This is a genomic window from Cryptosporangium minutisporangium, assembly GCF_039536245.1.
In the GTDB taxonomy this organism is placed as follows: domain Bacteria; phylum Actinomycetota; class Actinomycetes; order Mycobacteriales; family Cryptosporangiaceae; genus Cryptosporangium; species Cryptosporangium minutisporangium.
The window spans coordinates 114,036-169,865 of record NZ_BAAAYN010000044.1; the positions used below are offsets into that span (position 1 = coordinate 114,036).

56 protein-coding genes (2 of these 56 running past the window's edge) are annotated in these 55,830 nt (G+C 71.8%); 18 read left to right on the forward strand and 38 right to left on the reverse strand.

The genetic code is table 11. From position 1 onward, the window contains the following. The 3 genes from ABEB28_RS30835 to galE form a co-directional block, all read left to right on the forward strand. A protein-coding gene (locus ABEB28_RS30835) for a molybdopterin molybdotransferase MoeA (protein ID WP_345731759.1) crosses the window boundary here: on the forward strand, positions 1–1,006 show its 3' portion. 167 nt of this gene lie to the left of the window's left edge; the window shows 1,006 of its 1,173 coding nt (coding positions 168–1,173); the start codon falls outside the window, past its left edge; the stop codon is at positions 1,004–1,006. A 112-nt stretch (positions 1,007–1,118) separates the two neighbouring features. Further along, positions 1,119–1,568 carry a molybdenum cofactor biosynthesis protein MoaE gene (locus tag ABEB28_RS30840; protein WP_345731760.1) on the forward strand — a complete coding sequence of 150 codons (450 nt, stop codon included), beginning with the start codon at positions 1,119–1,121 and terminating at the stop codon, positions 1,566–1,568. Positions 1,569–1,697: 129 nt separating this feature from the next. Continuing rightward, the gene (gene galE / locus ABEB28_RS30845; protein ID WP_345731761.1) at positions 1,698–2,696 is read left to right on the forward strand and encodes a UDP-glucose 4-epimerase GalE; all 999 of its coding nucleotides are present in this window, start codon (positions 1,698–1,700) and stop codon (positions 2,694–2,696) included. Between the two features lie 5 nt (positions 2,697–2,701). Here galE and ABEB28_RS30850 read toward each other — a convergent pair whose 3' ends face one another. The 6 genes from ABEB28_RS30850 to moaA all read right to left on the reverse strand — a co-directional run bounded on the left by ABEB28_RS30850 (position 2,702) and on the right by moaA (position 8,006). After that, entirely contained in the window at positions 2,702–3,274 is a 573-nt protein-coding gene (locus ABEB28_RS30850; protein ID WP_345731762.1) for an anti-sigma factor, read from the reverse strand. A 67-nt stretch (positions 3,275–3,341) separates the two neighbouring features. Then, a complete protein-coding gene (locus ABEB28_RS30855; protein ID WP_345731763.1) occupies positions 3,342–4,538 on the reverse strand; it encodes an AAA family ATPase in 1,197 nt (398 codons plus the stop codon). 103 nt (positions 4,539–4,641) lie between these two features. Then, a complete protein-coding gene (locus ABEB28_RS30860) occupies positions 4,642–4,857 on the reverse strand; it encodes a hypothetical protein (protein ID WP_345731764.1) in 216 nt (71 codons plus the stop codon). A gap of 376 nt (positions 4,858–5,233) precedes the next feature. Next, positions 5,234–6,583, reverse strand: coding sequence for a metallophosphoesterase (locus tag ABEB28_RS30865; RefSeq protein ID WP_376980783.1), 1,350 nt, complete (start codon positions 6,581–6,583; stop codon positions 5,234–5,236). Between the two features lie 163 nt (positions 6,584–6,746). Then, positions 6,747–6,989: a MoaD/ThiS family protein gene (locus ABEB28_RS30870; RefSeq protein ID WP_345731765.1), complete on the reverse strand. Its 243-nt coding sequence runs from the start codon at positions 6,987–6,989 to the stop codon at positions 6,747–6,749. After that, positions 6,990–8,006 carry a GTP 3',8-cyclase MoaA gene (gene moaA, locus ABEB28_RS30875; protein ID WP_345732042.1) on the reverse strand — a complete coding sequence of 339 codons (1,017 nt, stop codon included), beginning with the start codon at positions 8,004–8,006 and terminating at the stop codon, positions 6,990–6,992. It abuts the gene before it with no gap. A gap of 185 nt (positions 8,007–8,191) precedes the next feature. Between moaA and ABEB28_RS30880 the strand changes: the two genes are divergently transcribed. Further along, positions 8,192–9,676 (forward strand): glycosyltransferase family 39 protein, encoded by a 1,485-nt coding sequence (locus tag ABEB28_RS30880; RefSeq protein WP_345731766.1) that lies wholly within the window; start codon positions 8,192–8,194, stop codon positions 9,674–9,676. Positions 9,677–9,683: 7 nt separating this feature from the next. On the opposite strand, the gene ABEB28_RS30885 is transcribed toward ABEB28_RS30880, so the two are convergent. Beyond that, complete coding sequence (locus ABEB28_RS30885; protein ID WP_345731767.1) at positions 9,684–10,523, reverse strand: patatin-like phospholipase family protein; 840 nt, start codon at positions 10,521–10,523, stop codon at positions 9,684–9,686. A gap of 179 nt (positions 10,524–10,702) precedes the next feature. On the opposite strand from ABEB28_RS30885, the gene ABEB28_RS30890 reads away from it, so the two are divergent. Further along, entirely contained in the window at positions 10,703–11,725 is a 1,023-nt protein-coding gene (locus ABEB28_RS30890) for an ABC transporter substrate-binding protein (RefSeq protein ID WP_345731768.1), read from the forward strand. A gap of 71 nt (positions 11,726–11,796) precedes the next feature. Here the strand turns inward: ABEB28_RS30890 and ABEB28_RS30895 are convergent, their stop codons facing one another. Beyond that, the gene (locus tag ABEB28_RS30895) at positions 11,797–12,900 is read right to left on the reverse strand and encodes a DNA glycosylase AlkZ-like family protein (RefSeq protein ID WP_345731769.1); all 1,104 of its coding nucleotides are present in this window, start codon (positions 12,898–12,900) and stop codon (positions 11,797–11,799) included. 425 nt (positions 12,901–13,325) lie between these two features. Here ABEB28_RS30895 and ABEB28_RS30900 point away from each other — a divergent pair, with 425 nt between their 5' ends. The 4 genes from ABEB28_RS30900 (at position 13,326) to ABEB28_RS30915 (ending at position 19,546) form a co-directional block, all read left to right on the forward strand. After that, positions 13,326–13,937, forward strand: coding sequence for a phosphoribosyltransferase family protein (locus ABEB28_RS30900; RefSeq protein WP_345731770.1), 612 nt, complete (start codon positions 13,326–13,328; stop codon positions 13,935–13,937). Positions 13,938–14,252: 315 nt separating this feature from the next. Further along, complete coding sequence (locus ABEB28_RS30905) at positions 14,253–15,371, forward strand: PP2C family protein-serine/threonine phosphatase (RefSeq protein ID WP_376980781.1); 1,119 nt, start codon at positions 14,253–14,255, stop codon at positions 15,369–15,371. A gap of 1,589 nt (positions 15,372–16,960) precedes the next feature. Then, positions 16,961–18,811, forward strand: coding sequence for an acyl-CoA dehydrogenase (locus tag ABEB28_RS30910; RefSeq protein WP_345731771.1), 1,851 nt, complete (start codon positions 16,961–16,963; stop codon positions 18,809–18,811). Positions 18,812–19,312: 501 nt separating this feature from the next. Next, on the forward strand, positions 19,313–19,546 hold the full coding sequence (locus ABEB28_RS30915; protein WP_345731772.1) for a DUF6458 family protein: 234 nt from the start codon (positions 19,313–19,315) through the stop codon (positions 19,544–19,546). Positions 19,547–19,598: 52 nt separating this feature from the next. Here ABEB28_RS30915 and ABEB28_RS30920 read toward each other — a convergent pair whose 3' ends face one another. From ABEB28_RS30920 to pdhA, 5 genes are all read right to left on the reverse strand, one after another. Further along, entirely contained in the window at positions 19,599–21,479 is a 1,881-nt protein-coding gene (locus ABEB28_RS30920; RefSeq protein WP_345731773.1) for an NHL domain-containing thioredoxin family protein, read from the reverse strand. A gap of 35 nt (positions 21,480–21,514) precedes the next feature. Beyond that, positions 21,515–21,883 carry an LppU/SCO3897 family protein gene (locus ABEB28_RS30925; RefSeq protein WP_345731774.1) on the reverse strand — a complete coding sequence of 123 codons (369 nt, stop codon included), beginning with the start codon at positions 21,881–21,883 and terminating at the stop codon, positions 21,515–21,517. 1,460 nt (positions 21,884–23,343) lie between these two features. Further along, the gene (locus tag ABEB28_RS30930) at positions 23,344–24,972 is read right to left on the reverse strand and encodes a dihydrolipoamide acetyltransferase family protein (RefSeq protein WP_345731775.1); all 1,629 of its coding nucleotides are present in this window, start codon (positions 24,970–24,972) and stop codon (positions 23,344–23,346) included. A gap of 12 nt (positions 24,973–24,984) precedes the next feature. Next, positions 24,985–25,968 carry an alpha-ketoacid dehydrogenase subunit beta gene (locus tag ABEB28_RS30935; protein ID WP_345731776.1) on the reverse strand — a complete coding sequence of 328 codons (984 nt, stop codon included), beginning with the start codon at positions 25,966–25,968 and terminating at the stop codon, positions 24,985–24,987. Beyond that, the gene (gene pdhA, locus ABEB28_RS30940; protein WP_345731777.1) at positions 25,965–27,164 is read right to left on the reverse strand and encodes a pyruvate dehydrogenase (acetyl-transferring) E1 component subunit alpha; all 1,200 of its coding nucleotides are present in this window, start codon (positions 27,162–27,164) and stop codon (positions 25,965–25,967) included. Before pdhA ends, ABEB28_RS30935 begins: the two co-directional genes overlap by 4 nt. A gap of 475 nt (positions 27,165–27,639) precedes the next feature. On the opposite strand from pdhA, the gene ABEB28_RS30945 reads away from it, so the two are divergent. Beyond that, on the forward strand, positions 27,640–28,353 hold the full coding sequence (locus ABEB28_RS30945) for a hypothetical protein (RefSeq protein WP_345731778.1): 714 nt from the start codon (positions 27,640–27,642) through the stop codon (positions 28,351–28,353). Here ABEB28_RS30945 and ABEB28_RS30950 read toward each other — a convergent pair whose 3' ends face one another. The 9 genes from ABEB28_RS30950 to ABEB28_RS30990 form a co-directional block, all read right to left on the reverse strand. Continuing rightward, a complete protein-coding gene (locus ABEB28_RS30950) occupies positions 28,354–28,770 on the reverse strand; it encodes a hypothetical protein (protein WP_345731779.1) in 417 nt (138 codons plus the stop codon). Positions 28,771–28,900: 130 nt separating this feature from the next. After that, positions 28,901–29,545 (reverse strand): DsbA family oxidoreductase, encoded by a 645-nt coding sequence (locus tag ABEB28_RS30955; protein WP_345731780.1) that lies wholly within the window; start codon positions 29,543–29,545, stop codon positions 28,901–28,903. 67 nt (positions 29,546–29,612) lie between these two features. Further along, positions 29,613–30,446, reverse strand: a complete 834-nt coding sequence (locus tag ABEB28_RS30960; RefSeq protein WP_345731781.1) for a phosphoribosylaminoimidazolesuccinocarboxamide synthase — start codon at positions 30,444–30,446, stop codon at positions 29,613–29,615. 41 nt (positions 30,447–30,487) lie between these two features. Beyond that, positions 30,488–30,619 (reverse strand): hypothetical protein, encoded by a 132-nt coding sequence (locus ABEB28_RS30965; protein WP_345731782.1) that lies wholly within the window; start codon positions 30,617–30,619, stop codon positions 30,488–30,490. Between the two features lie 17 nt (positions 30,620–30,636). Then, entirely contained in the window at positions 30,637–31,104 is a 468-nt protein-coding gene (locus ABEB28_RS30970; RefSeq protein WP_345731783.1) for a Dps family protein, read from the reverse strand. A gap of 94 nt (positions 31,105–31,198) precedes the next feature. Further along, a complete protein-coding gene (locus ABEB28_RS30975; protein WP_345731784.1) occupies positions 31,199–34,249 on the reverse strand; it encodes a GTPase in 3,051 nt (1,016 codons plus the stop codon). Further along, positions 34,246–36,399, reverse strand: coding sequence for a GTPase family protein (locus tag ABEB28_RS30980; RefSeq protein ID WP_345731785.1), 2,154 nt, complete (start codon positions 36,397–36,399; stop codon positions 34,246–34,248). Before ABEB28_RS30980 ends, ABEB28_RS30975 begins: the two co-directional genes overlap by 4 nt. Before the next feature lie 167 nt (positions 36,400–36,566). After that, positions 36,567–37,448: a hypothetical protein gene (locus ABEB28_RS30985; RefSeq protein ID WP_345731786.1), complete on the reverse strand. Its 882-nt coding sequence runs from the start codon at positions 37,446–37,448 to the stop codon at positions 36,567–36,569. Positions 37,449–37,547: 99 nt separating this feature from the next. Next, complete coding sequence (locus tag ABEB28_RS30990; protein ID WP_345731787.1) at positions 37,548–38,972, reverse strand: T3SS (YopN, CesT) and YbjN peptide-binding chaperone 1; 1,425 nt, start codon at positions 38,970–38,972, stop codon at positions 37,548–37,550. A gap of 268 nt (positions 38,973–39,240) precedes the next feature. Here ABEB28_RS30990 and ABEB28_RS30995 point away from each other — a divergent pair, with 268 nt between their 5' ends. Beyond that, the gene (locus ABEB28_RS30995; protein WP_345731788.1) at positions 39,241–39,717 is read left to right on the forward strand and encodes a hypothetical protein; all 477 of its coding nucleotides are present in this window, start codon (positions 39,241–39,243) and stop codon (positions 39,715–39,717) included. Here ABEB28_RS30995 and ABEB28_RS31000 read toward each other — a convergent pair. From ABEB28_RS31000 to mobA, 3 genes are all read right to left on the reverse strand, one after another. Then, the gene (locus tag ABEB28_RS31000) at positions 39,714–40,043 is read right to left on the reverse strand and encodes an MTH1187 family thiamine-binding protein (protein ID WP_345731789.1); all 330 of its coding nucleotides are present in this window, start codon (positions 40,041–40,043) and stop codon (positions 39,714–39,716) included. The genes ABEB28_RS30995 and ABEB28_RS31000 overlap by 4 nt on opposite strands. Continuing rightward, the gene (locus ABEB28_RS31005; protein ID WP_345731790.1) at positions 40,044–40,301 is read right to left on the reverse strand and encodes a DUF6457 domain-containing protein; all 258 of its coding nucleotides are present in this window, start codon (positions 40,299–40,301) and stop codon (positions 40,044–40,046) included. Between the two features lie 86 nt (positions 40,302–40,387). Then, positions 40,388–40,999, reverse strand: coding sequence for a molybdenum cofactor guanylyltransferase (gene mobA, locus ABEB28_RS31010; RefSeq protein WP_345731791.1), 612 nt, complete (start codon positions 40,997–40,999; stop codon positions 40,388–40,390). A gap of 46 nt (positions 41,000–41,045) precedes the next feature. Between mobA and fdhD the strand changes: the two genes are divergently transcribed. After that, positions 41,046–41,870 (forward strand): formate dehydrogenase accessory sulfurtransferase FdhD, encoded by an 825-nt coding sequence (fdhD, locus tag ABEB28_RS31015; protein ID WP_345731792.1) that lies wholly within the window; start codon positions 41,046–41,048, stop codon positions 41,868–41,870. Here fdhD and ABEB28_RS31020 read toward each other — a convergent pair. Further along, positions 41,867–42,388, reverse strand: coding sequence for a hypothetical protein (locus tag ABEB28_RS31020; protein ID WP_345731793.1), 522 nt, complete (start codon positions 42,386–42,388; stop codon positions 41,867–41,869). The two genes, fdhD and ABEB28_RS31020, sit on opposite strands and share 4 nt — an antisense overlap. A 58-nt stretch (positions 42,389–42,446) precedes the next feature. Then, on the reverse strand, positions 42,447–43,475 hold the full coding sequence (locus ABEB28_RS31025; protein WP_345731794.1) for a P1 family peptidase: 1,029 nt from the start codon (positions 43,473–43,475) through the stop codon (positions 42,447–42,449). A 164-nt stretch (positions 43,476–43,639) separates the two neighbouring features. Between ABEB28_RS31025 and ABEB28_RS31030 the strand changes: the two genes are divergently transcribed. Then, entirely contained in the window at positions 43,640–44,509 is an 870-nt protein-coding gene (locus tag ABEB28_RS31030; protein WP_345731795.1) for a fructosamine kinase family protein, read from the forward strand. Positions 44,510–44,529: 20 nt separating this feature from the next. Here ABEB28_RS31030 and ABEB28_RS31035 read toward each other — a convergent pair whose 3' ends face one another. Further along, positions 44,530–44,970, reverse strand: coding sequence for a MarR family winged helix-turn-helix transcriptional regulator (locus ABEB28_RS31035; RefSeq protein WP_345731796.1), 441 nt, complete (start codon positions 44,968–44,970; stop codon positions 44,530–44,532). A 44-nt stretch (positions 44,971–45,014) separates the two neighbouring features. On the opposite strand from ABEB28_RS31035, the gene ABEB28_RS31040 reads away from it, so the two are divergent. Further along, positions 45,015–45,473, forward strand: a complete 459-nt coding sequence (locus ABEB28_RS31040; RefSeq protein ID WP_345731797.1) for a MarR family winged helix-turn-helix transcriptional regulator — start codon at positions 45,015–45,017, stop codon at positions 45,471–45,473. Here ABEB28_RS31040 and ABEB28_RS31045 read toward each other — a convergent pair. Beyond that, complete coding sequence (locus tag ABEB28_RS31045) at positions 45,440–46,117, reverse strand: response regulator (protein ID WP_345731798.1); 678 nt, start codon at positions 46,115–46,117, stop codon at positions 45,440–45,442. The genes ABEB28_RS31040 and ABEB28_RS31045 overlap by 34 nt on opposite strands. Then, complete coding sequence (locus ABEB28_RS31050) at positions 46,110–47,255, reverse strand: sensor histidine kinase (protein ID WP_345731799.1); 1,146 nt, start codon at positions 47,253–47,255, stop codon at positions 46,110–46,112. The genes ABEB28_RS31045 and ABEB28_RS31050 overlap by 8 nt, the downstream gene beginning before the upstream one ends. Before the next feature lie 111 nt (positions 47,256–47,366). Between ABEB28_RS31050 and ABEB28_RS31055 the strand changes: the two genes are divergently transcribed. Next, the gene (locus ABEB28_RS31055) at positions 47,367–47,882 is read left to right on the forward strand and encodes a hypothetical protein (RefSeq protein ID WP_345731800.1); all 516 of its coding nucleotides are present in this window, start codon (positions 47,367–47,369) and stop codon (positions 47,880–47,882) included. Here the strand turns inward: ABEB28_RS31055 and ABEB28_RS31060 are convergent. From ABEB28_RS31060 to ABEB28_RS31080, 5 genes are all read right to left on the reverse strand, one after another. Beyond that, positions 47,853–48,257 (reverse strand): DUF3037 domain-containing protein, encoded by a 405-nt coding sequence (locus ABEB28_RS31060; protein WP_345731801.1) that lies wholly within the window; start codon positions 48,255–48,257, stop codon positions 47,853–47,855. The genes ABEB28_RS31055 and ABEB28_RS31060 overlap by 30 nt on opposite strands. Next, complete coding sequence (locus tag ABEB28_RS31065) at positions 48,254–49,102, reverse strand: HipA family kinase (protein ID WP_345731802.1); 849 nt, start codon at positions 49,100–49,102, stop codon at positions 48,254–48,256. Before ABEB28_RS31065 ends, ABEB28_RS31060 begins: the two co-directional genes overlap by 4 nt. A gap of 24 nt (positions 49,103–49,126) precedes the next feature. Beyond that, complete coding sequence (locus ABEB28_RS31070) at positions 49,127–49,876, reverse strand: metallophosphoesterase (RefSeq protein ID WP_345731803.1); 750 nt, start codon at positions 49,874–49,876, stop codon at positions 49,127–49,129. An 87-nt stretch (positions 49,877–49,963) separates the two neighbouring features. Further along, the gene (locus ABEB28_RS31075) at positions 49,964–50,245 is read right to left on the reverse strand and encodes a DUF6510 family protein (protein ID WP_345731804.1); all 282 of its coding nucleotides are present in this window, start codon (positions 50,243–50,245) and stop codon (positions 49,964–49,966) included. Between the two features lie 39 nt (positions 50,246–50,284). Next, positions 50,285–51,364 (reverse strand): AbrB family transcriptional regulator, encoded by a 1,080-nt coding sequence (locus tag ABEB28_RS31080; RefSeq protein ID WP_345731805.1) that lies wholly within the window; start codon positions 51,362–51,364, stop codon positions 50,285–50,287. Between the two features lie 251 nt (positions 51,365–51,615). On the opposite strand from ABEB28_RS31080, the gene ABEB28_RS31085 reads away from it, so the two are divergent. Together ABEB28_RS31085 and ABEB28_RS31090 are read left to right on the forward strand one after the other, a co-directional pair. After that, the gene (locus ABEB28_RS31085) at positions 51,616–52,275 is read left to right on the forward strand and encodes a class I SAM-dependent methyltransferase (protein ID WP_345731806.1); all 660 of its coding nucleotides are present in this window, start codon (positions 51,616–51,618) and stop codon (positions 52,273–52,275) included. Between the two features lie 5 nt (positions 52,276–52,280). Then, positions 52,281–53,129: a nucleotidyltransferase domain-containing protein gene (locus tag ABEB28_RS31090; RefSeq protein WP_345731807.1), complete on the forward strand. Its 849-nt coding sequence runs from the start codon at positions 52,281–52,283 to the stop codon at positions 53,127–53,129. Here the strand turns inward: ABEB28_RS31090 and ABEB28_RS31095 are convergent. Next, on the reverse strand, positions 53,086–53,493 hold the full coding sequence (locus tag ABEB28_RS31095) for a VOC family protein (protein ID WP_345731808.1): 408 nt from the start codon (positions 53,491–53,493) through the stop codon (positions 53,086–53,088). The genes ABEB28_RS31090 and ABEB28_RS31095 overlap by 44 nt on opposite strands. An 85-nt stretch (positions 53,494–53,578) precedes the next feature. Here ABEB28_RS31095 and ABEB28_RS31100 point away from each other — a divergent pair, with 85 nt between their 5' ends. Then, positions 53,579–54,526, forward strand: coding sequence for a helix-turn-helix transcriptional regulator (locus ABEB28_RS31100; protein WP_345731809.1), 948 nt, complete (start codon positions 53,579–53,581; stop codon positions 54,524–54,526). On the opposite strand, the gene ABEB28_RS31105 is transcribed toward ABEB28_RS31100, so the two are convergent. Together ABEB28_RS31105 and ABEB28_RS31110 are read right to left on the reverse strand one after the other, a co-directional pair. Further along, a complete protein-coding gene (locus tag ABEB28_RS31105) occupies positions 54,511–54,948 on the reverse strand; it encodes an SRPBCC family protein (protein WP_345731810.1) in 438 nt (145 codons plus the stop codon). The two genes, ABEB28_RS31100 and ABEB28_RS31105, sit on opposite strands and share 16 nt — an antisense overlap. A gap of 8 nt (positions 54,949–54,956) precedes the next feature. Then, a protein-coding gene (locus ABEB28_RS31110) for an aminotransferase-like domain-containing protein (protein WP_345732044.1) crosses the window boundary here: on the reverse strand, positions 54,957–55,830 show its 3' portion. The gene runs 509 nt beyond the window's last position; the window shows 874 of its 1,383 coding nt (coding positions 510–1,383); the start codon falls outside the window, past its right edge; it ends in the stop codon at positions 54,957–54,959.

Sequence of the window (55,830 nt, forward strand, 5' to 3'; positions counted from 1 at the left end):
GTACGCGATCGCGGGCCCCGCGCCGTGGCGGCTGGTCGGCCAGGTGCTGGCCGGTGACGCCAGCGAGATCACGGTCACCTCGGGCACGGCGGTCGAGATCGCTACCGGCGCGATGGTGCCGGTCGGCACCGAACACGTGATCCGGCTGGAGAGCGCCGAGGTCGAGAACTGCTCCTGGGTCACTGCTCCGCTGCCGGAGAAGCAGGAGTGGCGCCCGACCGGAGAGGAAGCGGCGGCCGGCGAGGTCCTGCTGCCGCCCGGCGTCCGGGTGACGCCGGGCGTGTTGGCGCTGGCCGCAGCGTGCGGGCACGACGTGCTGGCCGTCCGTCGACGGCCGCGGGTCGCGCTGGTCGTGTTCGGCGACGAATTGCTCGACAGCGGCCCGCCCGGCGCCGGTCGTGTCCGGGACGCACTCGGACCCTCGCTGCCCGGGTGGCTACGCAGGCTGGGCGCCGAGGTGATCTCGGTGACCCGCGCGGCAGACACGCTGGAGGCACACGAGACCGCGGTCCGGGACGCCGCCGCGCAGTCGGACCTCGTCCTCACCACCGGCGGGACGATGCACGGACCGGTCGACCACCTCCACCCGACGCTCGCGACGCTGGGCGCCTCGTACGTCGTCGACACCGTCGCCGTCCGGCCCGGCTTCCCGATGCTGACCGCGACGCTGCCGGGGCCGGGCGCCGGCTGGCTGGTCGGGCTGCCCGGTAACCCGCAGTCGGCGGTGATCGGACTGGTCACGCTGGCGGCACCACTGCTGGCCGGCCTGTCCGGAGCACCGCTGCCCCCGCTCGCGTCGGTGCAGCTCGCGAACGACGTCCCGGGGCGGGGCACGTTCACCCACCTCGCGCTGGCCCGTCTGACGCCGGACGGCGCGGTGACGTTGCCGCACGCCGGATCGGCGATGCTGCGCGGAGTCGCCGGCGCCGACGGGTTCGTCATCGTGCGCCCGGGGACGTCGGCACCCACCGGAACGCGCGTGGACTTCGTCCCGATGCCGAGCTGACCCGTCCGGGCAACCACACCGAGTCGGCCCGCTGGCCACGGTTCACGGGCCGAACGTCCGGGCATCCGGACGGCCGGAGGCTGATCGTCGGACACGGTGGTTGGATGGGTTCATGAGCAGCGAGACGATCCGGCAGGCCGGGCACCGTGTCGTGGTGGCCCAGGTCACTGAGGCGCCGATTTCGACCGCGGAGCACGAGCAGGCGGTGGCTGTCCTGGCCGCCGGCGCGGTGGTGGGCTTCGCCGGTGTGGTGCGCGACCACGACCACGGACGAACCGTGACCGAACTCGAGTACACCGGGCATCCGTCGGCCGGTGAGGTCCTGGCCGAGATCGCGGCTGAGTTCGCCGCGCGGGACGGCGTCGAGGCGATCGCGGTGAGCCACCGGATCGGCCCGCTGAAGCTCGGTGACACGGCCTTGGCCTGTGCGGTGAGCACCGCGCACCGCGCCGAGGCGTTCGCGCTCTGCGGGGAGCTCGTCGACGCCGTCAAGGCGCGGATCCCGATCTGGAAGCGTCAGGTGTTCGACGACGGTAGCGACGAGTGGGTGGCCTGTCCGTAGTTCGCTCACCGTTCCCGTCTGATTGCGGTCAGTGCTGCCCGCGGTTGGTCGCCGAGGTGCAGCACCCGGAAGCTTCGCCGACGGCCGTTACGATCGGGCACGCGCTGACACAGCGGAAGGAACTCGAGTGTGAAGGTCTTGATCACCGGCGGTGCCGGCTTCATCGGGAGCACGATCGGCTCCGCCTGCCTGGACGGCGGGATCCAGCCGGTCATCCTCGACAGCCTGGTCACCGGCAAGAGGGAGTTCACCGAAGGGCGGCCGTTCTACCACGGTGACATCGCCGACGGTGCTCTCGTCGACCGGATCTTCGCCGAACACCCCGACATCACCGCGGTCATCCACTGCGCGGCGCTGATCGTCGTCCCGGACTCGATGGCCGACCCGCTGCGCTACTACCGGGAGAACGTTGCCAAGTCGATCGAGCTGATCGGGCACCTGCAGCGCAACGGCTGCGAACGGCTGGTGTTCAGCTCGTCCGCGTCGATGTACGGCGCGGACCCGGACTTCTCGGTCGACGAGAACTCCGCGATCGACCCGCAGAGCCCGTACGCGACCACCAAGGTCATGGTGGAGAACGTGCTGCGGGACGTGGCTCAGGCCAGCTCGCTGCGGGTGCTCTCGCTGCGCTACTTCAATCCGATCGGCGCGGACCCGCAGCTGCGCACCGGGCTGCAGGTGGCCCGGCCGTCGCACGCGCTGGGCAAGCTCGTGCAGGCCTACGAGGACCGGGTGACGTTCAACATCACCGGTATCGACTGGCCGACGCGGGACGGCACCGGGATCCGCGACTACGTCCACGTCTGGGACCTGGCGGCCGCCCACGTCGAAGGCCTGCGCCGGTTCGACGCCGTGGTGCCTGCCGACCGGGGCTACCGCGTCATCTGCCTCGGTAGCGGAACCGGGACCACCGTGCGGGAGCTCGTCGCGGCGTTCGAAGCCGTGATCGGGGAGTCCTTGCCGCACCAGGACGCCCCGGCACGCCCGGGTGACGTGGTGGGAGCCTTCGCCCGCAACGGACTCGCTCGCGAGTTGCTCGGCTGGGAGCCGAAGTACGGCGTGGAGGACGGTATCCGGCACTCGCTGGAGTGGGCGGAGATCCGGCCTCAGCGTCTCCACGAGGCCTGACCGCTTCAGATCAGCGGTAGGCCCGCTACGACGTCGCCGGTGGGTTGGCCGGATCCGTTCTCGGGCTCGACGGTGAGCGCCACCGCGTCGCCCTCGTCGAGGTCCAACACCATGGCGGAGCCTTCCCGCGCGTCGGGAGCGAGGACCCGCATGGACTTCGTCCGGTTGTTCCGGACGCGCCAGAGCTGATACGTCTGGCGCTCGGGGATGTCCGGCATGTCGGTGTACGTGACCACCGCGGCGTGGTGCTCGGGGGAGAACACCGCGGAGAGCCGCAGACCGCTCTTGGTCGTGGTGCTCCGGCTGACCGCATCCGGGGCGGTGAGGACGGTCTCGATCCGCTCCAGCCGCTCCTGCTCGGCGACGATCAGGCTCCGCTGGTCACGGTCGCGCTGCTCCTCGACCTCCAGCGTGAGCGCGGCGGCCCCGATCACCAGGCCGCACGCCATCGCGAACGTGGTGAGGCGCTTGCTCCAGCGACGCTTGCCAGGAGCCGAGCGGACGGAGGGCTCGGGGTGGGCGTCGGTGAGCAACGGGCCGTCGCCGGCGTCGGAGCGCGGTTTCTGCTCGTCGGTCATCGTGCCACTCCCAGGCGGTCAGGTATCCACCGCTCACTCTGCCCGGTCAGCGCCACTTTCACTAAGTTCACGCCGGCTGGGTCCGGAGGTATCGGGCGAAATGCGGCACCGTGAAGGCTACTGTTCCCCGTTCAGCGGAGTAGATCAGACCCTTCTTGATCAGGCTGTCCCGCGCCGGGGAGAGGCTCGACGGCTTGCGCCCGAGCGACACCGCGACCTCGGACGTGGAGACCGCACCGGCATCGGCGGAGCCCTCCAGCGCGGCCATCGCGCGCATGTACTCCCGCTCGGCCGGGGTGGCCCGCTCGTACCGTGACCCGAAGAACCCGACCGCGAGTTCGCCTTCCGCCTCGGGCGCGGCCATCTTCACGTCGGCCGCGGTGATCGGCGAGCGCGGGGCGACGTCCCAGGTGACCTTGCCGTAGGCCTGGACGAAGTACGGGTAGCCGTCCGCGGCTTCGTACAGCGCGGCCAGCGCGTCCTCGTCGAAGGTGGCGTCCTCGCGCTCGGCCGGTGCGAGCAGGGCGAGGTCGGCCGCGGCCCGGTCGAGCCGATCGATGCGGACGTAGCGGAAGAGGCGCTCGGAGTAGGACTTGCTGGCCGACAGCAGCGCCGGCAGGTGCGGCAGTCCCGCGCCGACGACGATCAGCGGTGCGCCGGTCTGGGACAGCTCGTGGCAGGCGGCGCAGAGCGCGGAGACGTCCTCGGCTCCCAGGTCCTGCATCTCGTCGATGAACAGTGCGATGCCGGTGCCGACGGCGGTGGCCAGGTCGGCGGCATCGGTGAGCAGCTCGACGAGGTCGATCTCGATGTCACCGGAGTCGGCGCGCCCGCTGGTGGCCGGGCCGTCGATGCCGGGTTGCCAGCGGTCGCGGATCTTGCCGCCGGGCGGGTTGGACCGCAGGGCGAACGCCTTCAGCGTGCCGAGGAAGTCGTCGATCCGGTCGAGGGCGCGGTGGTGGGACGAGAGTTCGCGCACCGCCATGTGCAGGGCTCCGGAGAGCGGCCGGCGCAGTTGCTGGTCGGGACGGGCCTCGATCTTGCCGGTTCCCCACTGGCGTCCGATCGCCTGCGAGCGCAGAGCGTTCAGCAGCACCGTTTTGCCGACCCCGCGCAGGCCGGTGAGGATCATCGAGCGCTCGGGGCGGCGGCGGGAGACCCGTTCGAGGACGACGTCGAACTGGTCGAGCTCGCGGTCGCGGCCCGCGAGCTCGGGTGGGCGCTGCCCGGCGCCGGGCGCGTACGGATTGCGGACCGGGTCCATGCGCGTGGACCGTATCGGGCTTTCTAGCGGAAGTGGTAGATCTCGCTAGAGAAATCTCGACGTGTCGCGCGGGGGCGTTCCGGCCGCAGTGCTACCGCTGGGGTCAGGCCCCCGGCTCGCGGTTGGCGCGGAACCAGCGGTCGGAGCTGGGCGCCGGTCCCTCGGCGAGCTGCTCGCGACTGATCTGGATGATGCTGTTCCGGTGCACGTCGTCCAACGCGACGCCGGGCGTCCGCTTGGGGAGCGGAGGCCGTCGGTCCGCGGGAACCCGCTCGGGACTGACCAGGGCCCGTCGGTCGGTGGAGTTCGTCGGCCGCACCGGCGTGACCGGGTGTCGCGACGTACTCGTGCGCGCCTGGGGCTTGCGAGGACGAGGAACAGCGTGGGTCATGAATCAGTGCCTTTCCCGCGGTGGACACTTTCAGTCACGCCCGCGCCGCGCCGCACGTGCCGCGGGGAGCTGCCCCGGTCACGCGGGAGAGCGCCCAACGGTTCATTGTTCGATGGTCGAGTTCTCGCGCGGGCCCGCTGCGCTGCAGACACGCATGAGGCCCCCGATGATGCCGGATCGGGTCAAGTGCCCGCGTGGGCCTTGTATGGGGGCAAATGCTAGACCCCGAGACCGGCGCTCCGACGGGCGGCTCTGCGCCTATCTAGGAGTCTCTTGGTGGATTCCTAGATGTCGGTAGAGAGGCTCAGAGAGCGCGGAGTTCGATCAGGCTGATCTCGGGTGGCGCGCCGACACGCACCGGCGGACCCCAGTAGCCGACGCCGCGGCTGACGTAGATCTGGCTGTCGCCGTCGCGGGCACGACCGGCCACCACCGGCTGCTCCAGCCGGACCCCATAGGTGAACGGCCACATCTGCCCGCCGTGCGTGTGGCCGGAGAGCTGCAGGTCCACCCCGCGCTGAACGGCCTCGGGCCACTGGACCGGCTGGTGGGCGAGCAGGACGACGGGGCGGTCGCGGTTGCGGCCGTCGAGCGCGGCCGCGAGGTTGGCGCCGTGCCCAGGGACCCCGGAGTCGGCCGCTGTCACGTCATCCACGCCGGCCAGGTCGAGCCCGGCCCCGCCGGGGATCTCGATGTGGCGGTTGCGCAGCACCTGGACGCCGATCGTCGGCAGGTACTCGACCCACTCCTCGGCGCCCGAGTAGTACTCGTGGTTGCCGGTGACGAAGTACGTGCCGTGGGCCGAGCGGAGGTCGCTGAGCGCCTTGGCGTCCTCGCCGAGCTCGGCCACGCTGCCGTCTACCAGGTCACCGACGATCGCGACCGCGTCGACGTCGAGCGAGTTGACGCTGCGGACGACGCGCTCGACGAACGGCCGGTGCAGCGTCGCCGAGATGTGGATGTCGGTGAGCAGGGCGATCCGGAAGCCGTTCAGCGCGGGGTCGAGCCGGGGGAGCGTGATCGGGACGCGCTTGACCTGGACGTTGCGTGCCTCGGTGACGCCGTAGCCGACGGTGGAGAGCGCACCGACGCCCGCCGTCAGCGCCAACGCCCGCGCGAGGAACACCCGCCGGTCGACTCCGCCCGCGCTGCCGGTCGGCTCGCTGTCGGCGGTGAGCGTCGTGGCGTGTGCGGGGCTCCCCGCCGGGTCGGCGGCGGTCGCCGCCTCTGAGTCGGTCGTCGTCTCCGGGCCGGTCGTCGTCTGCGAGTCGGTGGTCGTCTCCGGGCCCGACGCTGCGGCCGCGACCGGCACGGGTACGGCGGCCTTGCGGGCGCGGCGGGCCAGCAGGATCCGACCGACCACCCGCACCGGCTCCAGCACGAGCAGGATCACCAGCAGGTAGAACATGATCGCGACCCAGAGTGGCCCGCCCCAGCTCACGACGGTGGCGAGCGGCCCGGGCAGCGCTTCCGGCCGCCCGCGCAGGCCGAACATCGCGAACCCGACGATCACCACCAGCACGGCAGCGCCGATCAGCCGGGCCCGCCGCGACGGGAACGGGCTCGCCACCAACCGCCACCACAGGTAGGTGTGAATACCGCCCAGCACGCCGACGACGACGATCACCATCACGACGATCTGTGCGATGCCCACGCGGCTGTGCCCCTCGGTACGGTGATCTAAAGCTTTCTAGTGCAATTGCTAGAGAGCCTTATCGAGCCTCAGACGTCGGTCTCGATCGTTCTACCGGTCTCTAGTGGCTTCGCTAGACAGCCCTAGCGGAGCGTAGGGGGCTACCCCTGAAAGGAACCTGAGATCATCCGCCGGCGAACGGCGGCAGGACGTCCACCGTGCCGCCGGCCGGGAGCGGGGCCGAGAGGTCGCGCGCCGCCACCCCGTTCACCAGGAACGAGCAGGCGGTGAGCACTCGCTCCAACTGCTCACCGTGTGCCTCGGCGAGCTGGACCCGCAACTCGCCGAGCGTCTGCGCGTCGGCGGACTCCTCCTCGACGCCGGCCGCAGCCCGCGCGCCGGCGAAGTACCGCACGGTGACGTTCACTCAGCCCCCAATGGCACTCATCGGACGATCGGGCTGCAGGAAGGACGGGTCGTCGATGCCGTGACCCGCCAGCTTTCCCCACATCGCCACGCGCCAGCGGTCCGCGATCTCCTCGTCCGACTCCCCCGACCGCAGCGCCCCCCGCAGGTCGGTCTCCCCGGTCGCGAACAGGCAGTTCCGAACCTGGCCGTCCGCGGTGAGCCGGGTGCGGTCGCAGGCGCCGCAGAACGGGCGGGTCACCGACGCGATCACCCCGATCCGGGCAGGGCCCCCGTCGACCAACCACGTCTCCGCCGGCGCCGCACCCCGGTGGGCCGGGTCCGGCGTTAACGACCAGCGGCTCTGCAGCGCGGCCAGGATCTCCGCCGCGGTCACCATCTCCCCGCGGTCCCAGGAGTGCTGGGCGTCCAGCGGCATCTGCTCGATGAACCGGAGCTCGTGCCCCTCCGCCAGCGCGAACTCGGCCAGCGCCACTGCCTCGTGCTCGTTCTGCCCGCGCAGCAGGACGCTGTTGATCTTCACCGGGGTGAGCCCGACGTCGGTGGCTGCCCGCAACCCGGCGAGTGTGTCGTCGAGGCGGTCACGGTGGGCGAGTCGACGGAACGTCTCCCGGTCGAGCGTGTCGAGCGAGACGTTCACCCGGTCCAGGCCGGCCTCGGCCAGCGCCGGTGCCAGTCGCTCCAGCCCGATCGCGTTCGTCGTCAGCATCGTCTCCGGCCGGGGACGCAGGGCCGTCACCGCACGGAGGATGTCGACCAGCCCGCGCCGCAGCAGCGGTTCGCCGCCAGTGAACCGGACCTCGGTGACGCCGAGCCGCTCCACCGCGATCCCCACCAGGCGGATCACTTCGTCATCGGTGAGCACCCGCTCGGACGGCAGCCAGGGCAGGCCCTCCGGCGGCATGCAGTAACTGCACCGCAGATTGCACTTGTCGGTGAGCGAGACCCGCAGGTCGGTGGCGCGCCGTCCGAACCGATCGACCAGCCCGGACGCTTCGGTGGGTCGATCGGTCGCCATGCCGGCCCCGTGGATCGGCACGGCCGGCAGTCCGAGCGGAACCACAGCCATGTGCCGAGCGTATCCGGCGCACGCCGCTCCTGCCTCGGTCGTTCGCTGTCGGACCACGGACTCCGCTGCTGGCAACGCGTCTTTGTCTGCGAATCCGATGTCGGCGGTCTCTTCCACCCCTCATCCTGAGGGGTATGACGCAGGTCACTGAGGAGCCTCAGATCCGGTCGAGTGCGAAGCTGCCGCGGCTGGACCGCTGGGTGTGGGTGATCGCCGGAGCAACCACCGTCGTCCTGCTCGCCGTCGCCGGACGTTACGGCTACCACCGCGACGAGCTGTACTTCCTGCTGTGCGCGCAGCACCTGGACTGGGGCTTCGTCGACCAGCCGCCGCTCACCCCGGCCATCGCCTGGGTCGCCGACGCGATCGCGCCGGGCAACCTCACCGTCCTACGGACGCCGTCCGCATTGATCTCCGGAGCGTGCGTGCTGCTCGTCGCACTGACCGCCCGCGAGGTCGGCGGCGGCCGGGGCGCTCAGCTGCTCGCGGCGGTGCTGGTCGCGACGTCGTCGGCCGCGTTCGCGTTCGGGCACCTGCTCAGTACGACCACGGTCGACGTGCTGGTCTGGCTGGTGATCATCTGGCTGGCGGTTCGGGTGCTGCGGACCGGCGACACCCGCTGGGCGCTGCTGATCGGCGGGGTGGCGGGGATCGGCCTGCTCAACAAGTACCTGGTCGGACTCCTGGCGGTCGGGCTGGTGGGCGGCCTGTTGATCGCGGGGCCGCGTCGGCTGCTGCGCGACCGCTGGGTGCTGGGCGGGGTGGCGATCGCGGTACTGCTGGTCGCGCCGAATATCGCCTGGCAGATCGCCAACGGCTTCCCGCAACTCGACGTGGCGGGCGAGATCGCGTCCGGGGACAGCTCGTACGCCGGGCGGCCCGCCGCGCTGGCGCTGCAGCTGGTGATCGTCAGCCCGATCGCGACCGTTGTGTGGGTGGCCGGCTTGGTGGCGCTGTTCCGACGGCCGGAGTGGCGTCCGTACCGCGCGCTGGCCTGGGCCTGGGTGGTGATCGTCGTCCTGGTGTTGATCGGCGGCGGGAAGGGCTACTACGACGCCGCGCTGTTGCTGGCCCTGACGGGCGTCGGTGCGGTTCCGGTCGTCGGGTGGCTCACCCGGGGCCGGGTGGTGCTGCGCCGGGGTGTGTTCGCCGCCGCGGTGGTGCTCTGCGCAGTGATGGACGCAGCCCTGATGCTGCCGCTCTGGCCCGCGTCGTCCCTTCCGGACGCCGTCGTCGCGATCAACTACGACGCCGGCGAGACGGTGGGCTGGCCGGCGATGGTGGCCTCGGTCGAGCGGGTCACACCGCCTGGAGCCGTGGTGCTCACGAGCAACTACGGAGAAGCCGGAGCGATCGCCAGATACAGCTCCGTGCCGGTGTACTCCGGTCACATGAGCGTCGCCGACTTCGGCAGGCCGCCCGAGTCGGCGGACGTCGTCGTCGCGGTGGGTGTGGAGGACCCGGCGTACCTGCGGCGCTTCTTCGGCGACGTCGACCGCGTCGGCTCGGTGGACGTCGGGGTCGAGGTCGACAACGAGGAGAACGGCACCCCGATCTACCTGTGCCGCGACCCCCGCGAGCCGTGGTCCTCCCTGTGGCCGGACCTCCGTAGAGTCTGACCAGCCGTCAGATCGCGGACCAGACCCGGTGGACCGCGAGTGCGGCGTCGGCGGCTTGGGCCCGGCCGGCGCGGGCCGACGGAGCGCGACGGGCCGGGTCGAGCACGTTCCGGCCAAAAGCCGCTCGGGCCTCCTGGTTCGGCGTCACGACCGCGACCCGTGCGGAGTCACCGAGCTGAGCGACCTGGGACGCCACGCCGGGCATCGGGCCGCCACCTCGCGGTAACGGTGCCAGCACGACGATCCGATCGGCGCCGGAGGCCAGGTCGACGTTGGCGGTCGACCGCACGCCGCCGTCGATGTACTGCCGGCCGTTCACGGTCATCGGCGGCCACACCCCCGGCACCGCGCAGCTGGCCGCCACCGCGTCGACCAGGCCCACTCCGCTGTGCCGGTCGAACGGTGCGAGTTCGCCGGTCACGGCGTCCACTGCGGTCACGATCAGTCGGCGCGCCGGCCAGTCGTGCACCGGCAGGCGGGCCGCGATCACCTGGCGACGCTCCTCCTCGGGAACGGTCCGGGTCCGGCGCGCCAGCGCCCCGACCTTGGCCCGGAAGCGTTCCGGGCTACGGCTGGTCACCGCCGCGAGCCCCCAGCGGAGCAGCGTCCCGGTGCCCATCCGCGCGGCCAGCTCGCTGCCGCTGGCCTCCAGCTGCCGCTGGTAGAGGTCCTCGACGTCACAACCGGTCGCGATCATCGTCCCGACCACCGAACCCGCGGACGTCCCGATGATCAGATCGGCGGTACTCAGGTCCACGCCGACGTCGAGCAGACCGGCCAGCATCCCGATCTCCCACGCGATGCCGGTGACTCCGCCCCCGCCGAGTACCAGTGCACTCCCCGTCATCTTGCGAATTCTGACAACTTCTGCGGAGCCGTGGGTGCGGAACGGATGCTTCGCTGCGCGACTGCCGTGGCGCCTGCGCAAAACATCCTGACCAGCGGCGACAACCCGAGTCGCTGAGTGGCGTGAGCCAACGTCCTGTTAAGTTAGGCGGACCTAACCAATCTGCTCGGAGGGTATCCGTGTCCCGTTTCTCCACCGCTGCGTTCTCCCGGCGGCGTTTCCTCGCCGCCAGTGCGGGGGCCACCGCCACGCTTTTGGCGGCTGCCGCGTGCGGCGACAGTGACGACGACACCGCCGATTCGGCCTCTAGCTCCTCCGGTTCCTCCGCCTCCAGTGGTTTCCCGGTCACGATCGAGCACAAGTTCGGCAGCACCACGGTCGAGAAGGCGCCTGAGCGAGTGGTGTCGCTCGGCTGGGCCGACGCCGACGTCCTGCTCGCGCTCGGCGTCGTGCCGGTCGGCTTCCTCGACTGGTTCAAGGTGTGGGATGCGGGCGTCGGTCCCTGGGCGCAGGACAAGCTGGGCAGCTCGAAGCCGACCGTGATGACCGGTGAGGTGAACTTCGAGAAGGTCGCGTCGCTGCGCCCCGACCTGATCACGTTCGTGCAGTCGGACGGCGCCAAGGCGACGTGGGAGAAGCTCAAGCAGCTCGCCCCGTCGATCTACGGCCCGGCCGCTGCGCCGGCGTGGGGCGTCACCTGGAAGGACCAGACCGAGTACATAGCGAAGTCGGTGGGCAAGCTCGCGGACGGACAGAAGCTGATCGATGCCACCGGAGCCGCGTTCGCGAAGGCGAAGGCAGCCAACCCGGAGTTCGCCGGCAAGACCGTCGCAGTCGCCGCGGCCTACGACGGCAAGTACGGCGCCTACGTCGGCCAGGACGCCCGGGTGCAGTTCATGCAGGCGCTGGGCTTCACCAACTCGCCGAAGCTCGAGGCGCTGAAGAAAGAGTCGTTCTACATCGACCTCTCCAAGGAGCGGGTCGGCCTGCTCGACGCCGATGTCACGATCGTGTTCGGTCTGGCCAGCACGACGCCGCTAGCGCAGGACACGGTGCTGCAGTCGATCCCGTCCGCCAAGGCCGGCCGGCTCGTGATCATCGACGATGCCGACCTCGCGAACGCGTTCTCGACCAACAGCGTCCTGAGCATCCCGTGGACGATCGAGAAGTTCGTGCCGCAGATCAAGAAGGCGCTGGCCTGACGGTGCCTCTCACCGGGCCGGGGCCGGTCGTGCCCCGGTCCGGCGTCCGTTGTCCGCCGCGCGACCTGAGCTCAGGCGATCCTGACGTCGGACGCGCCGCGAACGGCGGCGACGACCCGTGCCTCGTCCTCGATCGAAGCCAGTACCGGCGGGGGCAGCGGGCCGAACGCCTCGACCGTGACCGTCAGGCCCCTTCTCGAGTGGCTCGGCCCGGACACCTTCGCGCGCCAGGCGCCGACGATCTCGCCCTCGGCCAGGATCGCGCCGGGGTTTCCGAGCGGACGCCAGAGCGCCTTCTGCTCGGCCCGCTCCGGCACCAGCAGGTTGCGGTTGCGGGTCTGCAGGTACGGATCGCTCGGGGGGAGCAGCCGGACGAACTCCGGCGGTGCCGGCGAGCGCAGCGCGGACTCCTGCTCGGCCGGGATCCAGTAGCCACCACGACCGGCCACTCGTACCTCGACCAAGTCGTCGGGCCATGTATCGGCGATCGCCCCCTTGTCGGCGGCGAAGTAGGCGGCCACCTCCGACGTCGTGGCGGGACCGTGCAGCCGGAGGTAGGCGCGGGTCGGCTGCGCGAGGCCGGCTGCTGCGCTCGGCTGCGCCCAGCCGTCGATGGGAGCCAGGACCAGCGGCGTCGAACCCGGCTCGATGCGGACGCCGCCGAGTAGGCCCGCGATCCGGACGAGCTGCTCGCTCACGTGGTCGACCTGGCAGCCGCGGCAGTAGGTGGCCAGGTGCGGCAAGCGAGCAGTCAGCGCGGTGCTCGCCTCACCCTTGCTCTGCGGGGCGGTAACGATGTCGTGCAGCGCGGACGCCGTGGCGAGTACCGCCTCCAGCTGGCCGCCGGGGATGCGGGCGGAAGAGGCGCCGAGCCGCGCCTTCGCGTCGGCCTCGTCGCGGGGCAGCAGCGCCGCCGCAAGCCCGGCCAGTTCGTCGGCGCGGTGGAGGAACGGCGCGCCGCGGGCACCCCACACGGTGACCAGCCCGTCGTCGGGGCCCGGCGGTTCCGGGAGCCGGGCGGCCAGCGCCTGTCGGGCCGACCCCGGTGGCGTATCGGCCACGCCGAGATCGAGCACCGCCAGCTGGGACGCAAGCCTCACGGTTCGGTCGAACTGGTGCGCACCCACCCGGTACGCCAGCACCTGCTCCCGGTCGACGTCGATCGCAGCTCCCATGCCCGTAGAGGGTGCCGTATCCGGCTGACAATTCGGCGGCGAAAGCCGACTCCGCTCTGAGCTAGCCCGTCCGAGTTCTGACGTGGAGCCCGCCCAGGACGAGGCTGGCAGTCGAGCGCGAGGACGCCGCGACCTTGGCCTCGGTGTCTCAAGTCCTCGCGCTCGCCTGTCAGCCTCGCCCCTGGGCGGGGCCGCCCACAGCCGTCAGGCTCGCCCCTGGGCGGGCTGCCCANACGCCGCGACCTTGGCCTCGGTGTCTCAAGTCCTCGCGCTCGCCTGTCAGCCTCGCCCCTGGGCGGGGCCGCCCACAGCCGTCAGGCTCGCCCCTGGGCGGGCTGCCCACAGCCGTCAGGCTCGCCCCTGGGCGGGCTGCCCACAGCCGTCAGGCTCGCCCCTGGGCGGGCCGCCCACGATACGGTGGGGGGGTGCTGAGTGTTCCGCTCTCCGTCGGGCGGTCGGAGAGCCCTGCCACGCCTGCCGACCCCGACCTGCGGGAGCGTCTGCTCACCACGTTCCGCTGGATCGACCCCGGTGAGTGGTGCGACCACCTCCTCACCGACCGGTCCGGATGGTGGCGAGACGCGGTGATCCTCGATCGGATCGGACCCGCGTTGGCCGAGTTGTCGCCCGCGCCCCCCACCGTGGTCGTCGCGCCGGCCACCAGCGGCTTCCTGCTCGGTCCCCTGGTAGCCAGGGCGGCAGGTGTCGGCTTCGTCGAGGCGTACCGCGACCTGAGTGGCGCCGAACTCGCCGACGACCTGATCACCCGCAGCAGCGGCCCTGGCCACGACGGACGCCCGGTCGTCCTCGGCGTCCGCTCCCGCCACCTCGGCCCGGACGACGCGGTGCTCGTCGTCGACGACTGGGTGGAGACCGGTGCCCAGCTCGCCGCGCTGGCCGAGATCGTGGTGGCCGCGGGTGCGCGTTATCTCGGTGCGGCGGTGATCGTCGACGGTGCGCCCGCGTCTGTGCGTGACCGGCTGGCCGTACGTGGCCTGGTGCGCGAGGCCGAACTCGACCATCGTCGTCGTCCTTGACGGTGCCGCTCGGAACCCATGGCGCGGAATCCGTGGACACTCGTTGGCCGGCAGCCCGTCGGGGTCGGTGAATACGTTGCCGAACAGCGAGAACAGGACTCTGTGAATCCGCAGTCGCAATCGTCGGAACGCGCTTCGGAATCTCTGAGCGAAGTACCACCAAAGGGACGGTCCTCCCTCGGACGAACGGGCGAGACCACTGGGCACATGGCCCGTTCTCGCCGTGGCGGCGGGCCGACGCGTTACCGAACGGGCATCCTATGGAAGGTCCGTGCGCAGACGCGTCACGCTGTGTTGTCAGGGGTGGACCCGTCGATGCCAACGAATCCGCACCTCGGGGATCCGGTGGTGTCTCCACGCACCGGCATCGTCGGGGCGTGTCTGTTGGCGCTCGCGATCGCGGCGTTCGACGTCGCGATGCCGGGTTTGCAGTTCGTCGGCCTGCTGGTGGCGCCCCCGTTCCTGGCGGCCGCGCTGGCGTCGTACCGGGCCACGTTCGCGGTGGGGACGCTCTGCTTCGCGCTCGGCGCCGCACTCGGCATGCTCGACAACGCCGCGCTCGATCCACAGCAGGTCCTGCGACTCGCCGCGATCCTGGTGTTCACCGCGCTCGCGGCGTGGCTGAGCATGCTCGGCGACCGGACGTCCAAGCGGGTCGCGACGCTCAGCAAGCTCGCCGCCGTGGCCCAGCAGGCCGTGCTGCGCCCGATCGGGCCGCGGATAGGCAACATGTCGGTGGCCGTCCGGTACGTGTCGGCCAACGCGGAAGCCGACATCGGCGGTGACCTCTACGAGGCGCTGAACACCCCCTACGGCACCCGAGTCCTGATCGGCGACGTCCGCGGCAAAGGGCTAGAGGCGGTTCGCCTGGCCAGCAGCGTGCTCGGGTCGTACCGGCACGTCGCGCACGAGCGGGTGGACCTCCGGGCCATCGTCGCCGACCTGGACCGGGCGGTGGCCCGGTCGGTCGGTTACGAGGACTTCGTGACCGCCTGCCTGGTGGAGGAGCGGGGCGGGACGTTGACCGTCCTCAACTGCGGACACCCGGCGCCGCTGCTGCTGCGCGGAGGGACGGTCATCCCGCTGGAGCCCCCGTCGCCGGCGCCGCCGCTGGGCTTCCTGCCGGTCGTGCGGCCGCGGGTCGAGCGACTGGAGCCCGGTGACCGGCTGCTGCTGTTCACCGACGGTCTGGCGGAGGCGCGGCAGAACGGCGAGTTCTTCCCGATCCGGGAGCGGGCCTGGCGGATCGTCGGGCACGGCACCGTCGAGGACGGACTGACGTCGCTGGTCAACGCGTTGCGGGGCTGGGTGCACGGAGTGCTCGACGACGACATCGCGCTGATCCTGCTCGAGTACACCGGCGCCGAGCGCAAGCCGGACGCCCCCAGCGCCGCCCGCCCCACCTGGGAGTGGGACCCCATCTCAGGCGACTGACCCCGCGCCGTCGTCGCCCGTCGCCCCGTCGCCCGCGGGTTCGCGGGTTCGTGGGTTCGCGGGTTCGCGGGTTCGCGGTGGTCTTCCCGAAAATCCGTCTCGGGGTGGGGCCCGCGGATTCCTACGGTCGTGGCAACTGCGGAGCGGTGTGGCCGTCGGGCAGCGAGCGGGGACGCCGCTGGGCCGGAGGTGGTGTTCGCCTGAAGGACTGCCTCGGCTGACGCTGTTGGTGGGGTGGTTGTCGCCGTTTCCGGGTGCCCGCCGAGGTGGTTGTCGCGCTTCGCGTGCCATGGTCCGGAATGCACGACAACCACGTCGTGCTCCCCCGGAAAGCGCGCCAACCATCAGCGGGGCCACCCGGGAAGGGCGCCAGCCATCAGCGGGGCCACCCGGGAAGGGCGCCAGCCATCAGCGGGGCCACCCGGGAAGGGCGCCAGCCATCAGCGGGGCCACCCGGGAAGGGCGCCAGCCATCAGCGGGGCCACCCGGGAAGGGCGCCAGCCATCAGCGGGGCCACCCGGGAAGGGCGCCAGCCATCAGCGGGGCCACCCGGGAAGGGCGCCAGCCATCAGCGGGGCCACCCGGGAAGGGCGCCAGCCATCAGCGGGGCCACCCGGGAAGGGCGCCAGCCATCAGCGGGGCCACCCGGGAAGGGCGCCAGCCATCAGCGGGGCCACCCGGGAAGGGCGCCAGCCATCAGCGGGGCCACCCGGGAAGGGCGCCAGCCATCAGCGGGGCCACCCGGGAAGGGCGCCAGCCATCAGCGGGGCCACCCGGGAAGGGCGCCAGCCATCAGCGGGGCCACCCGGGAAGGGCGCCAACCATCAGCGGGGCCACCCGGAAAGCGCGCCAACCATCAGGGGCGCCAGCCGACGACGAGCAGCTCGGGCCGTCCCCCGTTTGCCAGGGCCGCATGAGAATGGCCGCCGCCGAGGGGCAGTTTCCCGAAAATCCGTCGCGGGTGGGACGGCCGAGGCGCGGTTCCCCGAAGGCCCGTCGGGGCTGAGCGGGTGGTCGGCGCGGGCTCGGGCGGCGGGCTCGGGCGGCGGGCTCGGGCTGCGGGCTCGGGCTCGGGCTCGGGCTCGGGCTGCGGGCTCGGGCTCGGGCTCGGGCTGCGGGCTCGGGCGGCGGGCGGGCTGCGGCTCGGGCGGCGTGTTTCGGGCGGCGGGCTCGGGCGGGCGGGCAGGAACGGGAGCCGGGCGGGTGTCGGCTCGGTGCTATTGGCGGATGGCGAGCGCAAGGCGCCGTCGTGCGGCGGCGCGGCGGGCGGCGTCCGCTTAGTTGGGGCGCGCGGACGCCGAAGGGCACAGCGACCGTCACCCCTCACCGCGAGGGCGCCAATAGGCGCCATTCTCCGATGGCTCTGTGAGCCACCGGAAGTAATCACTCTCGGGCTTCGAGATCAACGGTCGGCCTGAATTGTCATCTGGGCGCTGAAACGCGCGGTTCACGCACGATGTGAGCCCGACCACTGTCACCCAGCTGACGACTACCGGCCAGTAACATGGCATATGTTACCGGCCAGTACTACCGATCGGTACAGGGCTCGTCAGGGCGGCGGGCCAGTCGGCACGGGAGGACAAGCCGCGATGAGCCACTACAAGGCCAATCAGCGCGACCTGGAGTTCAACCTCTTCGAGGTGTTCGGAGCCCGCGAACGCCTGGGCAACGGCCCGTTCGAGGCGATCGACGAGGACACCGCGCGCGCGTTCCTGGCGCAGATGGTGGAGGTCGCCGAGGGGCCGCTCGCCGAGTCCTTCGCGGACGCCGACCGCAACCCGCCGGTGTTCGATCCGGCCACGAGCTCGGTGAAGCTGCCCGAGTCGTTCAAGAAGTCGTACCGGGCGTTCGTCGACTCCGGTGCCTGGGAGCTCGACACCCTCGTCGAGCTCGGCGGCACCCGCGCGCCGCGGCAGCTGGTCTGGGCGATCGCCGAGCTGATCCTGGGCTCGAACCCGGCTGTCCACATGTACTCGAGCGGCTTCTCGTTCGCCGGAATCTTCTACCGGCTCGGCACCGAGCAGCAGAAGAAGTGGGCGCAGCTCTTCATCGACAAGCAGTGGGGCTCCACGATGGTGCTCACCGAGCCGGACGCCGGCTCGGACGTGGGCGCCGGACGCACCCGGGCGATCCCGCAGGCCGACGGCACCTGGCACCTCGAGGGCGTCAAGCGGTTCATCACCTCGGGTGAGCACGACCTGAGCGACAACATCATCCACTACGTCCTGGCGCGGCCGGTCGGCGTCGAGGGCGTCGGCGGACCTGGCACCAAGGGCCTGAGCCTCTTCATGGTGCCCAAGTTCCACTTCGACGAGGAGGGCAACCTCGGCGAGCGCAACGGGGTCTACGTCACCAACGTCGAGAAGAAGATGGGCCTCAAGGTCTCCGCGACCTGCGAGGTGACGTTCGGCGACAAGCACCCCGCGGTGGGCTACCTGGTCGGTGACGTGCACGACGGCATCCGCCAGATGTTCATGATCATCGAGGGTGCCCGCATGATGGTCGGCACCAAGGCGATCGCGACGCTTTCCACCGGTTACCTGAACGCGCTGGAGTACGCGAAGGAGCGGATCCAGGGCGCCGACCTCACCAAGCAGGCCGACAAGACCGCGCCGCGGGTGACGATCATCCACCACCCCGATGTCCGGCGGAGCCTGCTGCGGCAGAAGTCTTACGCCGAGGGTCTGCGTGCGCTGGTGCACTACACCGCGTCGGTCCAGGACCAGGTCATCGAGGGTCAGGCCGCCGGCGACCTCGAGGCCGCGGAGACGGCCGAGCGCCTGAACGACCTGCTGCTGCCGCTGGTGAAGGGCGGTGGCTCGGAGCGCTCGTACGAGCTGCTCGGCGCCGAGTCCTTGCAGACGTTCGGCGGTTCGGGCTTCCTCCAGGACTACCCGATCGAGCAGTACATCCGGGACTCCAAGATCGACACCCTCTACGAGGGCACCACCGCCATCCAGGGCCAGGACTTCTTCTTCCGGAAGATCGTCAAGGACTCGGGTAAGGCGCTGGCCGCGCTGGCGGGCGAGATCGCGGCGTTCATCGAGTCGGAGAGCGGCAACGGTCGGCTGAAGAACGAGCGGGCACTGCTCAAGACCGCGCTCGACGACGTCCAGGCGATGGTCGGCTGGAGCGTCACGCAGTTGATGGGCATGCAGGAGGACCCGGCCAACATCTACAAGGTCGGTCTGAACACGACGCGGCTGCTGCTGTCCACCACTGACCTGGTGGTCGGGTGGCTGCTGCTCCGTCAGGCGGACATCGCCATTCAGTCGCTCGACAACGGTGTCTCCCGCCCGGGTGACGAGGACTTCTACACCGGCAAGATCGCGTCGGCGCGGTTCTTCGCGGCGACCGTGCTGCCGGAGCTGTCCGCCCGGCGTGCGGTGCTCGAAGCCACCACGCTGGACGCGATGGAGCTGCCCGAGAGCGCGTTCTGAGCGGGTGCCCGCAGCGCTGAGCCGCGGGCGTAATTCGTCGAAGTTCGTCGAGGTCCGTCGAGCGTGCTGGCTCGACGTGCCGGGCGTGCTGCCACGGGACGGAGGGGCGTGCCGGCCCGCGGCTCGACGTCAGATGGCCTTCACGGGTACCCGTGAAGGCCATCTGACGTTTCCCGGTCCGAGCCGGAGCCGACAGCCGCGGGGGCTACCCGCGGGGCTCGGTGGGAGGGGAAGACGCCATCGTGGCGGGTGGTGGGTAGTTGACACGCGCCGGGTCGTCATGGTTTCGGCATCCCGTCGTACCCTGGGTGGAGTAGCGTCGGCAGCGTTCACACGGGCCGTGTGGATTCGCGTGTCAGGCAGGCTTCTGCCGGGTACGTGGCCCCGTGGCGACGCAATCGGCGAAGCCACGCGAACAGCTGGTGCGGCATCCCCCACCCGGGAGGCCGAATCACCGTCGAGGTGCCTCCAGCACCTGGCGAACACGACCGGGAGGTCGACATGGGTATCGGCGCGGGGCTCTTCCTCATCGCCCTCGGCGCAATATTTGCCTTTGCCGTCACGGTCGACCTGCAGGGCATCAACCTTCAGGCGGTCGGCTGGATCCTGATGTTCATCGGCATCATCGGGATCCTGATCAGCGTCTTCTACTGGGGGCCGCGGAAGCGCGCCACTCAGACGACGCGAGAGCGGATCTACACGGACGACCCGACGCAGCCGCCGCCTCCGCTCTGAACGCACCTCCGCACCGAACCCCGACCGCTCCGGCGGCCGGGGTTCGGCGTTTCTAAGGGGTGACTCCCCGGAGCATGAGGACCAGCTCGCTCGGTGCGCCGGGGACCAAACGAATGGGGATACCCCAGTCCTGGCGACTCAGGTGGCAGGCCGGGTTGGGTCCCTCCACGTCGCAACTGGCGGCGTGGGCGATGACTTGCAGAACGCCGTCACCGTCCGCGGACGGCTCGGCCTCCTCCTGCGCGGCGGCGAGGACGATCCGCCGCTCCAGGTCGGTGCTCACGCCGAGTCCGTCCAGCAGGACGCCAGGCGGATTGGCCGAGATCTCCAACCGGGTGGAGGGCCCGTACCGGTCGTCCAGCTTCTGCCCGGCCGGTGGCTCGAACACCACCTCGACCCGCACCGGTCCCGGGCTCAGCTCGACCGGTGGGCGCTTGGTCCGATGCCGGCTACCCGACACCTGCGCCACCGACTGCATCGCACCCGGCGGTACCGGCCGCACGATCCGGTGCGCAGCGGACTCCACCACGACGAGCGTTCCGTCGGCCACGACCGCGCCGGACGGCTCGGCGACTCCGGTGGTCAGTGTGGAGACCTCGGCGGTCACCGGGTCGTAGCGTCGAATCGCGTTGTTGTACGTGTCGCAGACCGCGATCGACCCGTCCGGTAGGACCGCGACGCCGAGCGGGTGCTGGAACAGCGCGTCGGCTGCTGGTCCGTCCATCGCGCCGAAGTCGAACAGCCCTTTGCCGACCGCGGTGTGAACTTCGCCGTCCTCGATCCACCGCAGCGCCGAACTCTCCGAGTCGGCGACCCAGAGCTTGTCCCCGTCGGCGGCGAGGCCGGACGGCTGCGCGAACCACGCCTGGTCGAGCGCACCGTCCCGCAGCGACTCCACAGTGGTGCCCGCGAACACCGCGAGCGCTCCGGCCACCGGGTCGAACGTCCAGAGCTGGTGGGTGCCGGCCATCGCGACCACGACCGCGCCCGCCGGGTCGTACCAGGTCACGTCCCACGGCGACGAGAGGCGAGCCGCCAGCGGGTCGGCCGGGACGTCGACCGGGTCGCCTGGAGCGCCTCGCCAGGTCTCACCGGTGCCGGCGACCGTCCGCACGGTGCCGTCGGCGAGCGACACGGCCCGCAGCTGGTGGTTGACGGTGTCGGCGACCACGACGTCGTAGCCGACCTGCTCGGCGATCGCAGGGGGCAGCACGCAGACGCCCTGCGGCTCGGCGAAGCGTGCGGTCTCCGCGTCACCGTCGACCGAGCCTCGCGCGCCGGAGCCGATCCGCCGCAGCACGGTCTCGCCGTCCGCGGCGAGCTCGACGACCGAGTGGTGGGCAGAGTCGCTGACCAGGAACGAGCCGCCCGGCAACAGCGCGATCTTGCCGGGGAAGCGCAGCTCGGTGTCCGCACGCGCGGCCGGCGTCGGCAGGACGCCGTCGGTGCGCAGCGTGCCCTTGGCCGTGTGCTCTTCGACGAGGTCCCGGATCAGCCGGCGTAGCCCCTCGGCGTGCCCTTCCCCGGACATCGAGGCGACCAGGTAACCCTCGGGGTCCACGACGGCCAGCGTCGGCCAGGCCCGGGCCGCGTACTGCTGCCAGGTCAGCAGGTCGGGATCGTCGAGGACCGGGTGCGGGACGTCGTACCGCTCGACCGCTGCGGCCAGAGCCCCCGGGTCACGCTCGTGCTCGAACTTCGGCGAGTGAACGCCCACGACGACGAGCTGGTCGCCGAACTCCTCCTCGACCGGACGCAGCTCGTCGATCACGTGCAGACAGTTGATGCAGCAGAACGTCCAGAAGTCGAGCAGGACGATCCGGCCGCGCAGGTCGGCCAGCGAGAGGTCGCGGCCGCCGGTGTTCAGCCAGCCGCGACCCTGCAGCTCAGGGGCCCGGACCCGGAACCGGCGGGCGGAGTCGGTAGCAGTCACGCCCCCAGTCTGCCTGCCGGTTCGGAGCCCCTACGTCAGCCCTCCTTGCGGAGGCAGAGCACGTACTCGTCCTTGAAGTTGACGAACGCGTCGGTGGTGTCGGGCGGGCACGAGCCGTCCTCGACCTTCGTCGTGTCCTCGACCCGGGCGACGATCTCGTAGGCACCCTCGGAGTCGCAGTCCACCGGGACCGCACGGTCCTTGTCGCCGGACGTCTCACGCTTGATGCATTTGCCGGTCGAGTAGTCGTTGCCGACGACTGCTCCGGCGGCCCAGAGCGCACCGCCGACGCAGAGCGCGAGGACGACGACCGCGGCGATGACGCCGCCGAGGATCGGCCCCCGCTTGTACCAGGGCTTCTTGGGGCCGGCCGGTGCCGCTGGGCCGGTGGGCGGCTTCGGCACGCCGGTCGTCGGCTGTCCGGTCGGGGTCCAGGCGGTTTGCTGCCCGTAGGTTTGCCCGGGCGGCGGCGCGCCGGGGTATGCACCTGGGGCCTGAGGGCCGGGCTGCTGGGGACCGGGTTGTTGCGGGCCGGGTTGTTGGGGACCGGGCGGCGGCGAGATGGGAGCCCAGCCGGGTGCGCCGGCCTGTGGTGCACCGGCCTGTGGTGCACCGGGCTGGGGCGGTGCCCCGTACACGGCGCCCGCGCCGCCGCTGGTCGGCTGCTGGTGCGTGCCCGGAGTCGGCGCGGGCGGAGCCGGGGAACCCGGTGGCGGGATCACCTGGGTCGCCTCCGCGTCGGTCGGCTCGGAGGGCGTAGCTGAGCGCTCCGGAGCCGGTGCTCCGGTACTCCCGGCCGGCGCCTCGGCACGCTCGGGCGGCGTGGCGGCGCCCGACGTCGGCCGCGCGGCGTCCGCAGCCGGAGACTCCCCGGCCGGAGACTGGGCGCCCGGCGACTGCGGGGCCGGCGACTGCGGGGCCGGCGACTGCGGGGCCGGAGACTGGGCGGGCGGAGGCGCAGCCGCGGGGGCTTCCGTGGCTGGAGGGGCCGCGGTGGGCTGCGCCGCCGAAGGCGGGATGACCTGCGTCGCCTCGGGGTCCTCCGGCGCCGAGCCGGCACCCGGCGCGGCGGGCGCTCCCGAGGTCGGCGCGTCGGACGACGGCCCAGAGGTCGGTGCGGCCGGCGATGCCTTCGGATTCGGCTCCGAGGGGGACGACGGCTCTGGTGGGCGACTGCCCTCGGTCATCGCGACGACTCCTCCACCGGTGCGGATACGGTCCGAGACTGGGACGCTATCGGGTCAACCGGTGACAGAGTACGAACACCGCAACTCCTGTCACACGCCGACGCCGATTTACCCGCAGCCGACGCCGCTACCCGCCGCAAATGCCGAAAGCCCGGTGCCTCAACGGGCACCGGGCTTTGGGGTCGTGGAGGTGGCCACGACCGATCGAGAATCGCGCCGGCGGGGTCAAGGCCCGCCGAGGCCGGGTCAGCTCAGTGAGCTCTGCCGACTCGCGATCTCGAGGATCTCGTCGCGCATCGAGCCTGCGGGCACCCGTGCCAGAACCCTGTCGAGGGCCCGAGCACGACGGTGCGCAGTGCGCCGCTCACGGAGCCGCTGGGCTAGCGTGGACACGGTACCGCCTTCTTTCCGTCGTCGTATTGGCTTGTACACCTTCAATAATGCGCCTAGTAGCGCATTTATTCCATGGAAATTACGGTGAGACGCCCCACGGTGCGGGTGTCAGCGGGCTAACGGTCGGAGCGCCACCGCTCTGCTTTCCTGACCGCTACATCGGCGCTCTCCGCCGGATCTGAGCTCGCACTCGCGGGTGCAACGACTGCGCACCCGAGCCGCACCAACACCGCGGCCCCTCCGCGCGGTGCGGAGAGGCCGAGGTGTTGCAAACAGCAGACGCGTCAGGCCCAGGCGAGCGCGGTCCTCTCCGGGTCCTCGAGGAAGCGCCCGACGTCGGCGAGGAACTTCGATCCACCCTCACCGTCGACGATCCGGTGGTCGAAGGAGAGCGCGAGCTGACACACCGCGCGCGGCTTCACGACCCCCTTGTGCACCCAGGGACGCTCGGCGATCTGCCCGACGCAGAGGATCGCCGCTTCGCCGGGATTGAGGATCGGCGTCCCGGCGTCCACGCCGAACACACCGACGTTCGTGATCGTGAGGGTGCCGCCGGACAGGTCCGCCGGTGGGGTGCGTCCGGCCTTCGCCACGGCCACCAGCGAGTCGAGCGCGGACGCCAACTCGGGCATCGTGAGCCGCCCGGCGTCCTTGATGTTCGGGACCATCAAGCCGCGCGGGGTGGCGGCGGCGATCCCCAGGTTCACGTAGTCCTTCAGCACGATCTCGGCGCCGTCCGGGCCATCCACCCAGCAGGCGTTGAGCTCCGGATGCCGCCGCACGGCCTGCACCACGGCCTTCGCTACCAGCAGCAGCGGTCCCACCCGGACGTCGGCGAACGCGGGATTCTCCCGCAACCGCCGGACCGCCCGCAGCGTCCGCGTCACGTCGACCGTGAGGAACTCGGTGACGTGCGGCGCGGTCGCGACGCTGGTCACCATGGCTTCCGCGGTCAGCTTCCGTACGCCGCGGACCGGTACCCGCTGCTCCCGCACGTCGGATGCTGTCGGTGCCGTCTGCGTCGGCTCGGTCGGTACGGCTGTGGCGGACGCCGCGGCGCGGCGCACGTCGTCGCGGCTCACCGTGCCGTCCGGGCCCGTCGCCGGCACCGTGGCCAGGTCCACGCCGAGGTCGCGCGCGAGCTTGCGGACCGGCGGTTTGGCCCGTGGACGGGCGGTGGTGGCCGGGTGCGGCCGGGCGGTGGATCTGGTCGGCAGCGCGGAGACCGTTCCGGCCGCGGTGGCCGCCCGCTCGGCCGCCCGGCCCATCTCCAGCCCGCCGTGACGGACCGGTTTCGCGCCGGCGGCCAGGGCGTCGGGGATGGTGGGGAGCAGCGACAGCGTCTCGTCCGGCGCGGGTTCGGCCCGGTCACCGGAGAGGCCCGCGCCGCCGACGGCGGGGGTGTTCTCCGGCTCCGGGAGGGCACGACGGGCACGGCGGCGAGCCGGACCGCTGCGCGGCCCGTAACCGACGAGCACCGGTGTCCGTCCGCCGGGCGTGTCGGTGGTGCCACCGTCGGGAGTGCCGCCGTCGTCGGTGCCCGCGTCCGGCGCTGTGCTCCCCGGTACGGCGGTCACTCCCGGGGACGTGTCCGCCCCCGAAGTCGCTGCTCCCGTCGCGTCCGAAGCCGCTCGTGACGGGACGTTCGGCGGCGGGGAAGCCGCGCCCGGTGCGGTGTCGATCGCGATGAGAGGCGAACCGACCTCGACGGTGGACCCCTCCTCGTGATGGAGCGCGGTCACCACGCCGGCGTACGGCGACGGGATCTCGACCGCCGCTTTCGCGGTCTCCACCTCGACGATCGGCTGGTTGAGCGTCACCGTGTCACCGGTCGCCACCAGCCAGCGCAGGATCTCTCCCTCGGTCAGTCCCTCGCCGAGGTCGGGCAAGTCGAACGTGCGGATATCGGCCATGGGTAACGCTCCTCAGAAGCCGAAGGACCGGTCGACCGCGTCGAGCACTCGATCCAGGTCGGGGAGGTAGTCGTCCTCCAGCCGGGACGGGGGATACGGCGTGTCGTAGCCGGTCACCCGAAGCACCGGCGCCTCCAGCGAGTAGAAGCACCGCTCGGTGACCCGAGCCGCGATCTCCGCCCCCATCCCCAGCGTGCCGGGCGCCTCGTGGACGACGATCAGCCGGCCGGTGCGCTCCACCGACGCGTACACCGCCTCCAGGTCGAGCGGCGAAAGCGTGCGCAGGTCGATGACCTCCAGGTCACGCCCGTCCTCGGTGGCGGCTTCGGCGCTCTCCAGCAAGGTCCGCACCATCGGCCCGTACCCGACCAGCGTCGCGTCGGTACCCGGCCGGACCACCCGAGCGGCGTGCAGCGGGTACCAGTCGGCCGCTGGCACGTCGTCGGGCACCTCGCCCTTCTCCCAGTACCGCCGCTTCGGCTCGAAGAAGATCACCGGGTCGTCGGACGCGACGGCCTGCTGGATCATCGTGTAGCCGTCCGCCGGATTCGAGCAGGTCACGACCTTCAGACCGGCGGTGTGGACGAAGTACGCCTCCGGCGACTCGCTGTGGTGCTCGACCGCGCCGATGCCGCCGCCGTAGGGGATCCGGATGACGACCGGCAGCTTCACCTGGCCCTGTGAGCGGTAGTGGATCTTCGCGAGCTGGCTGACGATCTGGTCGTACGCGGGGTAGACGAACCCGTCGAACTGGATCTCGCAGATCGGCCGATAGCCGCGCATCGCGAGGCCGATCGCGGTGCCGATGATCCCGGACTCGGCGAGCGGAGTATCGATCACCCGGTGCTCTCCGAAGTCCTTCTGCAGACCGTCGGTGACGCGGAAGACGCCGCCGAGCCGGCCGACGTCCTCACCCATGATCAGCGTTTTGGAATCGGTGTCCAGCGTGTTCCGCAAGCCAGCGTTCAACGCCTTGGCCAACGACATGGACGTCATCGACGGCTCCCTTCCCGGCCGGGGACGGTACTCCGCTCGGTTTCGGCGTCAGAAGCTAGGAATTCCGACTGATAGGCGAGGAAGGTTTCGCGCTGCTCCTGCAGGGCTCCGTGCTCACCGGCGTAGACGTTGTCGAACAGGCTCTCCGGTGTCGGCTCGGGCAGTGCGAGGCAGCCCGCCCGGACTTGTGCTGCCAGCGCGTCGGCCTCGGCGTCGATCTCGTCGAAGAAGCCCTGGTCGGCGATCTGCTGGCGCACCAGGAACGAGCGGAGCCGCTCGATCGGGTCGCGCAGCCGCCACTCCTCCAGCTCGGCGGCGATCCGGTAGCGGGTCGGGTCGTCGGACGTCGTGTGCGCGCCCATCCGGTAGGTGAACGCCTCGATGAACGAGGGGCCCTGGCCGTGCCGGGCGTCGTCCAGCGCCTGCCTGGTCACCGCGTAGGTGGCCAGTACGTCGTTGCCGTCGACCCGGATACCGGGGAAGCCGAATCCGGCGGCGCGCTGGTAGAGCGGCACCCGGGTCTGCCGGTCGGTCGGGGCGGAGATCGCGTACTGGTTGTTCTGGCAGAAGAAGACGACCGGCGCGGTGAACGCCGCGGCCCAGACGAACGCCTCGTTGACGTCGCCCTGGCTGGTGGCGCCGTCGCCCAGGTAGGCGATCACGGCTTGGCCGTCGTCCCCGCCGACCTGGCCGTCCTTCTGGATACCCATCGCGTAGCCGGTCGCGTGCAGGCACTGGGCGCCGATGACGATCGCGTACATCGCGAAGTTGTGGGCGTGCGGGTCGGCGGCGCCCAAGTCGACGCCGCGGAACATCCGGAGTGCGTGCAGCGGGTCGACGCCCCGGCACCAAGCGACGCCGTGCTCGCGGTAGGTCGGGAAGGCCATGTCCTGTGCGCGGAGCGCACGACCGGAGCCGATCTGCGCTGCTTCCTGTCCGAGCAGGGACGCCCACAGGCCGAGCTGGCCCTGGCGTTGGAGTGCGGTGGCTTCCGCGTCGATGCGTCGGACGAGAACCAGATCGCGGAAGAAGCCGCGGTACTCGGCGTCGGTCAGTTCGACGTCGTAGTCGCTGTCGTGGACGCGCTCGCCCTCGGGGGTGAGCAGCTGGACGAAGCCTCGTTCGGCGGTCCCAGCCTCGCCGAGCGAACGGGCCTCGCCGAGCGGACGGGGGTGGTCGGGGACGGACTCGGACATGCCGATCTCCTCGCTCGTGCCTCCGGCGCGGGGTCACCGCACCGATGGTGGTCGATGAGGCTTGTTCGGGGACGGCTCGCGCGGCCGGTGGTCAGGCCTTTTGTCCGTGAAGGCCAACCGCGGTGCGCCGAACCCGAACGAGTCTCATACCGGTGCCGCTCACAGGGGTGGCGCGGGCGACACCGGGCGTTTTGGTACAGCAAGGGCAACGGTGGCCCTCGTCGCCAGCATGTCAGACCGCTGCCCGTCGGCGCCTGGAAGAACCCGAAGCGCAACTCTCCGGTCGCTTCCGCGAAGCCCGGTCGGGCCGGTGAACGCCGCAGTCCACCGATCGGCCAACCGAGCCTGGGCGAACGCCGGGGCTACCAGGCTCGCCGGTGACCGGAGCGCGGCGGACCATGGAACTCGTCAGCACGGCAGCGCCGGTACGTCCCCGGTCGCCGTCGCTCGGTGACGACGGGGAGGAGGAGCGGTGATGCGGCAGGCAGGACAGGGCCTGAATCCCGGTGGCGCACGGCACCGGCTGCGCACGGCTCGTCGTCCCCGTCGCCGCCGAGCACAGGTGGGCGGATTGTTCGCGTTGTGTGCGCTCGCGACCGGTTCGACGGCAGCGCTGCTCGTCGTCGCGAACGCCGGGGTCGACCTGGTGCAGATCAAACCCCAGCAGGCCGTGCCGCCCCGAGCGGACGGATTGCCGGCTGGCCAAGCCGGTTCGGTGACGCCGTCCCGGGAGCCGGCGTTCGGTTGGTCGGAGCGTGAGGCCCGGCGTCCGTACGTGGCTGAACGTCGGCGCACGCCGCCGCCGCCGCGCGGGACGGTCCCGCGCTCCTCGTCGTACTTGCCGTCCCACCGGCCCTTGTCCGCACCGTCACCGACGGGCGGCGCCCGGGAAACCGACGTCGCGCTCCCGGACCAGTGGGCTGGACCGTCGGACCCGGATGACCACTCGGATCCGGTTGAGGAATCGCCATCGGCGACACCGACACCTGGCGAGTCGGGCGCGGCGACGTCGCGGTCCGCGCCGGCGTCCCCTGGGGAGGGGTCGGCCCGGCCGGACGACGCCGCGTCCGACTCCGCCGGGCGGCCGGCCGTCGGCGTCGTGAGCGTGCAGCCGACGCCTCCGACGCCGTCGATCACCGCGCCGCCGGAACCCACGCCGCGCGCCGACGTCGCGGCTCCCGGCGGCTGATCAGGCCCACGGGGCGCCGAGGATGCGTGGGCGCAACACCGGCGGCCGGGTGCTGGGCGGTGGCGGCTCCGGCTCTTCGTCCTCCTCGGGTGGCGGACTCAGCTCGCCGAGGAGTTCCTCGAGGTCCGCAGAGACCGACGGGTCCACCAACATCGCCTGCAGGAGCAGTTGCTGGGCCCGGCTCTCCTGATCGTGGGTGATCTGGTCCAGCAGGCCGGCCGGGGCGTGGGAGACCGCCTGGTTGGTCTCCTCGAGCAGCTCGGCCTGGACCTCCTCACGACCCCGGTGGCCGTGGCCGAGCACCTGCACGAATCGCGCCTTGACGGCGGGCCAGTTCTCGGTGGCCGCGGCGGCGACGATCACGGGTCCGCCCGCCGCAGCGACACGATGCAACGTCGCCAACAGTTGCGCGTCCACGCGTCCTCCCAGCACCGCTTAAGCCGCCGGGTGAACCTTGACCCGGACCGGCGAGCCGGGGCAAGGAGACACTCACAGCATCCTATCTATAACTCTTGGTAACGGTATAGAGGGAATGCCCCGATTCTGACTAGGTAGACGCTCCGGTCTTGTCGTAGGCCTTCGCGAGTGCCTGCGCGAACACCTCGGTCGGTTGGGCGCCGGACACGCCGTACCGTCCGTCCAACACGTAGAAGGGGACGCCGGTGATGCCCAGGTCACGCGCCTGCTGCTCGTCCGCCCGCACCTCATCGGCGTAGCGGTCGCCGGCGAGCACCGCGCGCGCCTCGTCGGCGTCCAGACCGGCGTCGGCAGCCAGTTCTACCAGCGCGTCGACCGTGTGCACGGACTTCGCCTCGCCGAAGTGCACCGCGTAGGCGTGATCCAGGAGCTGTTGCTGCTTGCCCTGGTCGGTGGCCCAGTGCGCGAGCCGGTGGAAGTAGAACGTATTGCCCGCGTGGCGGTTGTGGTCGTACCCGAGGCCTTCGGCAGCCGCAGTCGCGGCGAGCCTCGCCTCCGCGGCCTCGACCTGGCCACGCGACATCCCGAACTTGCCGATGAGCATGTCGGTGACGGGCACGGTCTTGTCGGTCGGGTGCGTCGGGTCGAGCTCGAACGAGTGGTACACGACCTCGACGTCGGCGCGGTGTTCGAAGTCGGCGAGCGCCTTCTCGAACCGGCGCTTGCCGACGTAACACCACGGGCAACCGATGTCCGACCAGATGTCTACACGCATGCCGCCTATCGTTGCTCGGCGGACGCGTAACCGCACCGGCGGGACGACCGGCGACCGCGGCCGTGGATCAGGCCGGCGGCCAGGTCAGGCCGGTGATCCGCTCGTAGCCCTCGATGTAGCGCGCCTGCGTGGCCGCGACGATGTCCGCCGGGATCTCCGGCGCGGGCGGCTGCTTGTTCCACCCGGTGCCGGCCGCCCAGTCGCGGACGAACTGCTTGTCGTACGAGCGCTGCGACCGTCCGGGCTCCCACTCGTCCGCCGGCCAGAACCGCGACGAGTCCGACGTCAGGACCTCGTCTCCCAGCACCAGGGTGCCGTCGGTAGCCCACCCGAACTCGACCTTCGTGTCGGCGACGATGATCCCGCGCTCGGCGGCCAGGTCGGCGCCCCGGCGGTAGATCTCCAGCGTCAGGTCGCGCAGTCGGGCCGCGTCCTCGGTGCCGACGGTCTTCTCGACTTCGGCGTACGAGATCGGTTCGTCGTGGCCCTCGGTGGCTTTCGTCGACGGCGTGAAGATCGGTTCGGGCAACTTCGAGCCGTCGACCAGTCCGGGAGGCAGCGAAATCCCGGAAACCGTGCCGGTCGCCCGGTACTCGGTCAGACCACCGCCGGTCAGGTACCCACGAGCGACGCATTCGACCGGGGCCATCCGGAGGCGACGGCACCGCACCGCGCGTCCGGTCCACTCCGCGGGGACGTCGGTGCTGATCACGTGGTTCGGCACCACGTCGGCGAGCTGGTCGAACCACCAGAGCGAGAGCTGGGTGAGGACCGCGCCTTTACCCGGGATCGGGGTGGGGAGCACGACGTCGTAGACCGAGACCCGGTCCGATGCCACCAGGATGAGGTCGTCGCCGTCCAGGTAGACGTCCCGCACCTTGCCGGAATGAAGTAGCTCCACGTGTCCCTCTCCTGGATGACTCGCCATCGGCGGTCACCAGGCTAGTTGTTCGCGTCGTGGCTCCCGTTGCGGGCGGACGCCGGGGAGCGGGCGGCGGACGCCGGGGAGCGGGCGGCGGACGCCGCGAGGCGGGCGTCCGGATGCCCGGGGCCCGCCTCGTGGGGACGAATCATGCGTTGTCAGTTCTGGATCAGCGCGTCTGCGCCCGGAGCATCCACAAGTGCTTCTCCAGGCCGCTGACGATCTGCACGACCAGGTCGTGCGAGATCGGGTCCTTCTCCTCCAGCGTCTCCAGCGTCTCGCGAGCCCGAGCGGCTACCGCGCCGATCTCGTCGGCGACCAGCGCGACGGTCTCCTGGGCGTCGAGCCAACCGGTCCGGAAGTCCGCCACCGGCGACTTCGCCGCCGCTGCCGGGCGACCGTCGATGCTGACCTCCAGCGCGACGGCCCGCTCGGCCGCGTCGTCGGAGTACGTCCGCACGTCGGCCAGTACCTCGTCGAGCTGCTCGTGCACCTGCTTGAACGTCGGCCCCTGGACGTGCCAGTGCGCCTGCTTCAAGTTGAGCGACAGGGCGATCAGGTCGACCGCGATGCCCTCCAGAAGGTGACCCACCTCGGAGCGGACGGCTTCGTCCAGGGCGGTGGAACGCGTACCCATATCGAATCCCTCCTTGGGACGAGGCTGTTTTCCTGTCCCAAGAAGGGGTGACCTGTCTGGTTACCGAGAAACTGGCTCGTAGGTCACAGACTTCTCAGCGCTGACCGGGAACACGCGACCGGGAGCCTTCGTCGTCGGCGGGGTCCGGATCCGGCGCGGGTGGCCGCCCGAACGGGTCGTCGCCGTCGTCCGTCGTGGCCCACCAGCGGTCGACGACGTCGGCCGGCTCCTTTCGGCGGCCGCCGAAGAGCCCGCGCAGGCCCTTGCGCTCGGACCGCGCCGCTGGGGCGGGCTCCGCCGTTGCCGGCTGACCCGCCGTGTCCGGTCCGGCTGCGCCGGTGGTGGACGCGCGGGCAGCGGCGTTTCTCGGCGTATCGGGCCGCGACGTGTCGGACCGCGACGTAGCGGGGCCGTCCGATGCGGCGTCGGGTGCGTCCGGCGTGGGGGACGTGCTCGGCGTGGGCGACGCCGCAGGGGCCTGGCGGGCCGCTGGGCGCGTACGGGCCCAGACGACCTCCGGATCGGCTTCCACGGCCGGGCGGGGCGGAGGCGCCGGGGGGAGCTTCGTCCCCGGACGCCGAGCGAGCGGCGGCCGGGCACGGCTCGACGGCGCCCCGGTCGGAGCTGCGCTATCGGTCGGACGCGGGCCGTCGGCCGGGCCTGGGCCGTCGGTCGAGCGGAGGCTGTCGAACGGGCGTGGGCCGTCGGTGGGACGGGGGACGTCGGTGGGACGGGGGCCGTCGGTGGAGCGCGGGCCGTCGGTGGAGCGCGGGCCGTCGGTCGGGCGGCGCGGGCTGTCGAACGGACGGGGGCCGTCGGTGGGACGGGGGACGTCGGTCGAGCGGGGCGCGGGCGGCCGGGAGGTTGGTGTGGTCGGCGTGGATGCGGCGGCCGTCGGTTCCGCCAGCGGACTCGGTAGGTTCCGGCGCGGAGTAGCCGGCGCGGTCGGAGGGGTCGCGGGCGCAGGCGGAATCGCACCGCGGCGGACGCCGTCCGGCGCGGGGGGCGGCGGTACCGGCCTCGTGCCGCCGCCTGCCTCGGGACCAGGAGGTGTGCTCCCGGGTGCCCCGGACAGCATCGTGCTCGGACGGCTGTGTCCCGCCTCCGCAGCCGCTGGCAGCGCGGGCCGCGTCGGGCCCGCCGGCTGCTGCGGCCCGCCGGAACCGGACTGCGGGCGCTCGGGCGACGCGGGGCTCCGGAACGGATCCGCCGACGGCTGGCCCGGGGCGCCACCGGAGCGTGGCCCGGCGAGCGGAGCTGCACCGCCCGATGGCGGACGGGCGTCCGGCGGCGCTGCCTCCAGGGGCGACGGGCCAGGACCTGCGGCGCGCGCGCCGGGAACATGCGTGCGGGGAACGCCGGTGCTGGGGACGCCGGGACCGTCGGTGCCAGGGATGCCGGGGATGTCGCCGCGTCCGGTGGCGTACGGCTCGTCGTCGCTGGCGGGGCGGGGCACGGCCGAGGCCGAGTGCGACCGCGGGACCGGCACACCGAAGTCGATCAACGCATCTCGCACCTGCGCATACGCGCTGAGCTCGGCGCGCACCGGCGCCAGCACGCGCTCTCGGGCCACGGTCGTCACCGCGTCGAGCACCGCTTGTTCGGCCCGCAGCCGGGCCAATCGTGCGCCCCGGCTCGCCAGCCCCATACCGACCAGATGCAGGATCGGCCCCAGCAGGAGTCCGCCCAGCAACAAGCCCACCGGCAACACCAACGCCCCGGTCTCCGGCGCGTTCTGCGAGCCGCCGACCGCTGCAGCGATGGCCAGCCCGAGAGTCCAGGCGACACCGCCCAGCAGCGCGAGCACCATCAGGTACTGCAGGATCCGGTACCCCCACCACCACGCCGGACGCCGGGCCAGGCCCAGGTCGGCGGTGGCCACGGCCCGGTCGAGAGCGTCCGGCAAGGCGTCCAGCTCCGACCGCGCGGCGCGGTGGACCAGCCGGGGCCAAGGCTCGGGCAGCGCGTTCGCCGCGTCGTCCGCCAGGTGGCGCAGCGCCTCTTCGACCTGCGGCCGCTGCACCGGGTGGAAGACCGTGGGCCGGGCGGTGGTGCGGGCGGTGCCCCTGTTACGAGGTCCCTTGCCCGCCTGGTCGCGGAGCGGTGCCAGCGGATCGACCTTCGCCCGCCCGAACCAGTGGATCAGCGGCCAGCCGAGGTTGCGGTTCGCAGTGAACTTGTAGCCGCGTTCCACGGCCTCTCCGACCGCGGCGGCACCGGCCGCCTCGGACAGGGTCGTGTAGAGCCGCTTGGCCGAGCCGCGGTCCACGTCCTCACGGACCTCGGGACCGGCGAGCGGAGCCAACTCGTGAGCGACGTCGTCCAGGTCGGCAGCGAGCCGCCGCACGGCCGCCTGCCGGGAGGCGACCGTGGTCGTGATCCGCTCCCGCAGCTCGAACAGACCGTCGCCGCGGAGGGCCGACATCGGCACCAGCGGCACGCCGCGCAGCCCGTCGGCGTCGAGCAGCCGGCGCACGTCGGCCAGACAGGCCTCGGCGTCGGCTTGGCTGAGCAGGTCGATCTGGTTGAGCACGACCACGGTGACGCCCGCGTGCCTGGACAGCCGCCGGAGGTAACGGGAGTGCACTGCCTCGTCCGCGTACTTCTGCGGGTCGAGCACCCAGACCAGCAGGTCGACGAGCTCGACCAGCCGGTCGACCTCCAGTCGGTGCGCCAGCTGCGTCGAATCGTGATCCGGTAAGTCGAGCAGGACGAGACCGCGCAGCTCGGCCTGGGTGTCGGCGTCGAGCGCGCTCTCCCGGGCGGTGCGGTTGTCGTACGGGATGCTCAGCCAGTCGAGCAGCGGCCCGGCACCGTCCGGGCCCCAGACGCAGGCGTGCGGAGCGTTGGTGACCGGACGTCGGACACCGACCTCGGACAGGTCGAGCCCGGCCAGCGCGTTGTACAGCGACGACTTGCCGCTACCGGTGGCGCCGGCGAGCGCGACGACCGTGTGCGCCGGCGACAGCGACAGACGTTCGGTGATCTGCCGGGTCACGTCCCGGGCCGACCGCAGGTAGTGGTCGTCGACGCGGCCGTCGACCACCCCCATCACTCGCTCCAGCGACGTGAGCCGGGCAGCGATCGAAGGCGGTTCGTCGGCCGGGAGGACCGGGCTGGGTAACCCGGCGGACGGTCGGCTCATCGCGACACCTCCCGCGAGTCGTCGGCCGAGCCGGCGGAACTCGCCGGGGCGCCGGTGTCCGGGCCGGTCGGGCGGGGTTCGGCGGCGTCGGTGCTCACGGGATCGACGTTAGTCCCCACGGCCCCGCTCGTGGGTGCCCCATCCACAGCCGCTGGAGCTTCATCCACAGGTTTTGGCGGGCCATCCACAGACTCGGGCGAGTTGCTCACAGAGTCCGGGGTCTCATCCACAACGTCGGGCGACTCGTCGGTGCCGGCGGTCTCCGCCGTGCCGGGCTTAACCGGAGCCGGCGTGGCCGGCCGCAGATCGAGCGTGAGCGCAGGCTGCGGCGTCGCCAGCGGCGAAACCGCAGGCGCGGACGGGCCGGACGGCGCGGCGGCGGTCTGGGCCGGGGTGGGCCGGTCGTCAGAAGGTGCCGCCGGAAGAGCTGGTCGTGTCGGCGGGTCGGCGAACAGGTCCGCGACCACGCCCCGGTGCCGGTCGACCGCGCGGGCGGCGTCCCGGAGTCGGTCGATCAGCCGGGCGGGCGGCTCCAGCTGGTCGAGACGGGCCGTGAACCGGCGCTGCTCGGCCACGAGCGCCGAGCCGAGCCGGTCGAGCAGGTCGGCGCGGGCCGTCCGGGCGGCGGCACGGACGCCGTCGTCCTCGAAGACTTCGGCGAGTAGTTCGGCGGAGAGCGTCACGGTGCCGCCGGCGACGTCGACCTCACGTCCGACCGGCAGCGTGCCCTCCTCGAGCGCAGCGGCGACCACCACCGGCATCGCCGCTGCCCGCATGCTGCCGTCGGCCCTGGCGACCGAGGCGTCGACGTCGTCCAGCCACGCGCGGGCCGCGTCCTCGGCGTTCTTGGCGGCGTCGGCGGACGCCCGGTCACCCGCTGCGTCGACGGCCGCGGCACCACCGGGGCTCTTCCGCCACGCCGCGACCAGCTCCGTCGTCGCCTCGTCGACGATCGAGGTGAACAAGCGCACGACGCCGCCGACCAGCCCGGCTCGGATCCGTGCGGCCCGGATCGAGGGCTGGCCGGTCAGAACGCCGCTCCGGGAGCCGGCCCGAGCCTCCAGGATCGCGACCAGGCCACCGTTCCCGGCGTACTCCTGCCACCGACCGACGATGTCACCGCGGAACAGGACGCCGTCCTCGACGGCCGCGCGCAGTCGGGTCTCGGCGGCCCCGAAGACCTGGCCGACGTGGTCCCGCAGCGTCGCCACCGCTTCCCGCTGGGCCTTGGTGGCGTCGGCGACGGTGTCGACCCGGTCGCTGACCGTGGCCAGCGCGCCGGTGAGCGTCTGCCGGACGATGCCGAGACGCTGCGCCGGTGAGGAGCTGATCCGACCGGTCCACATCCGCAGCGAGCGCAGCACCTGGTCGGGCAGCAGGCCGTCCTCGTCGAGCGTCACCTGCTCGATGACGAACAGCGGCGCGGCGCCGAGCCCTTCGGCCCGCAGCAACTCGCGGAGGTGGGTGCTGACCGTCGCGTGCGCCAGGTGATTGACCCGGGAGAGCACCACCGCGATCGAGGCGCCGCGTGCGACCGCCGACCGCAGTAGCTCCCACGGCACGGCGTCGGCGTACCGGGCCGCGGTGGTGACGAAGATCCAGAGATCGGCGGCGTCCAGGAGCCGCACGGCGAGCCGCCGGTTCTCGGCCTCGACCGAGTCGACATCCGGCGCGTCCACCAGCGCGAGGCCGGGCGGCACCGCGTCCGACTCGAGAACCCGCAGCGTGCCCGGAGTCCCGTCGGCCGACCGAGGCAGCGACGGGAGCGGGCCACCCACCAGGAACGTGCCGAAGTCGTCCGGGTGGCAGACCAGGACCGGTGAGCGCGTCGTCGGACGCAGCACCCCGGCCGGGCTGACCGGCGTCCCGACCAGCGTGTTCAGCAGCGTCGACTTGCCGCCGCCGGTTGAGCCGCCGATCACCAGCAGTGGCGGCGTCCGCGGCCGGGACAGTCGCGGCAGGAGGTAGTCGTCGATCTGGTTCGTGAGGCTGCCTGCTGTGCGGGCGGCGTCCTCTCCACCGCGGAGCGGGAGCTCTAACCGCACCTCGCCGAGGGCCGCCCGGAGCGTCTCCAACGCCGCGATCAGCCGGTCGGCGTCGGATCCTGCCCGCGCGGCCGGCAGAGCGCGCACACCCCCGTCGGTCGTCACCCCGAGCCCTGCCCTTCGCTCTTCGGATCCCACTGCCGCTGTTGCGGACCCACAACTGGCGCGCCGGCGTCGCCGGCGTCTCCGCCTCGGAGATTACCGCCGTGGGGCCGGGCGAATACGACGAACTTCGCCAAGCCCCGACCTGGGAGAGAGCGAGCGTAAACCCCTCAGTCGGCGTCGCCGAGGTCGGCCAGCGCGGCCTCCACTTCGGCGAGCTCACGCCGGAGCCGTTCGGCCTGCTCCTCCGCCTCCGCCCGGGCGGCGGACACGATCTCCTCCACCGCCTCGGCGACGGCCGGGGAGTCGAGCTGCCCGACCATCCGGAGCGCGTCGGCGGCCCGAACCGGCGTCGGCTTGATCAGCACGCGGGCGCCGCGAGCTGCGGACACCGTCCACTGACCCTCGTGGTGGCCGAGCGTGACGGTCAAGTCGGGCGCACGCTTGCCGGACGCCTTCCGCGCCGGACGGCTCTTGGCCGACGCGCTCGCGTTCGCCGGGGTGGCCGGCGTGGCGGTGGCCTTGCTCGCGGGCTTCGCGACGTCGGCCTGCTTGGCAGCGCCGGACGGCTTCGCCGCGCTCGCCGCCTCTGCGGGCGTGGACGGGGTGGCCGCGGGCGCCGTCACCGGGCGGGTGGAGCCCGAGGTGGCCGCCGCCACCGCGACGCCCGGTTGCGCCTTCACGGACCCGGCCGCGGCGGGCGGCGCAACCGGCGCCCCGGCGGTCGGTGCCGAGCCGGTCGGTGCTGGGGCGGCCGGTGCGGCAGCAGCGCTCACCGGCTGCTTGGCCGCGGCGGCTGGTGCCTTCTGGCGCGGCGGCTTGGGCGGCAACTGCAGGTCGCCGGGGGCGAACGGGAGCTCGTCACGCCCGAAGCGGACCACGACCCACTCGTCGGCGGACGGGTCGTCGAACCGCACTACCTGACCGATCTGGCCGGCAACCTGACCGGCGGCGGAAGTGAACTGGACCTTGGGTTTCCGTCCGGCCTCGACCGCCGTACGGAGCGTGTCGAGGTCGGCAGTGGACAGCCCTCGGCTGCGGGTGGTCGGCATCCTGCCTCCTCCAATGCGCGCTGGCCCTGTCGCGGCCGCGTCTTGCAGGAGTTCCTACCAGAGCCCACCGACGAAACCCGGCACCGGGAACGTCGACATCTACAGGTACATGCCGGTGCGCTCGCCGTGCGTGCCGGGCTCCCGACGCTCGGGCAGGGCTTCGCCGAAGAACACCTTGCCGCCGAAGTCGCCCTGGAGGCGGTCGTCGAGGACGTCGGCCAGCCCGGTCATCACCCGGATCGCGGTGGACAGGTGGGTGGGCTGGAAGTCCGTGCCGAACACGCCGACCGAGGCCCAGACCGTGTCGTCCTCCAGGTAGAGGCGGCCGACCGGCAGCGTCTTGGTCAGCGCCGACAGCCGCTCGTAGAGGCGCTGGGTCGCCCGTACCTCGGTGAGCACCGGCGAGGACACCTCGACCAGCGGCGGGTCGTCGGTGATCCGGACGAACACCATCGCCGAGCCGCTGCGGATCGCGATGTCTCCGTCGGCGTCCACCGGTAGCTCGTCCACCGGGCGGGACAGCAGTTGGGAGACGACCGCGCGGACGCGGTCGGGCAGCGGCGCCCCTGGGTCGTGCGCCGCCGGCGCGCCCGCCGTCCCACCGCCGCCGGGAACACGACGCGCTGCGCCCAGCGCAGGCACCTCCACCTCGCCCTCCAGCGCGGTGGCCGAGTAGGTCAGGAACGCGGGGTGCGGTGTCCCGTAGACCTCGCGCAGCGTCCGGACGGCGATCGCGGCGAGGCGGTCGGCGTCCGACGTCGGCATCTGGATACCGAAGTTGTCGGTCGTACCGTCGACCACTCCCGGTGGCGACCAGCCCAGTGCGACCAGATCGGCGATCGCGTGCCGGTCGAGGCGGTGGCCGGGCGGGAGTGCGGCGTTGCCGACGGCCTCGGCGTGCAGGAGGTTCTCGTCGAACATCACGAACTCGACGGTGTAGGTCGCATCGCCGGTGCCGCCCGCGGTGGGGTCGAGCGTGAGCGTGAGCTGCGCACCGAGTTCCAGGTGGGCGAGGACGGCGGCGAGCTCGGTGCGGAGCTCGGCCCAAGCGGCTTCCACCTTGGCACCGAGGTCCACCGTCGCGGGGTCCTCGGGCAAGGGCAGCGGCGTCGCTGACTTCAGCACTGGCCCCTCATCGTCGATCGGCTCGTTCGGTTGGTGGTGGTCGGGATCCTCGCCCAGTTCGAGGAAGCGGTCGAGGACGAGCTTGCGGAGGCGCCCGGTGTTCCGGAGCGAGCGCAAGTAGACGAGCTGGGCTTCGGCGCCGCGCGGTGCGGTCTCGTGGTCGCCCAGGCCGGCCGCGCGCAGTCCGGCGACGACGTCCGCCCGGGCGTCGGCGTCGGTGGCCAGCCAGCGGTCCCGAAGGACCGGCCAGGCGATTCGGACGAAGTCGACGCGCGGTACCGATCCGAACGTGGCACGGAGTGCGGCTGCCGGGCCGCCCGCCACCTCTTCCAGCGCGAGTTCCCGCGCTAGTTCGGCGGCCAGCCTGGTCGGCACAGTCGACCAGTCGAATCCCGGCATGGCGCCTCCTGTGTCATCCGTCCGCGCGTGGCACGCCCCGGCGAGTCGCGTCCGGGTCACCCTAGGGCCTCCACCATCCTGCGATTGATCGGGCGCAGCCAGCATCCGCTGACCAGACCACCAGGGACTGGTGCTCCGGTGACCCGGTCTGACGCGTGGCCGACTCAACAGTCCTTCCATCACCTTTGGAATCGCACACTCGGTCGGGCGGTGCTGCTCCGTTGAGGCATCGGACACCGGCCCGCGATGTGAAGGAGAAATGAGAGTCATGACAGTCCGCGCAGGCGGGTTCATTGCTGCGGCGGCCGTCCTGGCCACGCTGGTCTCCGGCTGTTCGACCTCCGACGACGACCAGGTGCGGACCGCGTTGGCCGAGTACCTGGACGAGGTCGGCGAGCAGGACTACCGGGAAGCTTGCGACCTGCTCGAGGCGTCCACCAGGCAGCGGCAAGGCCGCGATTGCCCGGCCGCGCTGAGCAAGCGGTACGCCGACCTGTCGGCCGCGGTCCGCAGCGACCTGGACAAGATCCAGATCGACCGGGTCACGGTGAAGGGGTCGACCGCGACGATCACCGACCGCAACATCGAGGTCGTGCAGACCGTTCGCACGACGAAGAAGGACAAGAACGGTAAAAAGAAGACGACCACCAGCACGAGCCGCCACACCGCACCCGACCTGAGCAGCGGCAACGGCTTCACGCTGGTGAAGAGCGGCGACAACTGGCTGGTCAGCGACGGTATTTAGCCCTCGGCGAGGTGCCGTTCGACGGTCGCGACCTTGCTGGTCAGACCGTCGGTGACGCCGGGTCGGATGTCGGCTTTGAGGACGAGGCTGACCCGCCCGGCGCCGGCACCGGCGGCTTCGACGGCCCGCTTGACGACGTCCATGACTTCGTCCCACTCGCCCTCGATCGACGTGAACATCGCATCGGTGCGGTTGGGTAGTCCGCTCTCCCGGACGACGCGGACCGCCTCGGCGACCGCCTCCCCGACCGAGTCTCCGACGCCCATCGGGCTGACCGAGAACGCGACCAGGACGTTGCGGGTCACGGAGGGTTCAGGGCCGGACACCTAGTCCTCCAGGGTGGTCTCGGAGACCCGGTCGGGATTCCACCCCTCCGCCAGGGCGGAGATCTTCGCGGCGGTTTCCCGCGGGTCGGCGCCGGCGCCGACCGCGAGGCCGAGCAGGAACGTGGTCAACGGGGCCGCCGGACGGGCCACCCCGTGGGCCACGTCCCTGGCGAGGTCGAGCACCAGGGAACGGTCCACTGATTCGGTCAGGCCCAGCTCGAGGCTGACTGCCGCGACCCAGTCGTCGAGAGTGCTCATCCGCCTGCCTTCCTCTCCCCGGCCGGTGGCCGGTGCAGGTTCGGACCGAGTTCAGGCGAACTCGGCCGACGCTGGTCGAAATGAGTTCATTGGCCGGACGCTCGGCGCGCAAACGCTTCGGCGGCACGGACGTCGTCGGCATCGTCGCAGTCGAGCCACGGCGGGGCCCCGTCGGGGCGGTCCGGCGCCGCGATCCGCGCCAGGTCGAGCCGAGTGACCACCCGGCGCAGCGGTACGCCGGTCGGCGGTCCCACCGACGCCACTGCGTCGGCCAGCGCCTCCAGCCGGTAGACGCCGGCCAGGTACTGGTCGCGCCCGTCCGGGTCGACGAGCACCGCGCCGTCGCGGCCGTCCGCGCCCCGTCGAAGTGCGGTGATCACTGCTGGGCTGAGAAACGGCAGGTCTCCGGCGAGCAACGCCAACCGGGAAATCGGCTGCTGAGCGGCGTCGCCCAATGCAGTGAGACCGGCGGAGAGCGCGGCAACCGGGCCACCACCGGGGGGTTCCTCGCGCACCATCCGCACGTCGGGTGGTGTCGGCTGGGGCGGGCCGACCACGACCCGGGGCGCAGCGTCGGGTACCGCGGCGAGGACGCGGTCGAGCAGGCGGACGCCACCGACGAGCAGGCCCGGCTTGTGTACGCCGCCCAGCCGTCGCGCGGAGCCACCCGCCAGAACCAGCGCGCCGTACGGATCCACAGGCTTCACCGTACGGTTGGGACCGGAACGCCGCGAGGAGGACGCCATGGGCAGGGTGACCGGGCGCAGGCCGGTGATACGGATTTCCGGCTCCGATCAGACTCGTCGGCCCGACACGCTCGTGGTCGAGGAGCCGCTGGAGATCCGGGTCGGCGGACAGCCGTTAGCGGTGACCATGCGCACCCCGGGCGACGATCTGGAGCTGGTCCACGGCTTTCTGCTCAGCGAAGGTGTGATCACGTCGCCGGAGCAGGTGGCCGGCGCTCGGTACTGCCTCGGCACCGGGCCGGACGGGCAGAACACCTACAACGTGATGGACGTGGTGCTGGCCGCCGGAGTTGCGCCACCGTCGCCGGACATCACCCGGAACGTCTACACGACCAGCTCGTGCGGGATCTGCGGTAAGGCGTCGATCGACGCGGTGCGGACGCAGAGCGCGTTCACGGTGGCCGAGGATCCGCTGCGGATCGGCGTCGACGTGCTGGCCAAGCTGCCCGACCGGCTGCGCGCCTCCCAGCGGGTCTTCGACCGCACCGGCGGACTGCACGCGGCGGCGCTGGCCGGCCCGGACGGAGAGCTCGGGACCGTCCGCGAGGACGTGGGCCGGCACAACGCGGTCGACAAGGTGCTCGGAGCGGCGCTGGTCGCCGGTCAGGTGCCCGCAGCCGGTCAGGTGCTGATCGTGAGTGGCCGCGCGTCGTTCGAGTTGGTGCAGAAGGCCGTGATGGCCGGCGTGCCCGCGCTGGCCGCGGTGTCGGCGCCGTCGACGCTCGCCGTGGACCTGGCGGTGGAGGCCGGGATGACGCTGGTCGGGTTCCTGCGCGGCGACACGATGAACGTCTACGCCGGGGCCGAGCGGATCGTTTTTTAGAGCCCGAACTCCAGGATGTCGGGGCCGTCGGACGAGTCGGCGGGCACGGGGGCCCTGCGCTGGTGGTGACGTCCGCCGTCGGACACCGGCACCGCACGCGGCTTCGCCCGTACCTCGACGGTTTTCAGCTGGGCGACCACCGACGGGGGTGCGGCGGATCGATGGACGTTCGGCAGCACCAGCCCCAGCCACCCACCGACCGCTGTGCATGCCCCGCCACCCAGCGCGGCCGGGAGCGCGTCCAACGCGGGGTGCAGCAACTCGGCGTTTCGTCCCCAGCCGATCAGCACCGCGCCTGCAACGGCCACCACGACCGCTGCCGGCCAGGCCCGGTGGGGTCCTCCGGTCAGCGACACCGACGCGTGCCCGGCCGCCGCGCCGATCCCCACGTAGGACAGCAGCAAGAAGAGCGGCGGCAGCAGCGCCGGGCCCATGATCGACACCCAGGCGAGTGCGCTCTCGTAGAGCAGGAGCGCGATGAGTGCGGCGGCCGCGCCGACGGCCCAAGCCCGTGCCATGAGGCGTCACGGTAGCGCTGAGCGACTCACCGGGATACCTGAATCGTCGTTAACCTCGTTACCGGACCGCGCTGGGGAACAGTGCCTGGTACGAACGGGCCTCCGCCCGGTCGGACGCGGCGAGGACGCCGTGGGCGATCGCCCGGCTCAGACAGTCCGCCGCCACGATTTGGACACCACGTTGGTCACGCCCGGTGAGCGGAGCACCGTCGCCGGTGGAGAGCGCGAACACGGTGTCGCCGTCGGTGATCGTGTGCGCCGGACGCAGCGCCCGGGCCAGGCCGTCCTGCGCTGCCGAGGCGAGCCCGCCGCAGCCGGCCTTGGTGAGTGAAGCATCGGTCACGATCACGCCGAGCGTCGTGTTGAAGTTGAAGCGGCCGGGCTCGGACGGGCCGACCCAGCGCTCGACCTCGGCGGGATCGGGTCGGTGCAGCCCGAACTCGCCGGGCAGGCCCTGCTCGCTCCCGTAGAGCGATCCCGTGGCCGGGTCGACGGCGCTGCCCGCGGCGTTCACGACGGCGAGCGCGGCGACCGTGTGTCCGGAGGAGAGCACGATGCTGGCGGTCCCGACGCCGCCGGCCAGGCCACCGGCGTGGGCACCGGTTCCCGCACCGACCGAACCCTGGTCCACGTGGGTGTCGACGGCGGCGTCGTAGGCGGCTGCGCCGAGTGCCGGGTCAGGAGTGGAGCGGAAGTTGCCGCCGCGTCCGAGGTCGAAGATGACCGCGCCGGGGACGATCGGCACGACCTCGTGCGGCTGGCTCCCGATCGGATAGCCGATCCCGGCGTCCGCGAGTCGGCCGACGACGCCGTCGATCGCTGCGAGGCCGAACGCGGAGCCGCCGGTCAGGACGACGGCGTGGATACGTTCGACGAGTTTGCGTGGGTCGAGCAGGTCGGTCTCCCGGGTGCCGGGGCCGCCGCCACGGACGTCCACGCCCGCGACCGCTCCGCCCGGCGGCGGCAGCACGACCGTGACGCCGGTGAGCCAGCCGTCACCGCGCCGTTGGGCCTGTCCGACTCGGATACCGGCGACGTCCACCAGGCTGTTCGTCGGCCCGGTGCCGACAACGGTCGGGATGCTCATGGAGCCACTGAACACCACGCGGTCGCCCGACCCGCAGGCGGCGGCCTCTCGCAGGCGGCGGCCTCCGTCGCGCGCGGAGAAGCCGGAGCCGGATTTCGGCGCTACCGGGCCGCCACCGTTCCGGAGCGCGCACCCATCGAGCCGCGGGGCTCTACGGTCGGCGGGTGGACCTCGAGTACCTACGCGCACACCCGGAGACGATCCCGCGGCTGGTCGAGCACCAGCGGATCCGGATCACCCCGCTCGGCGGCGCGAAGGGCGGGCGGGTCGAGCGCTGGACGCTCGACGACGGCACCGACCTCTTCGCGAAGGTCACGGCAGAGCCGAGCGACGCGCTGCCGGCCGAGGGGCGGTCCCTGCGGTGGCTCGCGGAGCCGGGGGTCGCGGCGGTGCCCGAGGTGTTGCTCGCCGTGCCGGAGATGCTGGTCACCGCGTGGGTCGACGGGGGCCCTGCCACGGTGGCGGGTGCCGAGCGGTTCGGGCGGGAACTCGCCGCACTGCACGCCAGCGGTGCGCCGACGTTCGGAGCCGAGTCCGACGGCGTGCTGGCCACGCTGACACTCCGCAACACACCGGAGCCGGACTGGCCGACGTTCTACGTGAAACATCGGTGCGAGCCGTTCCTCCGCCAGGCCCGGGACGCCGGGGCGCTGACCGCCGCCCAAGCGTCCACGATCGACGCGGCGCTCGAACGCGTCGCGGATGCGGCCGGACCGCCGGAGCCACCTGCGCGCCTGCACGGCGACCTCTGGTCGGGCAACGTCCTGCCCGGCCGGGTGGGGGACGTGGACGGGTGGTGGCTGATCGATCCGGCGGCGTACGGCGGCCATCGCGAGACGGACCTGGCGATGCTGGCGCTGTTCGGCGCACCGCACCTCGATCGGGTGCTGGCGGCGTACGACGAGGTGACGCCGTTGGCGCCCGGCTGGCGCGACCGGGTCGGCCTGCACCAGCTCCATCCGCTACTGGTCCACTGCGTCCTGTTCGGAGCCGGGTACGCGAGCCAGACGCTGGCGGCGGCACGCTCGTTCTGAGCGCTGCACATTGTTGGCCGTCAGAGCGGCGCCAAGCGTGCAACGCCTCGGGACGGCGGGCGCTCCAGGTTCTCGCTCATCCGGCGCAGCGTCGTCACCGTCGTCAGGTAGTCGTCTTCGGAGAGGCCCTCCGTCGCCCGTTGCCGCAGCGCAGCCACCTCGGCGCGTAGCCCGCGCAGGGCCTCCTGCCCGTCCTGGGTGAGCGCATACGGTTCGTCGGTCACCCAGCCTTGCCGCTGGAGGTCTGCGAGCACCTCGGGAACGGAGACCGCCTCGCCTCCGAGGAAGGGCGCCAACTCGTCGGCGATCCTCGCTCCCGAGTGCGCATCCGCCGCCAGCAGGTTCATCACCTGCCAATGGCGCCGCGCGATCCGCCGCTCGGTCAGCGTCAGCGCGAACGCCTCCTCCAGCAGCCGGTCGACGCTCTTCACCCAGTACCCGATCGGCCGTTCGTCGGTCATGGCCAACTCCATGTGAAAAGGCAACTAGTTGTCTAATGGTATGCATGAACTCCGAAGATCTGGAAGCCGTCGAGCGGGCGGTCGTCACGATGCGTCGCAACATGACGCGGCGGACGTTCGCGCGCCTCGCCGGCCAGGGCGAGGCCCCCGCTACCTACGACGTCCTCGACGTGGTGGAAGCCGCCGAGGACGCCGCCGAGCCCGCCACCGTCTCGACGGTCGCCACCGCACTCCAGGTCGACCAACCGCGCGCCAGCCGTCTCGTCGCCGCCGCGGTCGACGCCGGCTGGCTGCAGCGCGTCGCCGACCAAGCCGACGGGCGCCGCGTGCTGCTGGCCCGCACCGAGGCCGGTCGCGCCGTCTCCGAGCAGATCCACGAGTTCCGCCGGACGACGTTCGCTGCGGCGATGGCGGACTGGTCGGACGACGAGCGGGCCCTCTTCGCCCGCCTACTCACCCGGTTCGTGGCTCAGCTGCCCGGAACCACCAGACCGCTCTCGTAGGCCAGCACCACCAGCTGCGCCCGGTCGCGTGCCGCCAGCTTGAACAGCAGCCTGCTGACGTGCGTCTTCACCGTGTTCAGGCTGACGACGAATTGGTCGGCGATCTCCGCGTTGGACATGCCCGCCGCGACCTGTCCCAGCACCTCGCGTTCGCGCTCGGTGAGCCCGTCCAGCCCCACCGGCTCGGCGGCCGACCGGTGCGTCGGTGAGCGCCGCACGAACTCGGCGACCAGCCGCGTCGTGACCCGGGGCGTCAACAGCGCCTCTCCCTCGGCAACCACGCGGATCGCGGCCACCAGGTCCTCCGGCGGGGTGTCCTTGAGCACGAAGCCGCTGGCACCGGCGCGTAGGGCGGCGAAGACGTGCTCGTCCTCGCCGAACGTCGTGACGATCAAGACCCGGGCGTCGAGCGACTCATCGCCCGCGACGTACCGGGTGGCCTCGAGACCGTCCATCCCCGGCATTCGGATGTCCATCAGCACGACGTCCGGCCGCAGTGCCCGGCACTGGCGCACCGCTGTCGCTCCGTCGGCGGCCTCACCGACCACGGTCAAGCCCGGCGAAGCGTTCAGCAGCACTCGGAACCCGGCGCGGATCAGCGCCTCGTCGTCGACCACGAGAACCCGCACCGACTCGTCAGGCACGGGCCGCCTCCCTCGGGAACCGAGCCACCACGGCGAACCCACCGTCCGGGCGCGGGCCGGCCTCGACCGTGCCGTCGTGCAGCGCGACCCGTTCCTGCATACCGGCCAGGCCGAAGCCGGAGCCCGAACCCGTCCCCGAGTCGGAGCCCGCCTCGTTCACGACCGTGATGCGGAGCTCGTCCGCCAGCCCGGTCACGTCGACGGTCACCGGTACCGGCCCCGCATGCCTGGCGACGTTCGTCAGCGCCTCCTGGACGATGCGGTAGGCGGCCTCCTCCACCAGCGGTGGTACCTCGACGTGCGGTGAGACGCGGAGGGTGACGGGCAAGCCGAGTGTCTCCACCAGCGCGGGCAGGTCGGCGAGCGACGGTGCGTCGACGCGGACCTCGTCGCGCAGCGCGTGCAGCACGGCCCGCAACTCGTCCAACGCCGATCGGCTCGCGTCCTCGATGGCGCCGAGCGCGACCCGTGCCTCGTCCGGCTGTTCGTCGAGCACCACCCGCGCGACGCCGGAGCGCACGGCGATCATGCTCAGCGTGTGCGACACGATGTCGTGCACGTCGGCGGAGACGCGCAGGCGCTCCTCCGCCCGGATCCGACGCTCCTCCTCGCGTGCCCGCTGCTCCTCCCGGGCGCGGAGCTGCTCGCCCAACCGGCGCCGCACTCCGAACAGGTACCCGAGCAGCCCGGCGGGGACCGCGGTGACCAGTTGGATCGCGTCCTGCGCAGTCCCGGGGTGGATGGCCATCGCGGTCAGCTCCGCGGCGGTCACCACCGCGATGGCCGTGATCCCGGCCCGGAGCGCGGCCCGAACGGGGAGGCGGTCGGCCACCGTGAAGACGGCGATCGCCAACGCTGGCCCGCCGTTGCTGACGAACGGCGTGAAGCGGACGTCGCTGAGCGCCGCGACGACGAGCACGGCCGCCACCGTCGCCAACACGGCGACGGGTGCCCGCCGCCGGACGACCAGCGGTAACGCGACCAGCACCCCGAAGACCACGATCGCCGCGGTCGGCCCCTGACCGGGAGTCGCACCGGCCAGCACCGGCACCGAGAAGAGCACGAACGACCCCGCCGCGATGCAGACGTCCACCACGTTCGGCGCCGGTCGGCCCCCGCGTTTCGCCACGTCGATCACGCCCACGACGCTATCCAGCCCTCCGGATCACCGCGTCACTCCTCAGAATGACGAGCCGGATCATCGCCCGGAGTGACGCGCGGCCGCGGGTCTGGGCGCGAACGTCGAGCCATGCCCACGAACCGCTTCTCAGTGACCGTCGCAGCCGTCGCCACCTTCGCCGGATTGCTCAGCGGCGTCGCCAGGTACCTCGGCCGCTCCGACGAGGCCGAACGACACGTGCCCGGCACCGAGGCCTGGTTACCGCACCTCGCCGTGGGCGTCGTCGTCGTGGTCTGGTTCCTGATCGCGTCCCGCCGGAGTCCGCTCGGATGGCGGGTGATCCTGGCTCCGGTCGGCCGTCCGATCGCGGCGCGGATCGCCGCGACGTTCCGCTCCCTCGCCGTCCTGCGGTGGCCGGTGGTCGCTTTCCTGCTCCTGTTGGAGGTATACATGTGCTGGCGGATCGGCTTCCAGGTGTTCGCCGGGCTCGATCCGAACTTCACCACGAACGCCTGGGGAGGCCCGTCCTACCTCGGCGCGATGTTCTGCCACTACCTCGACGGCGCCCTGCTGTTCCCGGTCTGCCACGTGCTGCTGCGGTGGGCGACCGTGCCGTCAGCTGACCGGGAGCACGAGCACGCGTAGCAGCCGTTCGGCGTCCGCGTCCGGGTCGCTGGTCAGCCCGGTGTGGACCGGGCCCGGCTGGATCACCGTGCTCCGTGGTGCGGTCAGCCAGCGGAACCGCCGGCCGATCTCCTCCTCGCCCGCCGGCCCGGTCGCCCCCGCTGAGCACGTCTGCGCGGCGGCCCCCAGCGCCCGACCGATCGCCTCCGGATCCGCCGCCGGGTCGAGCGCCCGAAGCCGGTCGACGTCGAGGTGGACGCGGGACCCGAGGTAGCTCAGTGGCCGGCAGTAGAGCAGGACGCCGGCGTTGATCGCCTCGCCGCGCTCGACCCGCGGCACGACCCGGAGGACCGCATACTCGAAGACGTGCCGGGTCGTCTCCCTGCCCTCGTTCATTTGCTGCTCTCGAGCCACGCCGGGCGGTTCGACTGCACGCTGCGGCGGCTGCCCCGCGCGGTCGCGGCCGTCTCCCGCAGCGGCGGCACCCAGGACGAGCGGGCGTCCAGCCGGGCCCGCAGCCGGTCCACGTACGCGCGGCGGACGTGGTCCACCGAGTCGAAGCCGGGCTCGTCGGCGAGCCAGACGTCCGGGACCTCCGCCACTGCGGCGGCGAGTACGGCGTCGGTGACCCGGGGTGCCAGCTCCGTGTCGGCGGCGTCGATCGCGGCCGGTTCGCCGCCGGCCGGTGCGCAGGCGATCAACGCGTGCTGGGTGGCGTCGAACGGCCGGTCGGCGGATTTCGCCGCACCGGGCCAGTTGTGGTGGAAGGTCAGCGTCGCCCCGTGGTCGATCAGGTGGAGGTTGCCGTGCCAGTAGAGCATGTTCGGGTTCCGCCACGACCGGTCCACGTTGCCGACCAGGGCGTCGAACCAGAGCACCCGGCCGGCGAGCGCCGGGTCGACACCGAACACGGTCGCGTCGAAGTCGAGGGCTCGCGGTAGGTAGTCCATGCCCAGGTTCAGGCCTGCGCTCGCCCGCAGCAGGTCCTGGACCTCCTGGTCGGGCTCGCCGCCGGCCAGTGCCGGGTCGACGTCGACCGTGACCAGGTCGGGCACCGGCAGGCCGAGCGTCCGCGCCAAGGTTCCGCTGACGACCTCGGCGACGAGCGTCTTACGACCCTGACCGGCGCCGACGAACTTGACGACGTACGTCCCGAGGTCGTCGGCCTCCATCAGGCCGGGGAGCGAGCCACCCTCGCGGAGCGGCGTCACATATCGGACGGCGGTGACATGGGGCAGCACAGTCCCCGAGAGTAGGCCGTCGCCCTACGCGCTGACGACGCGATAATGCGTGGTCAGCCGCTGATCCTCGTCGAGGACGTGGAACGCCAGGCCGGGCGGCAGGTCGTGGTCGACGACCCGTTCGCTCTCCCAGGGCAGGAGCAGCGTCGAGACCACGCCGGGCGCGACCAGCAGCGGACGTCCTGCGAACGTGGAGGCGGCCGCGGTGTGTGCGTGGCCGGTGAGCACGGCGACGACCTGGGGATGGTCCGCGAGGAGATCGGCGAGCCGCTCGGCGGAGGCCAGCCGAATGTCGTCGATGTACGGCTGGTGCAGGGTGACCGGCGGGTGATGGAACGCGACGAATGCGGGGACGTCGTCGGGCAGCGCGGTGAGTGTGGCGCGGATCCAGTCGAGTGTTTCGTCGGTGAGTACCCCGTCGGCCCGGCCGGGGATCGTCGAGTCGCAGAGCAGGAACGCGGGGCCGGCGTCCAGCCGGTGCAGGCGGTTGATCGGGCCGTCCGATCCGCTGTGGTCACCGAGCAGCACCGCTCGGTACGCCGGACGCCGGTCGTGGTTGCCCGGGCAGTGAAAGAGGTGATCCCGCCCGGCGAAGAGTTTCGCGGCCTCCTCGTATTCGCTCGGAGCACCGTGGTCGGCGATGTCCCCGGTGACCAGGATCGCGTCCACGGGGCGCCGGAGTGCGTCGAGGTAGTCGAAGACGCTCTCGGCGCGGCGAGTGGCCCGCTCCCCACCGTCCAGGTGCAAGTCGCTGACGTGCGCGAGCAAAGTCATGGCGGGGAGCCAATCACGGAGTCGGGCCGCCGAACAGGTCCACCGGCACCGCGGGTGGCCCGGAGCTGCCCGGGAAAGCCAACCGGCTCAGTCGTCGATCGCGAAGGACAGGCAGGTGATGCCGCTGACGTCGAGCCGCGTGGCGCCGGGGGTGCTCACCAGGCTCATCAACGTGGCGCCGCACCCGCGACAGCGCATCACCAGGCCGGGACCGCCCAGGTAGACCCGGGTGTCGGCGAGCATCGACATCCGCCCGCACGCCGTGCACTGGCCGCGCACGGTGGTCGGCTCGACCGCGAGGAGCTCCTGCAGCGGACCTGCGGCGGCGTTGCCGTCGACGTAGGCGTAATCCTCTTCCGGGATGTCCACGGGCTCATCCTCCCCCGTCGGGCAGCCGCCGGGCAGAGATCACGGGACTGAATCCGGGTCCGTGTCCTCGGCCGGCCTGGGTAGCGCCCGACGCCGGCTCAGCAGCACGGCGATCGCCGGAGCCAGCAACAGCATCACGATCACCCGCAGCACTTGAACGGTGAGGACCAGCGTGGTGTCGGCTCCGGTGCTGGTGGCCGTGGCGAGGACGGCGTAGAGGCCACCCGGCGTGGTGGCGAGGTAGGCGTCGAGCGGTGAGGCGCCGGCCAGGCGCAGCAGCGGGATACCGACCGCGGCGGTCGCGACGATGAGCGCAACGACCAGGCCGAGCGCGAGCGGAAGCACGCGTCGCACCGAGCGCAGGCTCTCGCGGGTGAACGAGAGCCCGACCTGCAAACCGATGAGCGCGTACGCGACCTGCTCGATCGCCGCCGGCACGGTGGCACCCTGCGAGACGCCGGTGGCGGTCAGGACCGCCGAGATCAGCATCGGACCGAGCAGCGCCACGGCCGGAACCTTCGGCAGGTACCTGGCGAGTGGGAGCCCGACAACGGCACACCCGGCGGTCACCAACAGGTCGACGACGAGCGGAGCGTCCCCGCCGGTGGGCGCGGTTCCGGTGCCGCCACCGCCGGGGAGCGCGGTGGCCACCGCTGGCATCGCGACCACGATCACCAACACCCGCAGGTACTGGACCACCTCGACGACGCGCTGGTCGGCTCCGAGTTCGTGGCTGATCGCCGTGAGGCCGGACGCGCCGCCGGCAACCAGGGCGAACGAGCCGGTAACCGGGTCGAGGTCGCGGTGCAGGCCGAGTAGGACGCCGACGAGCAGGCTGAGTACGAGCGTCGCGAGGGTGGCGGCGAGGACGACCAGCCAGTCGCTGGCCAGTGCTCCGATCGCGCTCGGTTGAACCAGCGCCCCGATCAGGACGCCGATGCAGGCCTGGCCGAGGCGGGTCGCGATCAGCGGCAGCTTGTAGGGCGGTTGGTCCGTCTTCCGGATCGAGACCAGCACGCCGACCAAAAGAGCGGCGAAGAGCGTCGCGGACGGGAGCCCGAGGGCGGTGAACCCGAACGCAACGAGCGCGACCGCAGCGGCGATCAGGAACCAGGCCATTGGGTCTCAGCGTAAGCAGCGGCGGATCCCGGGCTCGGGTGGGAATGAAAGGGCGGGGTAGCGCCTTCTACTGGGTGCCGGTTCGGTCCATGCCCCCGGGCCTCACCTTCGCCGCTGCGAGCGGCCACTCGCCGAGAGGCGGCTGCCGGGCCGGCACCTAACTTCTCCGGGCGCGCGTAGATCGCGCCCCATTTTTGTGCCCAGCCTCGCCGACGTCTGCGGCCGCGCAAGGTTCGGTAGGGTCCCCGGTCGTGACCGAGCCCCATGTGGTCCGCGCCGCCTACGACTCGATCGCCGTCGACTACGCCGAACACTTCGGCGACGAGCTCGTCGGCAGTCCGCTCGATCGGGCGTTCCTGACCGCGTTCGCCGAGTTGGTCCGCACCGACCCATCGCCCGCTCCGACCGCGAGGCTGGTGGCGGACGTCGGCTGCGGGCCGGGCTTGCGAACCGCTTTCCTCCACGACCTCGGCCTCAGCACCATCGGCATCGACCTGTCGCCGCAGATGATCACGGTCGCCCGACAGCGCCACCCCGAGCTGTCGTTCGAGGTCGGCTCCATGCTCGACCTCCCGCTGGACACGGCGTCCGTGCACGGGCTCGCCGCGATGTACTCGCTCATCCACATCCCGGACGAGCACCTTCCCGTCGCCATCGCCGAGTTCGCCCGGGTTCTGGTCCCCGGCGGGCACGCGCTGGTGATCTTCCAGACCGACGCCGAGACACGGCACCTCGCCGAGGCGTTCGGCAAGCCGCTCGGCCTGGACTACCTCCGGCACCCCGTCGAGCGCATCGCGGGCCTGCTGCACGCCCACGGCCTGCCCGTCCATACCCGCATGCGGCGCGAGCCCGACGAGACGATGACCGCCCCGTACGCGTACCTGCTCGCCCGAAAGACCTCGGAAGCCTAGAGCGTATGGACAGTGCGGTCCGGCAGTACCTCGACGACCTGATCGTGGCGGCGCGGAGCGTTCTCGGTGAGAACCTGGTCGGTGCCTACGCGGCCGGATCGCTGGCGCTGGACGCTTACCAACCGGGTCGCAGCGACATCGACGTGGCGTTGGTCGTCGAGGACGCAGTGCCGACGGCGCGGAAACGAGCGCTGGTCACCGCACTCCGGCACGAGAACCTCGCCTGCCCGGCGAGGGGCCTCGAACTGGTCGTCTACCGGAGTGCGGCGGTGCGATCGGGGACGGTGGAACCTGGCTTCGAGGTCGAGTTGAACACCGGCGCTCGGATGGAGTTCCGCGAGACCTACGACCCGGACGAGCGGCCGGCTGCGGACGGCCGGTTCTGGTACGCCCTCGATCGGAGCATCCTGCACCAGTCCGGACGGGCGCTCCTCGGCCCGCCCGCCGACGAGATGTTCGCCGACCTCGCGCCGGCCGACCTGCGATTCCTGCTCATCGAGGCGCTGAGCTGGTGGCTAGCGCTCCCGACCCCGGACGGCGACGCCCCGGCTCCCGGCGCCGAGGACGCCGTCCTCGGTGCGTGTCGCTCCCTCGCGAAACACCGGCACGGCCGTTGGCTCGCGAAGACCGACGCCGGCCGGCGGATCGCGTCCACCGGCCCGGCGTCCACTGGCCCGGCATCGGCCGACCCGGCGTCACCCGGCCGGGCGTGGCCCGGCGCTGCGTCCGGTGTGATCGAACGGTCGATCGCGGCCCGCGCCGGGGGAACTCCTCCATCCGGGCCGGAGGCCCGGGCGTTCCAACGGTGGGTCATCGACGAAATTCGTCGAGGACATCCAGGTAGTGCTGGTTGAACATGACGCCCAACACGTTGCCGAACGGGTCGACGACCGACGCCGTCACGTAGCCGGGGCCGCGCTCGGTCGGCTTCTCGTGCTCGGTCGCGCCCAGGTCCAGCAGCCGCTGGTAGGCCGCCTCGATGTCGTCCACGGCCCAGTAGGTCACCGAGCCCGCGCCGGCTGCCGTCGGCGGTGCGTAGCGACGGTCGAGCAGACCGAACTCGTGCTTGTAGTCGCCGATTCGGAATTCCAGGTACGCCGGCGGCCCGTCGAGCGGCCGGACGAAGTACGGCTCGACGCCGAACAGCTCGCTGTACCAGGCGGCAGCCGCCTCGACGTCGTCGACGAAGTGAACGACGGTGGTGAGTCCTCGCAACATCGGTGCGCTCCTTCTCTCGGGGACAACTCCATCCTGCGAGTCAAAGTGCTCACCAATTGATCACTTTTAGAGCGAGACTCGATTCATGCGCGCTGACCGTCTCGTCGCCACCCTGTTGCTCCTCCAATCGCGGGGACGGGTGACCGCCGCGGACCTCGCCACGGAGCTCGAGATCTCGGTCGCCACCGCTCGCCGCGACCTGGAAGCGCTGTCGGCCGCCGGGATCCCGGTCTATCCGCAGCCCGGACGCGGCGGCGGGTGGCAGCTGGTCGGCGGCGCACGCACCGACCTGAGCGGTCTGTCGGCGACCGAGGCGCAGGCGCTGTTCCTGCTGGTGGGCCCTGCTGCGGCGGTGTCGAACGAGGCGAAAACCGCCCTGCGCAAACTCGTCCAAGCACTTCCCCGCACCTTCCGGGCGGATGCCGAGGCAGCGGCCGACGCCACGATGATCGACTCGACCCGCTGGAGCGAGCGCGAGCGACGCCGGCCCGAACGGGTGCAGCTGCTGCAGACCGCGGTCGTGCGCCGGCGCAAGGTTCGCCTCGTCTACACGAGCGGTACCCGCGAACGCTCCGAGCGGCTCGTCGACCCCTGGGGCCTCGTCGACAAGGACGAGGTCTGGTACCTGATCGCGGGCACCGACAAGGGCCGTCGCACGTTCCGCGTCGACCGGATCGTCGAGGCGGAACCGACCGATGAGCCGAGCACCCGACCGGACGACTTCGCGCTGGCCGAAGCATGGGACGAGGTGGTCGGCGAGGTCGAGCAGCGGCGCTCGCGTACCTGGGCGACCGTCTTGATCGAAACCCGCTTCGTGCCGATCCTGCAGGGTCACTTCGGACGGCACTGCCACGTCGACGCCGAACTGGACGACGGACGCTCGCGAGTCCGTCTCGCCGCCCCGACACCGCTCGACATCGCCCGCAACCTCGCCGGCTGGGGAAGTCAGGTGGAGGTACTCGACCCGCCGCCGGTCCGGGCTCAGCTGGCCCGGATCGGCGCGGAGCTGGCCGACCTCTACCGGGACAAGTGATCCTTCAGCGCCCCGAGCGCCGGCTCGAACACCTCCGCGGCGAAGAACGACGTCCAGTGGCCGCGCTCGGCCCCGACGCAGTCGAAGACGACGCTGTACTCCACGAACGAGCGACCGTCCGACACCGGCGTCACCCGCAGCGTCGCGACGTAGTCGACGACCGGGAACGGCGCTGGGTCGCAGAACTCGTAGCTGTAGGAGCGGTCCAGGTCGGACAGTGCTAGCAGCCGCTCCCGGATCGTGGACTCACCGAGCCGGAAGGCGCGCACCGCGCCCACCTGGTCCGCTGCTTTGCCGTCCTCGATGTGGCTCTCGCTCACCGCAGCCGGCCACCAGGTGGCCAGACCGTTGAAGTCCCGGGCCACGGCCCAGACCGCGGCGGCGTCGTGCTCGAACACCGTGCTGTAGTACGACCGGGCCATGCTTCCTCCTAGGGAATGAGTGCGGTCAGTCCGGCCCGCAGCATGGTCGGCTCGTGCCAGACCGGTAGCCGCAGGAACGTGCGTTGTCCGGCGTAGGTGGAGAAGCCCGGCCCCGCGGCTAGGCGGACGCCGACCCGCTTGCCGTGCTCGGCCAGTGCGACGGCGTCCTGACCGGTGTCCACCCACAGCCCGGAGCCGCCGTCGATCGGGTGCCAGCGCCAATCCGGGAACGCTGCGGTCAGCTCCGCTTCGGTGGCCGCCAGCGCGTCCGTCAGCATCGCCCGGCGCTGTGCGCGGGCGACGTCCGTACGGCCGATCAGCTCCACCGCCAGCAGCTGGTCGACCACCGAGGACGCGAGGTCAACCGCCTTACGCAGCTCGACCAGGCCGTGGATCCAGGGCTCGCTCGCGCGGATCCAGCCGATCCGGACGCCGCCCCAGAACAGCTTCGACGCGCTGCCGATCGTCACCAGCAACTCGGGATCCACCAGACCGGCCAGAGTCCGGGCGACGGCCGGGCCCGACAGCGTGAGGTCGGCCGAGCAGGTGTCCTCGATCGTCACCAACCCGGCGTCGTTGACCACCGCGGCGAGCTCGCCGCGCGCGGCGTCGGTCATGCTGCGGCCGGTCGGGTTGTGGATCGCCGTCTGGCAGTACAGCGTCTGCGGCTTGCGGTTCAGCGCACGCCGAACCTGCCCGACGTCGAGCCCGCCGCCGCTCAGCGGAAGGCCCTCCACACGAGCGTCGGTGGCGCGGATCGCTTCCAGCGCGCCCCGGTAGGTCGGCTCCTCCATCAGCACGAGGTCGCCGCTGCCGGCCAGGCTGGTGACCGCGAGCCACGTCGCCTGCTGTGCGCCGGACGTGACCAGGATCTGCTGCGGC

Excerpts from the sequence above, each read along its gene's own strand:
- ABEB28_RS30955 (WP_345731780.1), bottom strand. The coding sequence starts at position 29,545 with ATGCGTGTAGACATCTGGTCGGACATCGGTTGCCCGTGGTGTTACGTC.
- ABEB28_RS30850 (WP_345731762.1), bottom strand. The coding sequence starts at position 3,274 with ATGACCGACGAGCAGAAACCGCGCTCCGACGCCGGCGACGGCCCGTTG.
- ABEB28_RS30990 (WP_345731787.1), bottom strand. The coding sequence starts at position 38,972 with ATGCCGGGATTCGACTGGTCGACTGTGCCGACCAGGCTGGCCGCCGAA.
- fdhD (WP_345731792.1), top strand. The coding sequence starts at position 41,046 with ATGGGCAGGGTGACCGGGCGCAGGCCGGTGATACGGATTTCCGGCTCC.
- ABEB28_RS30975 (WP_345731784.1), bottom strand. The coding sequence starts at position 34,249 with ATGAGCCGACCGTCCGCCGGGTTACCCAGCCCGGTCCTCCCGGCCGAC.
- ABEB28_RS31060 (WP_345731801.1), bottom strand. The coding sequence starts at position 48,257 with ATGAACGAGGGCAGGGAGACGACCCGGCACGTCTTCGAGTATGCGGTC.
- ABEB28_RS30995 (WP_345731788.1), top strand. The coding sequence starts at position 39,241 with ATGACAGTCCGCGCAGGCGGGTTCATTGCTGCGGCGGCCGTCCTGGCC.
- pdhA (WP_345731777.1), bottom strand. The coding sequence starts at position 27,164 with ATGTCCGAGTCCGTCCCCGACCACCCCCGTCCGCTCGGCGAGGCCCGT.
- ABEB28_RS30985 (WP_345731786.1), bottom strand. The coding sequence starts at position 37,448 with ATGCCGACCACCCGCAGCCGAGGGCTGTCCACTGCCGACCTCGACACG.
- ABEB28_RS31035 (WP_345731796.1), bottom strand. The coding sequence starts at position 44,970 with ATGACCGACGAACGGCCGATCGGGTACTGGGTGAAGAGCGTCGACCGG.
- ABEB28_RS31040 (WP_345731797.1), top strand. The coding sequence starts at position 45,015 with ATGAACTCCGAAGATCTGGAAGCCGTCGAGCGGGCGGTCGTCACGATG.
- ABEB28_RS31005 (WP_345731790.1), bottom strand. The coding sequence starts at position 40,301 with ATGAGCACTCTCGACGACTGGGTCGCGGCAGTCAGCCTCGAGCTGGGC.
- ABEB28_RS30840 (WP_345731760.1), top strand. The coding sequence starts at position 1,119 with ATGAGCAGCGAGACGATCCGGCAGGCCGGGCACCGTGTCGTGGTGGCC.
- ABEB28_RS31105 (WP_345731810.1), bottom strand. The coding sequence starts at position 54,948 with ATGGCCCGGTCGTACTACAGCACGGTGTTCGAGCACGACGCCGCCGCG.
- ABEB28_RS31025 (WP_345731794.1), bottom strand. The coding sequence starts at position 43,475 with ATGAGCATCCCGACCGTTGTCGGCACCGGGCCGACGAACAGCCTGGTG.
- ABEB28_RS30915 (WP_345731772.1), top strand. The coding sequence starts at position 19,313 with ATGGGTATCGGCGCGGGGCTCTTCCTCATCGCCCTCGGCGCAATATTT.
- ABEB28_RS31020 (WP_345731793.1), bottom strand. The coding sequence starts at position 42,388 with ATGGCACGGGCTTGGGCCGTCGGCGCGGCCGCCGCACTCATCGCGCTC.
- ABEB28_RS30880 (WP_345731766.1), top strand. The coding sequence starts at position 8,192 with ATGACGCAGGTCACTGAGGAGCCTCAGATCCGGTCGAGTGCGAAGCTG.
- ABEB28_RS31100 (WP_345731809.1), top strand. The coding sequence starts at position 53,579 with ATGCGCGCTGACCGTCTCGTCGCCACCCTGTTGCTCCTCCAATCGCGG.
- ABEB28_RS31080 (WP_345731805.1), bottom strand. The coding sequence starts at position 51,364 with ATGGCCTGGTTCCTGATCGCCGCTGCGGTCGCGCTCGTTGCGTTCGGG.
- ABEB28_RS30885 (WP_345731767.1), bottom strand. The coding sequence starts at position 10,523 with ATGACGGGGAGTGCACTGGTACTCGGCGGGGGCGGAGTCACCGGCATC.
- ABEB28_RS30935 (WP_345731776.1), bottom strand. The coding sequence starts at position 25,968 with ATGACGTCCATGTCGTTGGCCAAGGCGTTGAACGCTGGCTTGCGGAAC.
- ABEB28_RS30970 (WP_345731783.1), bottom strand. The coding sequence starts at position 31,104 with ATGGGTACGCGTTCCACCGCCCTGGACGAAGCCGTCCGCTCCGAGGTG.
- ABEB28_RS31070 (WP_345731803.1), bottom strand. The coding sequence starts at position 49,876 with ATGACTTTGCTCGCGCACGTCAGCGACTTGCACCTGGACGGTGGGGAG.
- ABEB28_RS31095 (WP_345731808.1), bottom strand. The coding sequence starts at position 53,493 with ATGTTGCGAGGACTCACCACCGTCGTTCACTTCGTCGACGACGTCGAG.
- ABEB28_RS30855 (WP_345731763.1), bottom strand. The coding sequence starts at position 4,538 with ATGGACCCGGTCCGCAATCCGTACGCGCCCGGCGCCGGGCAGCGCCCA.
- ABEB28_RS30895 (WP_345731769.1), bottom strand. The coding sequence starts at position 12,900 with ATGGGAGCTGCGATCGACGTCGACCGGGAGCAGGTGCTGGCGTACCGG.
- ABEB28_RS30910 (WP_345731771.1), top strand. The coding sequence starts at position 16,961 with ATGAGCCACTACAAGGCCAATCAGCGCGACCTGGAGTTCAACCTCTTC.
- moaA (WP_345732042.1), bottom strand. The coding sequence starts at position 8,006 with ATGGCGACCGATCGACCCACCGAAGCGTCCGGGCTGGTCGATCGGTTC.
- ABEB28_RS31090 (WP_345731807.1), top strand. The coding sequence starts at position 52,281 with ATGGACAGTGCGGTCCGGCAGTACCTCGACGACCTGATCGTGGCGGCG.
- ABEB28_RS31055 (WP_345731800.1), top strand. The coding sequence starts at position 47,367 with ATGCCCACGAACCGCTTCTCAGTGACCGTCGCAGCCGTCGCCACCTTC.
- ABEB28_RS30945 (WP_345731778.1), top strand. The coding sequence starts at position 27,640 with ATGCGGCAGGCAGGACAGGGCCTGAATCCCGGTGGCGCACGGCACCGG.
- ABEB28_RS30965 (WP_345731782.1), bottom strand. The coding sequence starts at position 30,619 with ATGATTCGTCCCCACGAGGCGGGCCCCGGGCATCCGGACGCCCGCCTC.
- ABEB28_RS30930 (WP_345731775.1), bottom strand. The coding sequence starts at position 24,972 with ATGGCCGATATCCGCACGTTCGACTTGCCCGACCTCGGCGAGGGACTG.
- ABEB28_RS30905 (WP_376980781.1), top strand. The coding sequence starts at position 14,253 with ATGCCAACGAATCCGCACCTCGGGGATCCGGTGGTGTCTCCACGCACC.